The sequence below is a fragment of the Halosolutus sp. DAT137 genome, assembly GCF_059736405.1.
In genome coordinates this window covers 1-54898 of record NZ_JCAQID010000013.1, presented here as the reverse complement: position 1 = coordinate 54898, position 54898 = coordinate 1, and the positions used below count along the sequence as shown (strand labels likewise).

Genomic DNA, 54898 nt, shown 5'->3' with positions numbered 1-54898 from the left:
CGACCAGTCGTTTCTCGACCTCGTCGCCCCCGTCGCCGCGAACGGGTTCGAGTTCGATCGCCCGGACGTGGTGCTTACCGCTGCAACCGACGGGATCACCCTCGCTGCGGCGCTCGCCAGTTACTACGGGACGCGGTGTGCCTACGCGAAAAAGCGCAAGGAAACCGCCGTCGAGGAGTTCATCGAGGCCCGCGAACGCCTCCAGTCGGGGATCGAACTCACTTACTACCTGCCCGCCGCAGCGATCGATCCGGGCGAATCCGTCCTCGTCGTCGACGATCTGATCCGATCGGGAGAGACCCAGGAACTCCTGCTCGATATCGTCGACTCCGCCGATGCCGACGTCGCCGGCGTCTTCGCGCTCATTGCGGCCGGCGACGACGGAATCGAGCGCGCTCGCGAACGAACCGACGCCCCGATCGGGGCACTTACGAGAGTCTAACGGGCACAACTTCCCCGTCCTCGACAGACGTTCCTCAGCGAACGATCGTCACCGGAACCGGGGATCGTCGGGCGACGGTTTCCGCGACGCTGCCGAGTAAGATTCGGCTCGCGCCAGTGCGACCGTGGCTGCCGATCGCGATGTGGTCGACATCGTGTTCCTTGGCGTAGTCGACGATCGATCGGGAGACGCCACCGATAATCTGGTCCGTGTCGATTTCGACGCCGTGCTCGGCGGCCTGTTCGCGCGCGCTGTCGAGAATCTGCTCGCCGCGGTTCTCGTGGTGTTTCTGGATCTCGTCGTAGTTCGCCATCGACCCGCCTTCGATGCCAGTCGCGGCGTAGAAATCACCCGGATCGAGGACGTGCAACGCCGTGATTTTGGCGTCCGGATACTCGGTGCAGGCGAACTCGAGGGCTTTGGCCGATCGGTCCGATTCGTCGACAGCAACGAGAACGTGTTTTGGCATAGCTGTCACTACGCTGGTCTAGAAAATAAACGTCGGCCATAGTTCTGACCAGTTGGGATGCCGTGTCCGTCTCCCAGTAGTGCAGTCGAAAGCGTGTATAGAGTTGGAATCGAGTCCGGGTCGCGGACGGACCGCAGAACCGAAACGACCGAGTTGTACGTGTCGGCCGGAGTTACTTCGCGCGGCCCTGTCCGCCGTTGTTGGACGGACGGACCTTCTCTGCGCCCTTGCCGCGGGTGTTGAGCCCGCGGTTTGCCTTGCCGGCGTTGGTCAGCCCGCGGAAGGCGCGGTTCTGGTGGTTGTCGCCACAGATCCAGTTGAGATCGTCGTCGTTCTCGATCGCCGGGTGGTTCGGATCGACGAGGATCACTTCGAACCACTTCTGGCTGCCGTCTTCACCGACCCAGTAGCTGTTGAGCACGCGCAGGTTGGGATACTTGCGGGAGACGCGCTCTTCACCGATGCGCTGGATGTTCTTTCGCCGCCCGATGCGGTTGACACCCTGGCGCTTCGTCCGGCGACCGGCTTTGTGTCGCTGCTTGCGAGCGGTCCCCTTGCGGACCGAGACGCGAGTCACGATAACGCCCTGCTTGGCCTTGTAGCCGAGTTCACGGGCCTTGTCGAGTCGCGTCGGTCGATCGATCCGCTCGATCGCACCCTGTTTTCGCCATTCCTGTTTGCGTTGCCACTGGAGTTCCCCGAGTTTGCCCTCGTCGGGGTCCTTCCACGCGTCCTTGATGTGGGAGTAGAAGCTTTTTGCCATCGTTATCACCGCGGGCGTTTCCTGGTTCAACCCGGCGGAGCGCGCTCCGCAGGTCACATCCCGACCTGTGGCGGCGTCGGTGCCGAACAGGTGCCCGCCGGCGCCCGCGACCCAGCGAGTCGTCCGAGTCTATCCAGTTTCGGAGTATAAGGCCTTCGAAGCGCGAGCGGATCGGCGGCGATCAGGCGGGTTCGACCAACCCGTACTCCGCGTAGAGATCGTTCCAGAACCGATCGATCGAGCGCATCGACTCGATGGCGTCCAGGCGACGGTGAAGGTGATCGGCTTCGGCCTCGATGAGCAGGTCCTCGCGAACGGCCTCGTCGATGACCGATCGGAGGACGCGTTTTTGATAGGCGACGGGTGAGTCCGACACGTCGATCGTATCCACACCGTCCCGGCTGTTAGTTAAACGCTGAAAAACTCGGTTTCGCGTCGTTCAGGCCGCGAATACTCACCCGTCCCAGAGGACGACCTCGTCTCCCCCGACGGTCGCGTCCTGCCCGCCGGCAGCGGCTTTCGTCTCGAGATATTCGGGAGCATCGAACGTCACCGATCGAGGTTCGTCCGCCCAGTTGAACAGCGCGACCGTCGTCGCGCCGTCGTCGGGTCGATCGCAGACCACCCGCGACGAACCCACTGAGATAGCTGCTCGTTCGTCGATCGTCGGGAGCCGAAAGCGGTCTCGCAGCCGACCGAGAGGACGGCAATCCCGACCGACGCCGAGTCAGTCACCACGCAGAGTCGCTCGAAAAGAGGCTGCCAGAAGTATCAGATACGGATAAAGAAGACGACTCGGGATCGTACCGAACTGTACTGCCGGCAGTGGATATTTCGTTCACGAATGGTGTCCGAAACAGAGTTACATATAGGCTGTTATGAGAACCCTTAGGTAGGGCGGCTGTGAACCTCTGGTATGAGTATCGGCGTCTGTTACTTTCCGGAGCACTGGCCCCGGGAACGCTGGGAAACCGACGTAGCGCAAATGGCCGACGCGGGTCTCGAGTACGTCCGCATGTCGGAGTTCTCGTGGGGCGTCCTCGAACCCGAACGCGGCAAGTTCGACCTCGCGTGGCTGGACGAGGCCGTCGACCTGATCGGCGAGTACGGGATGCAGGCCGTGCTCTGTACGCCGACGGCGACCCCGCCGAAGTGGCTGGTCGACGAACGTCCCGAGATTCTACAGGAGGGCCCCGACGGAACGGTCCGGGAACACGGCAGCCGCCGTCACTACTGTTTCAACTCGGCGGCCTACCGCGAGGAAACCGAACGGATCGTCACGAAGGTGGCCGATCGCTACGCTGACAACCCCCACGTCGCGGGCTGGCAGACCGACAACGAGTTCGGCTGTCACTTCACGATCCGCTGTTACTGCGACGACTGCGCCGCCGCATTCCGCGAGTGGCTCGCAAAAAAGTACGGCTCGATCGAGGCCCTCAACGAGGCCTGGGGGAACACCTTCTGGAGCCAGCAGTACGACTCCTTCGCGGCGATCGATCCCCCGGGACCGACGCCCGCGGAACACCACCCGTCGCGGCTGCTCGACTACGCCCGATTCTCGAGCGATTCGGTGGTCGACTACAACCGTCTGCACGCGGATCTTCTCCGGGACGCGAACCCCGACTGGTTCATCACGCACAACTTCATGGGTCGGTTCCCGACGCTCGACACCTACGCCGTCAGCGAGGACCTCGATCTGGTCTCTTGGGACTCCTACCCGACGGGATTCGTCCAGGACCGGATGCAAGGCGAAGCCTCTCCCGACCAGTTGCGGGCCGGCGACCCCGATCAGGTCGGCATGGACCACGACCTCTATCGGAGCGCCCTCGATCGCCCCTTCTGGGTGATGGAACAACAGCCGGGAGACGTCAACTGGCCGCCCCACTGTCCCCAGCCCGGCGAGGGCGCGATGCGGCTGTGGGCCCACCACGCGACCGCCCACGGGGCCGGCGCGGTGCTCTACTTCCGCTGGCGGCGCTGTCTCGAAGGGCAAGAGCAGTACCACGCTGGCCTGCGCAAACAGGACGGCTCGCCCGATCGAGGCTACGACGACGCCACACTGGCTGCCGAAGAACTGGCCGCGATCGGCGAGGTAGATCACGTCGACGCGCCCGTGGCCCTGCTGTTCGACTACGACAACCTGTGGGCGCTCGACGAACAACCCCACGCGCCCGACTTCGACTACTGGAGCCTGCTCGACTCGTTCTACGGGGCGCTCCGCGCTCGCGGCGTTCAGGTCGACGTGATCCATCCGAGTACCGATCTCGAGGGGTACGAGGCCGTCGTCGCCCCCGCACTCCACCTCGTCACCGACGCCCTGGTCGATCAGCTCACCGACTACGTCGAAACCGGCGGTGAACTCCTCTTCGGTCCCCGAACCGGCGTCAAAGACGAGTACAACAAGTTGCGACCAGAACGCCAGCCCGGGCCGCTCTCCGACCTCGTCGGCGCGACGGTCGACCAGCACGAGTCGCTGCCGTCACAGGTCGAGACGAGAGTCCGACGCGCGGGTACCGATGACGCCACCTACGCGTTCCGCACCTGGGCCGAGTGGCTCGACGCGGACGCGGCCGACCCTCTCCTCGAGTACGACACCGACGGCGTCGAGGCGGGGCGAACGGCCGCAGTCCGAAACGCGTTCGGAGACGGCAGCGTCGTCTACTGCGGCGTCTGGCCCGAGGCCGACCTCACGGACGACCTCGTCCGCCCGCTGTTAGGGCGGGCGGGCGTCGCCTACAGCGATCGCCTTCCCGAGGGCCTGCGCGTCGGCGAACGAAACGGCCGAACCTGGGTGACGAACTTCTCGAGCGATCGATACCGGATCACCGCTGCCGAAGACACCGCGTGGGTCGTCGGCGACGAACTCGTCGACGCGTTCGACGTAGCCGTAGCCGACAGCGAAATCGTCGACGGACTCGCTGCCAATCAGGTCTGACGGCGGTCGATCCCGTTTCTGGATTCGGTGCCCGGTTCGTACGGAACGCCGTCGACCGACACCGCTCCCTCCGGCGTCACGTCGACGGTGTAACCCGCGTAGTCGAACGTGACGTGGGTCTCCGCTATCGGATCGGTCGCGTAGAGTCGATCGAGGGCGTCCGGATCGACGACCTGATACAGCGGACTGGGGAGTTCTGTTGGTGAGACGCGCTCGGCGGCCGCGATCGCCTCGATAACCCGCATACTGACGCGTTGAGAGCCCGCACTGGTCGATCGATTTCGCGATACGTTACCGGTCATTTGCCGGTGACAGGAGTGGGAAGGATAAGTAAGCATCTGCTATGTGTATTCACACCGCCACGAGAGTCCTGAACGCGTATTCACCGCACGGGCTCGCTCCGTGCTGATATCACAACTTCCGTCGTTCGATCTCGCCCTCGATTACAGGCCCTCCAGGAAGGTGCCACCGTGTTCGATCGTCTCGACCGGGTCGTCCGGATCGTCGTGTTCGTAGATTAGCCACTCGGCGTCGACAGCAGCGGCCGCGTCCGCACACGCCTGCATGTCGACGTCGCCCGCTCCGATCTCGACGAAGCCGGGGTTACCATTCAGGTCCATATCTTTCATGTGGACCTGGGAGACGCGGTCGCCGAGCGATCGAATGCGTTCGGCCGGGTCGTCGCCGCCAGTTAGCGCCCACCCAACGTCGAGTTCGATTCCGACTGTCGTCTGGTCGAGGAAGCGATCGAACGCCCACCCCTCACCGAGGTCGACGTACTCGTGAGCGTGATTGTGATAGTGAAGCTCCCACCCCGCCGCCGCGAGGTCCCCTGCGAGGGCGTTCAGTTCGGTCGCAACCTCGTCGACGGCGATAACCGACTCGAAGTGGTCCTCGTCGAGCCACGGGACGACGAGACCCTCGACATCGAGCGGTTCGAGGGCAGCCAGCGTCTCCTCGCGATCGCCCACAAGCGCGTCGAGACCGACGTGGGGCGGGGTCGCCTCCAGGTCGTGGACCGAGAGGGCGTCAGCGATCGCGTTCGGATCGCTCTCTGTGGGCGAGTACGGGCCGGCGAACTGGACGCCGTCGTAGCCCGCCGCTGCGACGCGGTCGAGCACGCGCTCGATCGGTTCCTCGAGTTCCCGCACGCTGTAGAGGTTGATCGCGGTTTTCGGCGTCGGCATAGAATGGAGTCGTCGATCGGGGTCCGTCAGTCTTCGCGTTCCGGATCGACCAGAACAGTCGGGACGGTTCGGTCAGTCTTCTCGTGCCCGGTAGTCCGGAAGCGTGTCGTCTTGCATGACCGCCCCGCGACCGCCGTCGACGAGCAGCGACGTACCGGTGACGAATGCCGCGTCCGGGCTCGCGAGAAACGAGACAGCCCCAGCCACGTCCGCCGGAACGCCGATTCGGCCGGTCGGGTGAATCGACTCCACTTCCTCGAGTCGGCCCTCGGGCAGTTCGTCCCGCGTTCGTTCGACTTCGACCCAGCCGGGAGCGATCGTGTTCACCCGAACCCGTGGCCCGAAATCGACCGCCATCGCCCTCGTCATCCCGTTGATTCCCGCCTTCACCGCATTGTAAGGGAACAACCCCGGCATCGTCGCGAAGGCGTGGTTCGAGGAGACGTTGATGATCGACCCTCGGTCCATGTGTTCGAGCGCGGCTTTCGCGGCGAGCCAATAGGCCCGGAAATCCGTCTCGAGAACGAAATCCCAGTCCTCGATGGTCGCCTCGTCGGCGGCGGTCTCGGTCTGGACGGCCGCGTTGTTCACCAGCACATCGATCGAACCGTCACGTTCGGCAGTGGCCTCGGCCAGCGCAGCGATATCTTCGGGGTCGCGCATATCCGCCTGCACGAAGGTCGCCTCCGCTCCGTCCGCCGAGATGCCGTTCTCGATATCCTCGACGATCGACTCACCCGCCTCGGCCGTCCGCCCCGAGACCACGACGGTCGCGCCCTCTGCGGCCAGACGCTTCGCGACGCCCGCGCCGATTCCTCGCGTCGAACCCGTCACGATCGCCGTCTGTCCCTCGAAGCGGCCGGGAACCGCGTGCTCGATCGGTGACGCTGGACGGCGCGTCATCGACACACCTCGCGACCCGCTTTAGGGGGGAGTCCGGTCGAGTTCCGTAACCCGCACATGCTACCACTCGGCAACGCTACCGTCGTCGTGTCGCCAGACCGGGTTGTGCCAGTCGACGCCGCCCGTCTGGTCGCGGACGTACTTCTCGTCGATCTCGATCCCGAGTCCCGGTCCGTCCGGGATGTCGACGTAGCCGTCCCGGTACTCGAACACCGACGGATCCGCGAGGTAGTCGAGCACGTCGCTCGTCTCGTTGTAGTGGATGTCCAGACTCTGCTCCTGGATGAGCGTATTCGGCGAGCAGGCGTCGACCTGGATGCACGACGCCAGCGCGATCGGGCCGAGCGGACAGTGAGGTGCCATCGCGACGTCGTAGGCTTCGGCCATCGCCGCGATCTTGTTCACCTCCGTGATCCCGCCCGCGTGGGAGAGATCCGGCTGGATCACGTCCACCGCGTTCGACTCGAAGATTTCCTTGAAATCCCAGCGCGAGTACATCCGCTCGCCGGTCGCGATCGGGATCGTCGTCGCCGCCCGAATGTCCGGCAAGGCGTCGTTGTGTTCGGGCAGCACCGGCTCTTCGATGAACATCGGGTCGTACGGCTCGAGCGCCGCCGCGAGCCGGCGCGCCATCGGCTTCGAGACCCGCCCGTGGAAGTCGACGCCGATGTCGACTTCGTCGCCGACGGCCTCGCGAACCGCGGCGATTCGATCGACTGCGTCGGCAACCGCCCGCGGGTTGTCGACCGGGCGAATCTCCGGCGTCGCGTTCATCTTCAGCGCCGAGAAGCCCTCGTCGACTTTCTCTTTGGCCGCATCACCCACATCTCGCGGGCGATCGCCGCCGATCCACTGGTAGACGCGCACGCGATTGCGTGCTTTGCCGCCGAGCAGTTCGTACACCGGCGCGCCGAACGTCTTGCCCTTGATATCCCACAGCGCCTGATCGACCCCCGCGATCGCGCTCATCAGGACCGGGCCGCCGCGGTAGAACCCGCCGCGGTACATCGCCTGCCAGTGGTCTTCGATCGCGCTCGGGTCCTCGCCGAGCAGGTAGTTGTCGAGCAGTTCCTCGACGGCCGTCCGGACGGTTTTCGCCCGGCCTTCGACGACTGGTTCGCCCCAGCCGACGGTGCCGTCACTCGTCGTCAGTTTGAGGAACAGCCACCGCGGCGGCACCTCGAACAGTTCGTAATCAGCAACTCTCATATCTCTTCTCGAACCAGATTGGTCTGACCGCCCCGAGTTCCGTCGATGATCGACCCGCCCTGAAACGTGTCGTATTCATGCCGTATGACCTTCTTCTCGATTCTCCTCTCTTTTTTTCCTCCCGACGAAATCGGACAACTCGTCGAGTCCCGAAAGCACGTACGCCGGATCGGTAGACAGCGTCACCGACTCATTGTGTGTCCGTCGAAGGTACGCCGCGTCAGTGTTCGCTCGTCGGGCCGCTCGTACGTCCGATTCACGATCACCAACGTAAAGCGCCTCGTCGGGGACCACGTCGAGTCGGTCGAGCGATCGGACGATGTAGTGCGGATCGGGTTTCATTCGCTCGAAGCCAGTGATGGTGTCCCCACGCCCGAACCAGACCGAGAAGTCGGTCCCGAGACCGAACCAGTCGACAACGAAGTCGACCGTTTCCTGACGGTTGTTACTGACGATCCCGAGAGGTACATCGAGAGTCGAGAGCGTCGCCACATCGTCGTACAGGACTCGCTGACCCTGACGAATTTGCTCGTTTTCGATAGCCGAGGCTGCGCCCTCGCGTCGGAGCCAGAACTCGTCGGGATCGAGTCCAAGAGACTCACACCTGTCGACGACGGCGTCGATGTCGTCGGGGTCACCGAGAACATCGATATCGTCCTCAGTTGCCGTGATGTCACCGATGTCATCGATGACCGCGACCGCACCGCGTCGGTAAATCGACGGCTGCGTATTCGCACCCTCGACGATGACGCCGTCGAGATCGAATACGACTGCTTCGTAGTCGATCTCTGTCATGTAACTTTCTTACGGAGGTATGCCGAGAGCACTTCGCTGAACACGACCACGAAGAGAATCGCGATCAGGATCGTCAGAACGCCACTCCAGTCGAAGGAGTTCTGTCGGGTCGTCAACTCGACACCGATACCGCCCGCGCCGACGAACCCGATGATGGTCGCGCCGCGAACGTTGATATCCCACCGAAACGTCGTAATCGTGATGAATGCCGGCTTGATTTGTGGGACGATCGCATAAATCAAGACCTGGAGGGGGTTCGCACCGGTTGCCGCGATCGCTTCGACGCTCCCGGTATCGATCTCCTCGATCGCCTCAGCGAGCAGTTTCGCGACGAAACCGATCGAACGGATCGCAACTGCGATGATCCCCGCGAGCGCACCGGAGCCGAAGATCACGACGAAGATCAGTGCCCAGATGATCACGTTCACCGATCTGGTAAACGAGATGATGAGCTTTCCGAGGTAGTACGTTCCGCGGTTGAACGTCGTGTTCTCCGCTGCGATGAACGCGACCGGCGCAGCAAGAACGACTGCAAGCCCGGTCGAAAGCACCGCGATGTGGATCGTTTCAATCAGCGGACTGACGATCTCCCCGGCGTATTCGGCGTCCGGCGGGTACATCCGCTCGAAGAGATCGACCATTTGTTCCGGCGCTGTGACGACGTATTCGGTGTTGATCCCGAGTGCGCTCCAGGACGCGACGGCGACGAGTAATCCGAACAAAACGATAACGTATCGGAACAGTTGCGTCCGTCTGTCGAACCGTTCCCATTCGAGTCGCTCCGTTTCGCCCGACGAACTGGTGTTAGTTTGCGCAGACATTACTGGATCCTCCGTCTAAGGACCGCGCTAATTCCCTCTCCGAGCAATACGAGCGCGAGAATCACGAGGATGATCGCGAACGTAAAGTCGTACTCGTAGCGCTCGAAAGAGTGCAAGAGGGTCAGTCCGATACCACCCGCGCCGACGATCCCGACGATCGTACTCGACCGGAGGTTGATGTCCCATCGGTAAATCGCGAGACCGACAATTCGAGGCGTTACCTGCGGTAGTACGCCGTAGAGCATAACCTGAGACGTGTTCGCACCCGTCGCGCGAATGGCCTCGACTTGCTTGCCATCGATCTCTTCGATCTCCTCGGAGAGGAGTTTCCCGAAGAAGCCGACGGTCTTGAACGAGAGCGTGATGATTCCCGCGAGCGGCCCGACGCCGACGGCGATGACGGCGACTATCGCGATGACGAGTTCGTGAAATGCTCGTGCAAAGGAGATGATCCCTCGGTTAAAGAGATACAGTGGCTTTGGCGAGATGTTCTCTGCCGCCATAAACCCGACCGGGATACTGACGATGATACCGAGTATCGTGGCGATAACGGCCATCGCGATACTTTCAACCATTCCGCTCCAAATGAGTTCTCGCTGTTGTGGCTGGAAATTCGGCGGAACGGCGTTCGTGAGGAAGTTCGTCGCGGCGCTCCCGCCAGCAAGTAGCCGGTCCGGGCTGACGCGCATCTCCCAGACGCTCCAAGCGACGAATCCGAACAGGAGAACGTATACAGAGTACTTGACGTACGCGTTGTAGAACACCGTCGGACGCTTCCACGTCCGTCTGTCAACCGTTTCGGTACGTTCAATCATCTCAGATTTCCCGTAGTTCCGCATCGACCTGGCCGGTCGGGTCGGTGCCGTCGCCGTTTTCTTTCTCATCCACCGAAGTTCCGCCACGATAGATTCGGTCTTCGACTGACTCGGTGAGTTCCGAGGGACCACCCTCGAATGAGAGGGTGCCGTCGGTGATGCCGACGATACGATCGGCGTACTTGAGAGCGAGGTCGACCTCGTGGATATTGATTAATACGGGAATGTCCTCGGCATCCGCAATATCGGTCAGGAGTTCCATTACCGCTCGCGACGTTTCGGGATCGAGGCTGCTCGTCGGTTCGTCGGCGAGGATGATCTTCGGTTCCTGAACGACCGCTCGTGCGATCCCGACGCGCTGTCGCTGGCCACCAGAGAGTTCGTCGGCACGTTTGTCTTCGAAGCCGGCGAGACCAACCGTCTCGAGCGTGTCGTACGCGTGTTCGACCGCATCGGGTGGGAAGCGACGGCGGAACGCTTGCCACGTACTCACCTCACCGAGCCGTCCCGAAAGGACGTTTTCCATGACCGTGAGCCGTTCGACGAGATTGTACTCCTGAAACACCATCCCCATATCAAGACGGGCCTGGCGAAGTTCGCGTTTATCCAGCTCAGTTACGTCGACCCCCTCGAGAACGATACGACCGGACGTCGGTTCCGTCAACCTATTTATACACCTGATGAGCGTACTTTTGCCAGCCCCGCTGGGACCGATAATCGCCGTGGTTTCGCGACCACCGATCTCTAACGAGACGTCGTCAAGGGCGCGATCACCAGTTGGATAGACCTTGGTTAAATGTTCTATTGATAGCATTATGTTACTGAATGTGTTGTTTCGGTATCAATCGCACTCCGGATCGCAACCGGTAGTTACACCGGTACCGAAACAGCGGTTCTGAGACCGATTATTCTTCGATATCTGTTCCGTAGTCAATTCCGAGGTGTTGGTGGCTCGTGAGAATGACATCCCAGTGGGTCGCGTAATCGACTTCCGTGAACGTCCCACCGTGAATCTCCTCTGCCATCTCCGTGCCCGTATAGTCGTAATCGAAGAAAGCTGCCTCGATCCCTTCGCGAATGTCCGGCGCGAGATTGTACCGGTAGGAGAACGGGCCGGAGGGGAACGGATTGGACGCCCAGACGACCTTGATGTCGTCGACATCGATCTGTCCGGCACCGACTGCCTCGCGGAAGTTCGTACTGGCAACCGGCCCGGCATCGTAATCGCCGTTTGCGATCGCAAGAATGCTCTGTTCGTGCCCACCCGAGTATGATACCTCATAATCTTCGCCTGGAACGATGCCGAAGTCCTGTTCGAACATTGCACGGGGTGCCTGATTTCCGGACCCGGACGTTTCGGATGTGTGTGCGATGTTCTTTCCGGCGAGATCCTCGACGCTGTTGATTTCGTCGTTGTCCGCCTGGGTGATCACCCACAATTTGTACCCGAATGTGCCGTCTTCTGCAACCGGCATTGCCATCGGGATTGCATCCGCGAGGTTGACACCGTGGGGCGTATTCCCTGGGAAGAACGAGGCGAGGTGAAGTCGTTCAGCTCGCATCGCCTCGACCTGAGCGGCGTAGGAGTTGAGAATCTCGAACTGGACATCCCGACCGGTTTCGGCTTCGATATTCTCGACGAGCGGATCCAGCGTGCCCTCGTACGCTTGCTGCCCGGTTTCTCCGGCACCGTATGAGAACACGATCGTATCTGGATCGATCCACTCGCTCTCGTCCTCCGGTGGCTCCGAGGGAGCACGTCCGTATCGAGGTTCGTCCTGGACCTCCATGTTCTCGAGGAATTCGATCGTCCCCACCTCGAAGTTGTGTGCGAGCAGCGCCGCTGCTGGTTGTGGATACTCCGGGTTCGTCGGATCGAAGTCGGGATAGTCGTCGGGATCGTCCTGCCCACCGTCTGAGTTCCCGTTGCCGCCATTAGAATCGTCTTCCGTTAGACAGCCCGCAAGGGCCCCCATCCCGGCGATTCCCGTTCCGGTTACGAACGTACGCCGGCTACACCGCCCTGTGAAGGTATCTCGTGTCATTTTTATTGACGTACAGTACACGTTTACCCCAGTACTTAAATCTTACTACAATCTCGACCATATGCCTACATATAGGGCCTTAGCCGCCGTTTTGGAGAAGAGAACACAGATAATTATATACTCATGTACGGTAAGTCCGGCGTTTATCCGGAAAATGTTTCCGCAACTTGGATTATATACGACCCATAATATGTAGAATTTAATTACTAGATGCGGGATTTGTTCACCGATAGAGAACAACAGTTTTGTAACCTCGAACCAAACGCGAGGCAAGAACGATGGGGGACGACGACGAGATTTCCGTTCAGGCGACTGCGACGACGTTCGCGATCATCGAAGCACTTCGGGAGCGCGATCGGGCCGGAGTCACGGAGTTAGCCACGGAACTCGGTCTGTCGAAGAGTGCCGTTCACAACCACCTTTCGACGCTCGTCTCGCTGGGGTACGTTCGACGCAGCGAGACGGCGTATCAGCTTACCCACCAGTTCCTGCAACTCGGACTGGGCGTCCGCGACCGAAGTGCCGTCTATCGGGCGGCAAAACCGGAGCTCCAAACCCTCGCACAGACGACCGGCGAAACAGTCAATCTCGTCGTTCCGGAAGCCGATTACGGTATCTACCTCTATCGCGTGGGCGACGGCGAGCACCCAATTCCGGAGGGCGGACAGGTCGCACTCCACGCCTCTGCCGCCGGCAAATCGATTCTGGCGTTCCGAAGCTACGACGAGGTCGACGCGTTCGTCGAGAATCACGGCCTGCCCGAACTCACCGACCGAACGGTGACGAATCCGGCGACGCTCCGAAGCCAACTCCGATCGATCCGCGACCAGCGCGTTGCGTTCGACCGTGGCGAACAGACGCCCGACTGGCAGTGTGTCGCCAGTCCCATCGTCGTCGACGACGACCCGGTCGGAGCTATCAGCGTTTCGGGTCCCGCCGATCGCATGCAGGGGAAACGCCTCGAAGAGGACACGACCGGCCTCGTCGTGAGCACGGCCAAAGCGATCGAACTCGAAATGCTGGATTCGGGTGACGCCGAACGAACCCCGTCTCAATCCGACTGAAACGGGTCACGCGGCGGTTCCACGAGGGACCGTGATCGGACGCAGAGGCCGATTTGCGGCGGCTACGGTACGGTCGCGAATTGATCGTCGTTCGCCCGACGGGGGAATTGGCGTTTTCCCGTCGAGAACGGGCCGGCCCGGCCATACTCTCGGCACCGTCGGTGCGTATCACTGGGCTCAAGTCACTGCCAACGGAGTGTCGAGTATGACTGAGACACGGCAGGTTCTGAACCGAATCGTCGAAAGCGGCGTCGTCGCCGTCGTCCGCGGTGTGGACGCCGAACGCATCGTTCCCGTCGCCCGCGCGATTCACAACGCGGGCGTCAGCGCGATCGAAGTTACGGCCAACGACCCCCACGTCGCCGAGAAGATTGCAGCCGTCGACGAGGCCCTCGCAAACACCGACGCGGTCGTCGGCGCAGGGACCGTTCTCGACGCGGCCACAGCCCAGTCGGTGATCGACGCCGGTGCCGAGTTCGTCCTCGCGCCTGACGTTACCCCCGAGGTCGTGACGACGTGCAACCGCCACGGCGTGCTCTCCGCGCCGGGCGTAATGACACCCACCGAAGCCGTCACCGCGATCGAAGCGGGCGCGGACGTGCTCAAGTTGTTCCCCGCGAGCACCGTCGGTCCCGGCCACATCGGTGCACTCCAGGGACCACTGGGTGAGATACCGGTCCTCCCGACAGGCGGAATCGGTCCCGACAACGTCGCGGACTTCTTCGACGCCGGCGCGGCAGCCGTCGGTGCGGGCAGTTCGGTCGTCGACTACGACGCGATCGCGGCCGACGACATGGATCAGGTGCAAGCGACCGCCGAAGCGATGGTCGACGCCGTCAACAGCGCCCGCGATCGGTAACGGCCGGTCGACGCCGTCGGAACTGGGCCGACAGCGCGTACCTGCAGGTTCGATCGATCGTGATTCTGTACCGACGTTCCGGCTCCGAACCGCCACTGAAATCGGATCTCGAATCGGCTTCGAAAACTGTTCAGAATTCACATAACATTCTCCACAGAATATAATTAATCTCGGAGAAGCACCTCTCGATGCCCAGAATGCGGACATTCTGTCCAGCAGATATGTGACAGTATTCGTATATCTACACCGGGCGCGTACACTACCGTATGGCCTTCAGTATTCTCGACGCCATGATCGACGGATTCGAGCGCACCCGAGAACGTAACGGACTCCTGTTCGTCGCGATCTTCGTCGCACTCGCGATCGGAAACGTACTGGCCGCCCCGACGAGCCTCGGCCCGACTGCAGAGTCGACACCGGCGGTCGGCTTCGCCGGGCTTCTGGCCGGTCTCGCCTCGATCGCGTTCACGCTGGCGACGATCGTCGCAGCGATCGCGGCGCTCAGAACGTTCGTCTCCGACGAGACCGAGACGATCCCCCGCGAGTACGTACGACGAAACCTCGGGCTGGTCGCACTCAACACGATCGTCGGAGGGGTCGTCTTCGCGATCGTCGTCGGAATCGGGACGCTCTTTCTGGTGGTTCCGGGAATCTTCCTGCTGGTCAGCCTCTACTACTGGAGCGTGTTCGTCGCGGTCGAAGACCAGAACTTCGTCCGTGCGTTCCAGAGCAGCTGGGCCCTCACTCGCGGCAACCGACTCCGCCTGCTCGGACTCGGCGTCGCCGTCCTCCTCGTCACGCTCGCGATCAACGCCGTGGTCGGAATCCCCGCAGTTCTGGTCGGTGGTCCCGTCGCTCTCGTGCTCACCCAGGTCGCCGGTGGCGCGCTCACCGTCTACGCGATCGCGACGACCGCCCGCGCGTACGAACAGCTCCGGGGACTCGAAGACGCGATCGAGCCGGACCACCAGCCCGATTTCGCGGGAACGCCCGCCTGAGTCGGACGAATTGGTCTCGCGATCGAGTTTTGCGAGTGTCCGTGCATTTTGTATATCGTTATTTGGTTTACTACATCACACAGCGTCCGCGACGGCAGCCGCGACACCGGCGATCGTACCCCCAACTGGCGAGACTGACGGAGCGACCGCTTCCCGTGGGTAACATAGCCGACCACCGTCCCGAATCGAACGATAGTCCGACGAACCAGTGGAAAAGTAACCCAGCGTCGCGACGATCTCCAGTACCGGCAGCCCACCCCTCAGGCGAACGCCGCCACCGTCTCGAACGACCCGTCGGCGATCGCATCCGCGAGGTCGTCGCTCGCGAGGTCGTCGGGGACGTGGCGCGGGTACTTTCGTCGGAAGTAGCCGACGATATTTTTCAGATCGCGCCGAAGGAATTCCGTGGCGTTCTCGTGGTCGGTCGGGACGGCCTGTGGCCAGTCGAAGATCGTCACGCCGGATTCGTCGACGAAGACGTTGTACTCGCTCATGTCCGCGTGGACGTAGCCATGTTCGTACGCGCGTGCGACCTCCGAGAGCAGCAAGTCGAGAACGCCGAGCACCTGCTCGTCTGCGAGTTTCGTCCGCGAGAGTTCGACCCCGTCCATCTTCTCCATCACGATCGCGTGACGGTTCTGATCGATCGGTTGCGGGACCGAGACGTCGGGGTACAGTTCCTCGAGAATCTCGTATTCGCGCTCGGCGGCCTTCCGGGCGGTATACATCCAGGAGACGTGTTCTCGATCGGACGTGTAATCGCGCTCCTTGTGGACCTCCCGAAAGTTCGTGTATCCCTCTCGGTGATACTTCAGCGCGAGGGGCTTGTACGACCGTACCTCGTAGACGTCGCTTTCCTTCCCGACGCCCAGCGGCGAGCCGAACTCGCCGATCGTATCCCGCTCGACGAGCGCTCGCAACGCGAGCGTGTCGTAGCCCTCGAACTGGAGGGTATACCCCTCGTACTGGATCGTTTTCTTCTCGACCAACCCGCGCTTGAGACAGCGCTCGAGGCGGTAGTCGACCTCCTCCTCGGTCAGGCTCGAAAACGAGGGCAGCTTCTCGCGTTGTACCCACTCCGAGAAGCGCATTCCCTGTTCGACGCCCGAGAGGAGATAGAAATCCTCCGGCTCGAGTTCCGGGAGTTCCCCGGCGACGTTCCGCACCATGCGAGCGGGTAGCCGCCCGGGACGTAAAAACGTCGTGACAGGGCGGCGAAGCCGTCATCGATCGTGCTATAGCGGCTGATAAATCACATAGCACGATATAAAATTCGAGGGGGTCGGAATCCCTTTGCGCCTCGCCGCCCTCGAATCGGTTATGACGACGCTTGCCGATCGGGACTGGCGACTGATCAGGGACGATCCTCGGGATGGGGCGACGCAGATGGCACTCGAGGAGGTCGCCGCGCGTACGGCGATCGAAGACGACGTTCGAACGGTTCGGGTCTACGACTGGGAGCCGAGCACGCTCTCGCTTGGCTACCGCCAGGACGCCGACACGGTCGACTGGGCATACTGCGATCGCGAGGGGATCGACGTAACGCGCAGACAGACCGGGGGCGGCGGAATCTACCACAATCGGTGGGCGGACATCTCGTATACGATCGTTGCGCCCGCCAACGAGGTGCCGGGCGATCTGATGGACTGTTACGCGCTGTTCTGTGAACCGGTGCTGGCGGCACTCCGGGAGATGGGCGTCGACGCTGACTTCGCAGCCGCCGAGCAGGACTCGATCTACTATCCGTCCTGTTACCTCCGGGACATCCACCCAGCCCACGACATCGTCGCATCCGTCGCCGCGGGTGCGGACGCACAGAAAATCAGCGGCAACGCCCAGTACCGCCAGCGCGACGTCGTCATCCAGCACGGCTCGATCAGCTACGATCTCGAACCCGAGCGCCACATCGGGGTCTTCGACACCGACCTCGATCGAGCGACGTTCACCGATCGCGTGACGAGCCTCCGCGAGCAGGCGGGCATCGATCGTGAGGTGGCGGTCGAAACGCTCGCGGACTCGCTTGCCGAGTGGTGCAACGCGACGGAGTCAGGGTGGCGAGACGAAGAGCTGGACGCCGCAGCCGACCTCGCCGACCGAAAGTTCGGGGCCGACGCCTGGGTCCGCGATCGGGAAGTACTCGAAGCCAACGGGCAGTAAGACGGTCGTCGATCGTTCACGGGTTGCCGATCGCAGATCCGGCTCCACCGGTCGCTTGCAGTGCTGGGCGCGTTGGGCCTCGCGATCGGTCCCCGATCGCCTCTTCGCGGTTCTCGCTCACTCCGAAACCCCGCTGCTCGCGGGTCGCTGCGCTCCCCGCTCGCCTCTTCGCGGTTCTCGGCCTTCGGCCTCCGAACCGCGTTCGCTCCGACATACCTATCACGAACCGGTACTGACGGGCGTCTATGAAGGTCGGTGCACACGTTTCGATCTCCGGGTCGCGCGTCTCCTCAGACGAAGACACACCGCCGTACGACGACATCCGCAACGCGGTTCACCGCCAGCTCGCCTTCGGCGGCAACTGCGGGCAGATTTTCACGACCTCGCCGCAGGTCTGGCAACAGCCAGAGATCAGCGACGAGGCCGCCGAGGGGTTCCAGGCCGAAACCGAGGCGCAACTCGAGGGGCCGTGGGTGATCCACTCGGCGTACCTGGTCAACCTCTGTACGCCGAAAGACGACCTCCGCGAGAAGTCCAAAGCGAGCATGCAGGCCGAACTCGACGCCGCCGAAAAACTCGGTGTTCCGTACGTCAACGTTCACCTCGGTGCCCACACCGGCGCGGGCGTCGAGGGCGGACTGGACAACGCGGCCAGCCTCATCGACGAACTCGACGTGCCCGACGCCGTTCAGATTCTGATCGAATCCGACGCCGGCAGCGGCACCAAACTCGGCGGCGAGTTCTCCCATCTCGCCGGCATCATCGATCGCACCGACACCGACATCGGCATCTGTATCGACACGGCCCACACGCTCGTCGCGGGCAACGACCTCACGACGCCCGAAGCCGTCGACGAGACCGTCGAGCGCTTCGACGACGAGGTCGGCCTCGAGTACCTCGAGTACATTCACCTCAACGACTCGAAACACGACGTCGGTACGCACAAAGACGAACACGCCCACATCGGGGAAGGCTACATCGGCGAAGACGGCATGCGCGCGATCGTCTCCCATCCCGAGCTGCGTGACCTGCCGTTTGCGCTCGAAACGCCAACGGAAGACGGCCGCGGCTTCGCCTGGAACATCGAGAAGGTCGCCAAACTGCGCGAGGCGTAGTCGTTGCAGGCGAACGCCGAATCGGACGCAGTCCGGATCGATAGCAGATCGACCCACTTTTAGACCGATCGCTCCTATCCCGGACCGTGCGCGAGTTCTCCGAAGACTACCTGCGCCGGACTCGAACGGGAATGTGGGGCGACTCCCGTCAGGCCCTTGAGCCGCTTTCGCTCGACGATCGCGAGCGCGTCCTCGACGTCGGCTGCGGAACCGGCGAGTTGAGTCGCGTGCTCGCCGCTGAGTGTCCAGGCGACGTAGTCGGCTGTGACGCAGACCGGGAACTGCTCGGCGTCGCACGCGAGCACGTTCCCGTCGTCGCCGGCGACGCGCTTCGGTTGCCGTTTGCCGACGACGCGTTCGATCTCGTCGTCTGTCAGGCGCTGTTGATCAACCTCCCCGATCCGGCCGCCGCGATCGAAGAGTTCGCCCGCGTCTCGAGAAATCTCGTGGCGGCGATCGAACCCGACAACGGGGCCGTCGACGTGGTCTCGAGCGTCGGTCCCGAAGAACCCCTCGAGCGCCGGGCACGGCGAGCCTATCTCGACGGCGTCGACACCGACGTGACGCTGGGTTCGGACGCGAAAACGGCGTTTACGGACGCAGGACTCGAAGTCTGTGGGACTCGCCAGTACGACCATGACCGGACGATCGAACCGCCCTACGACGAGCACGCGCTGACCGTCGCCCGTCGCAAGGCCAGCGGGGCCGGGCTGGCCGACGACAGGGAGACGATGCTTCGGGGTGCGTTGACCGAACCCGAGTACGACGATCTCCGAAGCGCCTGGCGCGAGATGGGCCGGGACGTGATCGACCAGATGACCGATCGCGACTACCGCCGCAGGGAAACGGTTCCGTTCTACGTGACCGTCGGCCGGATTCCGGACGCATAATCGCCAGTCGACAGCGAGAGCCGCGCCGGTACGTCGAATCCGGGCCGGTTACGGTACAGAGAGATCGGCCGCTTGCGGATAGATCGCTCGATCGTACTGTTTCCCTGCCAACAACATCTTGATCCCCTCGCTCGTAGCCGGCGTATGGCAGCGATCGAACTCGACGGACTGACCAAGGAGTACGGGACGGTCCGCGCAAACGACGACGTGACGTTCAGCGTTGAGCGCGGCGAAATATTCGGCTATCTCGGTCCGAACGGTGCAGGCAAGACGACGACAATTCGAACGCTGCTGGGTTTTCTTTCTCCAACTGCCGGAACCGGACGGCTGCTCGGTCACGACTGTACCGACGAGAGCGACCTCCTCGAGGCAAAGCGCCGACTGGGCTATCTCCCGGACAACCCGGCGTTCGACGAGTCCGCAACCGGCCGCGAGATACTCGACCTGCACGCCTCGGTCAAAGGCGACGAGCGCAGCGACGACCTCCTCGAACTGTTCGATCCACCCCTCGATCGTGTGGTTCGAGAATACTCCCACGGAAACGTCCGGAAACTCGGGCTCGTGACGACGTTCATGCACGACCCGGAGCTGGTGATCCTGGACGAGCCAACGAGCGGTCTCGATCCGCTGATGCAACAGCGGTTTGCTGAGTTCCTCCGCGCCGAGCGCGACGGCGGGACGACCGTCTTCTTTTCATCGCACGTGTTGAGCGAGGTCCGGCGACTCTGCGATCGGGTCGGGATCATCCGCGAGGGCCGACTCGTGACGGTCGAACCCGTCGAGGCGCTCCTCGACAGGAGCGGGAAGGTCGTTAGACTGCGTGCCGCGGAGCCGATCCCCAGAGACGTAGTTGCCATCGATGGCGTCCACGACCTCGAGACGACCCTCGATGGCGGCGAGGCGGACGATAAGGATATCCAGGGCGGCTCCGGAGCGGCGTTTACGGAGTGTGCGTTTACGTTTACCGGCGACGTCAACGTCCTGGTCGATCGACTGCGGGGGTATCGGTTACTCGACCTGTCGATCGAGGAGGCCCCGCTCGAGGACGTTTTCATGCGCTTTTACGGCGACGAGGACGAGGAAACACTGGACAGAGCGCCGAGTACTGCGGAGGTGATCGACGATGTTTGAGTTTACGCGCTACGACGGTCGTCACCGGCTCAAAGGCAGCATCTACCTCTCGATCGCGATGTCGCTGCTGGCCGTCATCGTCATCTGGATCTACCCCTCTTTCAGCGGCTCGTTCGAGAACGTCGACGAGGAGTTCCTGCAGGCCTATCCCGAGGGTGTGATCCAGCTGTTCGACATCCGGACGATGGCCTCGCTCGAAGGGTTTCTCGCCTTCGAACTCTACATCTTCGGCTGGACGATCCTGCTCGGGCTGTACCTCGCCTATCTCGCCGCCGGAACGATCGCCGAGGACGTCGAGCACGGGCGAATGGACATGTTGCTCTCCATGCCCGTCTCCCGCGCCCGCGTCGTCGGGGAGAAATTCGCCTCGCTCGCCGTCCCGATCGTGGTCGTCAACGTCGTTACGCCGATCGTCGTTTACGTCACTGCAGTGGCCGTTGACGAGCCGATCGCGATCGCAGACGTGGCCGCCCTTCACGTCCTCTCGATTCCCTACCTCTTCGCTTGCGCGGGAATCGGACTGGTCGCCTCCGTCGCCGTCGATCGATCGAGCATCGCCCAGCGGATCGCGCTCGGATGCGTCTTCGGGCTGTTCATGCTCGAGTCGCTACTCACCGGGACGGAGTACGAATCGATCGGTGCGATCGCGCCCATGCGGTACTTCGATCCGAACGCGATCTTGCTCGACGGCCAGTACGATCTCGCAGGCGTCGGCGCGTTGATCGCGATGACGGCCGGACTGGTACTGCTTAGCCAGTTCTGGTTCGGACGAAAAGACCTGAGCTAGGGACAAACCCGAGAACCCGGCTCGAACCGCTCAGACCACGTCTCCGCGCACCGTCACGCCCTCCTGTTGGTCCCGCCAGCCGTGGAGTTCGCGCGCGGCGTCGGTCGCCTCGTCATCGTCCATGCCGAGCATCTCGAGAGCCGCAGAGAGCGTCGGCAGGGCGAGTTCGCCCTCCCGGAGTTTGCGAAACGCCTCCTCGCTTCGGGTTCCCCCCGCCCAGAGACAGACGCCTCGCGGGTCGAGCAACTGGGTGTAATCCTCGCGCAGTCTGGCTCCCCGAAGGCGCTGAGTGACGTTGTCCTCGAACGAGGCGTTACAGACCTCGAGATGGATCGGTTCGTCCGCTTCGAGAAGGTGGGCGGCGAGACACTGTTCGGGGGCGGCGTGGCCGTTCCGGTTGGTTCGGACGTGTTCGGGGTATTCGGCGGCCCAGTCAGCGCGGACGGATTTCCCGACGCCGGGTACGTCGTCATCAGTGCTGGTCGTCTCGCGGTCCGACGGATCGCGCATCAACACGTCCTTTGCAAGGTAGACGTCGAGACGATCGATCGGGTCCAACCCGAGCGCGACGTCGCCGTAAACCCAGACCTCGCGAACGGGAACCGGCATACGATCGGACTCGACGGTGTCGACGAGCCGTTCGACGCGGGTGACGGCGGCCTCGCGGGCGAATTCGCTCATTGTCGACTGTTGGGACGAGCGGCCCAAAACGGTTTCCCGGCGAGGAACGCGGGGTCAGTGTCGACACCTGCAGTCGACCGGATGAGCGAAATCGGAGTTGAGGAAACGGTCGAAATTCGAGTCCGAACTCAGGCTCGCCGTCCGCGAACCCAGACGTACTCGCAGTGATCGAGCGAGAGCGTACAGTCGTCGCCGCGGGCGTCGTACTCACCGGTGCCGACGACGGCGTCTGTCGTCTCGCCCGACGGGTCGAATCGAACGTCGATCTCTCGAGGTTCGTCCGCGATGTTGTGCGCGACCAGCAGGACGGTATCGCCGTGGTCGAACCGGTGGACCCACACGTCATCTGGCTCGACGTCGACGATCGAGAACTCGCCCTCGCTGACCTCGGGGGCAGCCGTTCGAGCGTCGACGAGTCGGCTGATTCGGCTGAGCAGGGAGTCGGCGTCGGTCGCCTGGTCGTCGACGTTGATCTGCTCGTGCCCGAACGGCCCCTCGGCGCGAATCGGGTTGTAGAGGTCGTCGGCGTCGGCCGTCGAAAAGCCGCCATTGCGATCGTTCGACCACTGCATCGGCGTCCGGACCGACTCGCGTTCGGGGACCGACAGGTCGGCACCCATCCCGATCTCATCGCCGGCGTTGATCACCGACGTGCCCGGCAGGGAGAACACGAGGCTGTGTGCACACGCGATTCGATCGTGGTCGCCGTCGTAGATGTCGGCCAGCCGGAGGCGGTGGCCGCGTCCGAAGATCCACGAGTCGTCGTCCCCGAGGAAGTCCCGGGCGTGCTCGAAGGCCTCCTGGGGGAGTTTGAGCAGGTTGAACTCGTCGTGGTTGCGCAGGAAATTCGCCCACTGAGAGGGGTACGGCGTCTCCGGAAGCACCTCGTAGGCGCGCTCGAGCGGCCAGGTGTCCTTGACGGCGACGCCGTAGACGAGGTGGGAGTTGATTACGAAATTGAACAGGAGGTCGAACCCGTCGCCGTCTGCGAAGTAGTGTTCGAGCTGGTCCGGTTCGTCGTCGGCTTCAGCGAGCAAGATCGCGTCCGATTTCTCCTCGCGGACGACCTCGCGCATCTCCGTGTACAGCCAGGCCGGGTCCTCGATTTCGGCTCCGTCGTGGCCTTTCGGCTGGACCATCGGGTGGGCCGCATCGACGCGGAAGCCGTCGACGCCGAGGTCGAGCCAGAACCGGAGCACGTCGTAGATTTCGTCTCGCACGGCGGGGTTGGCGACGTTCAGGTCTGGCTGGAAGTGATAGAACTGGTGGAAGTAGTGCAGTCCCGCCTCCTCGTCCCACGACCAGACGCCGTCTTCGTACTCCGGGAAGATGTTCATCGTGTTGTAGGCGTTCTCGACGTCGCCCGACCAGAGGTAGTAGTCGTGATACTCGGAGTCCCAGTCGCGGGCACGTTTGAACCACTCGTGTTCGATCGAGGTGTGGTTGAACACCACGTCAGTGAGGACGCGAATGCCCCGCTCGTGGGCGAGGTCGACGAACTCCGAGAACTCATCGAGCGTGCCCAGTCGCGGGTCCACGTCGTAGTAGTCCGCGACGTCGTAGCCGTTATCCTGAAGCGGACTCGGGTAGAACGGACGCAGCCAGAGACAGTCGACGCCCAAACTGTCGAGGTAGTCGATTCGATCGATCAGTCCCTGAAAATCGCCCCAGCCGTCCCCGTTCGAGTCGTTGAACGTCTTGACGTCGAGAGAGTAGACGACGGCGTCGCGATACCAGAGTTGGTCATCTTCCAGTTCGTACGCAGCTTCCATGAATTTCAGTGGAGAACGAATTTCCAAAAACGGATCGTTTCTGGTCGGGGCGGTGGGCCGCTCCTCTCGGTTACGGAATCCCGATCGAGAGGACGCAGACTGCCAAAATTATAGGGGGTAGTGCCCGCTCGGAAGGCACCTCGCAGGAGATGACGAATGGTTCACGTTTTTATTCCTTGGTGACGAACCCGAAGCTATGAGACACCGAGTATTCAACGAGGACGGCGACGAGGACCTCGTTTTCGTCATGGGGTGGGGCAACCGGTGGACCCACGAGAACGTGAGCTGGCTCATCGGGACGCTCACCGACGCCGGTTATCGCGTCCACGCGTTCGAGTTACCCACCAATATCGAGGACTTCAAAGCCGACTGGCTCGAGCCGATCGCGGAGTACGTCCTCGATCTCGAAGAGTACCAGCTCCTCGGTCACAGCGCCGGCGCGCTCGTCGCCCAGGCGTTAGACGGCGCGGACAACCACGTCTACCTGAGCCCCTGGTGGGGATACAGCGAGACCTATCCCGAACTCGGCCTCGAACTGGTGTCGAAGATCCCGACGACGTTCCCGTTCATTCCGGCCGGCGAGATGGGGAAAGCCGCGATCGGAGACCTCGCGACCGACCACCAGCTAGCGACCGCACCGAAGTGGGTCTCGCCCGCGTTCGTCCGGGAAACCCGTCGCGCACAGGACGAACTGCTCACGATCGACCACGACGCCGTCGTCTTCTGTTCGCTTCGCGATCCCATTGCCAACCTGCGCCCGATCGGGGAACGGGTCCCCGCCCGACACGTGGTGCTGTACGACGGCGGTCACGAACTGTTCTCTTCCCCGAGTCGCGATCGACACGTCGACACGCTGCTCGCGGCCCTCGAGGAGGGTGCAAAGGCCGTCGAAGATCAGGACGAGGAATCCGAGAAACCGGCCTGAACGGTGAGTACGTCTACGCCGGTCGCGCCGGCGCTCGCCAGACGAAACCGTGATGGGCAGCGATCGACAACGGTTCGCCAATGGACTGTAACCGGTGTGACGAGGACGCGGTGATGCACGCCGCCTACTCCGGGGCCCATCTCTGTGCCGATCACTTTCGCGAGTCGGTCGAAAAGCGGGTGCGCCGGCGCGTCCGACGGGACGATCTCGTTCCACACGACGCGACGCCGGAAAACCCGCAAACGTGGGTTATCGGCCTCTCGGGCGGGAAAGACAGCGTCGTCCTCACCCAGATTCTTCACGACACGTTCGAAGAGGATCCGCGGATCGAACTCGTTGGGTTGACGATCCACGAGGGGATCGAGGGGTACCGGGACAAGTCGGTCGACGCCTGCGTGGAACTCGCCGACGATCTGGGGATTCGCCACGAACTCGTCTCCTACGAGGAGGAGTTCGGCATTCGAATGGACGACGTCGTCGAGGACGATCCAGAGAACATGGCAGCCTGTGCCTACTGCGGCGTGTTCCGGCGGGACGTCCTCTCCCGGTACGCAGACGAACTCGGTGCGGATCTCCTGTTGACCGGGCACAACCTCGACGACGAAGCCCAGTCTGCACTCATGAATTTCCTCGAAGGCGACGTCGAGCAGGTCGCCAAACACTTCGAGGCCAGCCTCGGACCGCTATCGAAACGCGAAGCCCAGGACGCGTTCGTCCCCCGCGCAAAACCGCTGCGAGACGTTCCCGAAAAGGAAGTCGCGCTCTATGCCCACATCAACGACCTCCCCGCCCACATCACAGAGTGTCCCCACGCCAGCGAGGCCTACCGCGGCGAAATCCAGCAGGTACTCTACGGATTAGAGGAAAACCACCCCGGAACGCGACACTCGATTCTCGCCGGCTACGAGGAACTCGCCGAAATTGCCGCCGAGACGTACAGCGGCGAAGACGGGGCCGATCTTCAGGATTGCGTCGAGTGTGGCTCGACCACCACACGCGAGGTCTGTCGGAAGTGTTCGCTGCTGGAGTCGCTCGTATAGAGCGCAAACACAGCTTCCGTCACCGGTTACAGCCCTCGCTCAGCGTCGCTCGATCCGCTGGATCAGGCGTCTGATCGAGATCGGTTCCGGTACTTACACACCGCCGAAAAAATCGCGTCGAAAGTGGATGCCGAATCGCGATCCGAGGCGTTACCGGATCACGTCGACGCCGTTTTGTTTTTCGAGTTCGCGCTTGCCGCCGTCGCTCTGTGCGCCCAGGTCACGACGACCGCTATCGACGTGTTTACTCGCGTCGAAGTCGGCGTCGGAGACGCCCTCGATGCTCTGTCGGGACTTGTCGGCTTGCTTCTGCGTCGACGGGCCGAGTACCTGTGCGCTCTGGACGCCAGTCATGATCGCCATCACGCGAACCTTGCCCTTGTAGTTCTCCTGAATGCGAGCGCCCCAGATGACGTTCGCGGAGGCTTCGAGGCGTTCGGTGATGTTGTCAGCGATGCCTTCGGCCTCTTTGAGGGTGAGATCCGGACCGCCAGTGATGTGGACGAGACCACCGGATGCACCACGGTAGTCGACGTCCAGCAGCGGGTGGTTCATCGCGTCTTTGACCACTTCGTCGGTCTTGTTCTTGTCCTGGGTCTCTCCGACCAGCATCACGGCGACTCCGCCCTGATTCATGATCGTGGACATGTCCGCGTAGTCCAGGTTGATCAGCGACGGTTGCGTGATCGTCTCCGAGATTCCCTTGACGGTCTCGGCGATGATCTGGTCCATCACCGAGAACGCCTTGCCGATCGGGAGGTTCGGGACGTAATCGAGTAGTCGATTGTTGTCGAGAACGATGATCGAATCGGCCTGATCGCGAAGCTTCTCGAGGCCTTCCTCGGCTTTCACCGTGCGAGCACGCTCGACGTTGAACGGCGTCGAGACCATCCCGACGACGATCGCGCCCTGATCTTTTGCGATCTCGGAGACGACGGGAGCGGCACCCGTGCCGGTGCCGCCGCCCATACCCGCGGTCACGAACACGAGATCTGCGTCGCCGAGGACCTCCTTGATCGTGCCCTGGGCCATCTCGGTCGCCCGTTCGCCCATCGACGGGTCGCCGCCAGCGCCGAGCCCGTTGGTGAGCGATTTGCCGACGAGAATCTTCGTGTCGGCCTCGATCATCTTCAGGTGCTGTTTGTCGGTGTTGATCGCGACGGTGTCGGCACCGTCGACGCCGATGTTGTACAGCCGGTTGATCGTGTTGTTGCCCGCACCGCCACAGCCGACCATGACGATTCGGGGGTCTCCGAACTCGTCATCGTCCATGTCGGCGTCCATTTCGCGGGCCTCTTCTTCGGCGTTTTCGAGGGCGTCTTGAACGATATCCTGCATCGTTACACCTTCGCCCAGGTCCGCTGTTTGGTGGACTGCTCGCTGTGTCCGTCGTATTGCTCGTTGATCATCTCCCTGACGGCCGACCGGATCGCCTCGCTCCGGTTCGGAAACTCGCCAGAGTCGACCAGCTGCTCTACCTCCTCGATCTGCTGTTTCGGAATTCGCAGTGTCACACGCTCCATATTTGTATTCCCCGTTTGAGTAAGACGGTTCGCGCGCCCCTGTCAGACGCGCCGTGTCTTACGTCGAAGACGCCCGGAAACGAGCGTTTTCGGCGTCATCCGCCGTCTGTAAGACAACCGTCTTACGCGAGTAATGGAGTGATTGTCTGAGATAATAAAGGTTCCGCCGAGACTCACTTTCTGTGTCTTACGAAAGTAAGTCTTCCTGACTAGTTCGAGTCGAGCACGTTCGCTGCTGGCGTCCGTCGTCCACAGCTCGGACAGAACGCCCAGTCCGATCGAATCTCGTCGCCACACTCACAGAACGACCGACGAGATGCCTTCTCGCCGCAGTTCGGGCAGTAAACGTGATCCTCTGCAACTCGCTCGCCGCACTGACCGCACTGTTGTTCGTGGTCTCCCGTTTCGGATCGTTCGTCCGATACTGGTTGTGTGACGTTTGTATTACGCCCCGCTGACTCGCCGTCGATCGAGACGTTCAAGTTGATATCTTGCTGGCCACGGGTCCGCCTATCTGGGAGGCGGTCAGCCAGCAGCGTATCTACGCGCTCGCAGATCAGGTCATCGATCGGATCAGTACCGTCCCGATCGAGCGCCTGCGTCGGCTGTTGGCTCTCAGGTTGGGTCTCCAGATCAGCGAGGTACGATCGAAGTGCCTCCCGCATCACCTCGCTTTTCGACGCCTCGAGTGCCTCGAGCTGGTCGATGAGGTCGTCGTCGGCGCGGAACGTAATTTTGCTCATGGGAGGCTCGGTACCTTCCGTGTTACCACTTCACCTATATTAATCATTCTGTCGTTCACACTTCGTGACACGAGAGGACGGTCCGTATCGGGTTCCGGCGATCGATTGCGAAACGAATGATAACCCTTATATTTGCACCGGCGGCTACGTTTGGGTGTGCCCGCCCTTAGCTCAGACTGGTAGAGCAGTCGACTGTAGATCGACTTGTCCCCCGTTCAAATCGGGGAGGGCGGACTCGAAATAAAATCGAAGCGTGGCTAAAGCGGAAAGCCGCGTTTTCGCGTTTTTTGACCCCTCTTCCATCCGAGTTACTTTTTCGGTTACCCGCGGGAAATCGTGATTGGAACTTGGGACCAGTCGCATCCCTACGGGGTTTTGTGGCTGCCATCGCAGAGAGTAGCCGAAGCCGGCTGTAATGCAGCGGTGGGTTCCGGTCCGATCGCGGGACCCGATCCGACAGCGCTGACGACACGGCCCGAAACCGCGATACGTCCGAGGGAGCTGCGGGTAGCACTGGCCGGGGAGGATTTGAACCCCCGACTGCCCGGTTCGAGACCGGGTGCTCTGTCCAGACTGAGCTACCGGCCGACAGTGCCGTGTACGGGCGGGTCGAGACATATGCTCGCTGCCCGCAGACGCGTGTGACCAGTATGACAACAGTCGTGTCCCAACGAGAGTACGAACCGGGAACCGGTGAACAGCCCAGATCGACAGACGAGAGTACCAGTCAGACGCCCGACTCCCGGCCGACCTGGGGGTCGCGTGCACGCGATCGCCGGCCAGTCATTTTTGACCGGTGTTCCGATACACTCGGCCATGAGCGACGACCCCAGCCGCGATCGCGCACAGGATCGGGCCGAGCAGCGCAAATCCCGGCGAGCAGAAACCAGCGAGTCGATCCTCGAGGACGTCGAACGTCACCTCGGTGACGCGGAGTATCCGATTGCGAGCGAGGAGATCGCCGCGGAGTACGGCAACGAACCGATCGATATGCCAAACGAGACGGAGACGCTCGGCAGCGTTTTCGATCGGTTGACCGACGAGCAATACGAGTCTCCGGAGGAAGTCCGGGAAGCCGTGTACGGAGCGGTTACTGGTGAGGCGGGAAACCGAAACGAGGCGAATCCCGAACGGGATCTGGATCGGCTGGACGACGAGAAGGCGGGTCGCTAGACGAGAACGAGACAGATCGCCTGTAGGGATTCCGAGATCGGATCGTTCCCGGATCGATCGAACCCCCGTATCGACCTGGAGGATGCGTCGGAACGCGGGGAATCGAGACGCACGCCGTGTAGTCAGGTCAGCGGGTCGAACGTCGATAGCAGAACGGATTTACGTCACGGGGCACTGATTTGGCGTATGGATTACGAAGCGAGTCTCGATCGAGCGATGGACGAGGTCCCCGACATCGGGGGCGACCAGGAACGCTTGCAGATTCCCGACCCACAGCCCCAGAAAGACGGCGCATTTACCCGGTTTACGAACCTCGGGGACGTCGCTGACACCCTCTCACGAGAGGACGAACACGTCCACCGATTCGTCCAGCGAGAACTCGGAACCAGCGGCAAACTCGAGGACGGTCGTGCGCGGTACAACGGGACGTTCTCCCAGCAGGATTTCAGCGCGGCGATCGACGCCTACGTCGACGAGTACGTTCTCTGTTCGGAGTGTGGGCTGCCGGACACTCGCCTCGTTCGCGAGGACCGCACCCCCATGCTTCGCTGTGACGCCTGTGGTGCGTTCCGGCCGGTGACCAAGCGCTCGACGAGCAGTCAGCAACAACAGCAAGCCGACGCCGTCGAAGAAGGCAAGACGTACACGGTCGAGATCACCGGCACCGGTCGCAAGGGCGACGGTGTCGCGGAGAAAGGCGAGTACACGATCTTCGTCCCTGGCGCGAACGAAGGGGATGTCGTCGAAATCTACATCAAGAATATCTCTGGGAACCTCGCGTTCGCGCGCCTCGCCTGAGACGGACGCTGTCCGTCTGAGCGTCGGTTACAGGCATCTATCAGATTTTCGCCGTTTCGAGTGGTCTGGCCCGTCCAGAGACGACGCCTGAACGGGTATCGAACCGCGAAACTAAAGTCGATTTGCACCAGTCACACGTACGTGGGAGTCTCGTTCGATCTCTTCGGAACGCTCGTGACCGCCGATCGACCGGCCGACCCGGCCGCAGCAGTCGCGGCCGAACTCGAGGCTCGCGACGTGCCCGTTCCCAAAGACTGGGAGACGGCGTACGCCGAACCGCACGTGGACGCTCCCGAGGGTGCGGAAGTGCCGCTGCCGGCGCACGTCTCGCGAGCGCTCGCGAGTCGCGGCGTCCGTGCCGACCACAACGCGGCCAGACGGGCCGTCGTCTCGGCGTTCGATCCCGTCGTCGAGACGAAATCGGGCGCGCGCGAAGCGATCGAGGCGGCCCGATCGCAGGGACCGATCGCGCTCTGTTCGAACTGCAGCGTGCCGGAACTGGTCGGGCGGACGCTCGTCAGGTCCGAGTTCTCGCGCGATGACTTCGACGCAATCGTGACGAGCGTCGGCTGTGGCTGGCGGAAACCGGCCCCCGAAATATTCGAGCAGACGGCCGCCGAACTCGGCGTCGAGCCTGCGAACCTGATCCACGTCGGCGACGATCCGCGAACAGACGGCGGCGTCGAGGCCGTCGGCGGGACGGCGCTGTTGCTCGACGAAATCCCGATCGAGGACGTTCCCGACCGACTGGCCGCGCTTTCGGACGCGGAGGACTCGTGACGCTCGTGACGATCGCGGTTCTCGGACTGGCGTTCAGTCTGGACCTGCTGGTCGGTGAACCGCCGACCGCGGCCCATCCCGTCGCGTGGTTCGGCCGGCTCGTCGACGCCCTCGATCGGGAATGGCATGCCGACAGCCGTGTGCAGCGCCTGGTCGGGATCGCGATCGCCGCACTCGCTCCCCTCGTGCCGGCGGCCGCTGCCGGCGGGGTCGTCCTCGCGGCGTTAGCGGGCCATCCTGCCGCGGGCGCGATCGCTGCCGGTGTCGCGCTCTTTCTGACCACGAGTTTGCGATCGCTGCTCGAACTCACCGAATCGGTTGTGGGGGCGACCGAGAATGACCTCGAGACTGCTCGCGAACGGGTTCGCGGTCTAGTGGGTAGAGACACGTCGACGCTCTCGCCGGCCGAAATTCGAAGCGCAGCGATCGAGAGTGCAGGGGAGAACCTGGCGGACGGGCTGGTCGCCACGCTGTTGCCCTTTGCCGTTCTCGCACCGGTTTCGCTGTCTGCGGCGGCCGCCGCGGCCGCGTGGGTTAAAGGCGTCAACACGCTGGATTCGATGCTCGGCTACCCGCAGAAGCCGATCGGGACCGGCAGCGCCAGGCTCGACGACGTTGTAATGTGGCTTCCAGCCCGGATTACGGCCGTTGCGATTGCCGTCGCCGCAGGCGACCTGCGTGCACTCTGGCGCGCCCGCGAATGGGCGCGCGATCCGCCCTCGCCGAACTCCGGCTGGCCGATGGCGACGCTCGCCTGCGCGCGCTCCGTGCGACTCACCAAGCCGGGAGTGTACGATCTCAACGTCGGAACGGACCTGCCGACGATCGAAGACGGCGAGCGGGCCGTGGCGCTCCTGGGAGTCGCGGCCGCCGTCTCGGTCGTGATCTGTGCGGTTCTCGCGATGGTCGTCGCCCAGGGTGCCGGCGCGGTCGCCGCACAGTCGGAGCAACTCGAGGCGGCACTGGCGCTGGTGGTGATCCGATGATTCGAGAGTGGGTCGGTGCGATTCGCGGCGCGATCGGCTTTCTGACGCGGATTCCTGCACCCCGCTACGACGGTGACTGGGACGCGTTTCGACGGCGACCCGCGGCGTTTCCGATCGTCGGGTTCGTCGCTGGCGCGATCGCCGCGATTCCACTCCTCGCCGGGGGCAGGGTGCCGACCCCGGCCGTCGCATTCGGGTACCTGCTGGCGGTCTACGCGGTTACGGGCATTCACCATCTCGACGGCATCGCTGACCTCGGTGACGCCCTCGTCGTCCACGGCGACGCGGAGCGACGCCGAGAGGTCCTCAAAGACACGACGGCCGGCGTCGGTGCGGTTCTCGCGGTCTCGGTCGCCGTTTCCGGCCTCGCACTCGCCGGCCTCGGACTGGCCGGACTTCCCGTGCTCGCGGCGATCGGTGTCGCGATCGCGGCGGAGGTCGGCGCGAAACTCGGGATGGCCGCGATGGCCTGTTTCGGGACGGCAGTCGACGCGGGAATGGGCCGGCAGTTCACCGCGCAATCGACGCCTCGGAGCGTCGTCTTGCCCGCGGTCGTCGCGCTGCCGGCCGCCGCGCTCACGTGGTCCCATCCGGCCGCTGCGATCGCCGTCGGCGGCGCGGTCGCCGGAGTGTGTCTCCCCTGGTACTGGGCGACCCGCCACCTCGGCGGGATCAACGGCGACATCTTCGGCGCGGCGAACGAGATTGGCCGGCTCGCCGGCCTCCATCTGGGGGTGATCGCGTGGACGCTATTGTGATGTGCGGCGGCGAGGGCAGCCGACTCGAAAGTCCTCACGAAAAGCCGCTCCATCCGATCCGTGGCACCCCCATGATCGATCGCGTAACCGCCGCGATCGCAGAGAGCCGAATCGAGACGGCGTACGCGGCCGTCTCACCGAACGCGCCGGAAACGCGGCGGTACCTCGAGGGAAGCGACGAACTACGGATTGCCGAGACGGCCGGTGAGGGCTACGTCGAAGACCTGATGACGGTACTCGAGCGACCGGAGATCGAACTACCAGTGCTCACAGTCGCGGCTGATCTTCCCGCACTCGAAGGGGCGGTGATCGATCGGGTGCTCGATCGGCACGACCGCAGAACCGATGGTGCGACCGGCCGGCCGTCCCGAACCGTCTGCGTCCCCATCGCGCTCAAGCGACGGCTCGGCGTCAGCGTCGACGCACACCTCGAACCCGACTCACATCTCGCGCCGACGGGAGTCAACGTCGTCGGCAGCACGGACCACTCCATGACCGACATTTCATACGACCCACGACTCGCGGTGAACGTGAACCGACGCGAAGACGCCGACGTAGCGATCGAGCGTCTCTCGAACCGACTCGGTCGCCCTCCGGCCGAAGGGCCGTCGGAGCGACGCGATCGGAACGATCCGGCGTCGACGGGTGACGATCCGTGCGCGTGATCCTCGCCGCCGGGACGACCGAGACCGCACTGATCGACGGGATCAGCGCCGCCGGGGCCGCTCCCGACCTGATGGAGCACACGCCCGCCGCGGACGCCGAAATTCTCGTCTACGGGGAGCCGACGGCTGCGCCGGTCACACCGGTGAGTCCGACGGGCTGTCCGACGCCCGCGGCGGTCACGCGGGCGGTCCGCGAGGTGGTCGGCTTCGACGTGGCGATCGTCGACGCCGGTCTTGCCCGGACGACTGCCGCCCCCACGGTCGATTTGGGCGTGACTCCGGGCACCGACAGCCGCGAGGAGAGGGCCGTCTCCGACGCGGACGCGATTTTCGATCGAGCCCGCGGCTACGGCGCATCGCTTCCAGACGACGAGATCATGGTCGGAGAGACGGTCCCCGGCGGGACGACGACCGCCCTTGGGGTGCTCACCGCCCTCGGAGAGCCGATCGGCGTCTCCTCCTCGCTCCCGACGAATCCGATCGAACGAAAGCGCGACGTCGTCGACGAGGGTCTGTCCGCGAGCGATCTCGAACCGGGCGACTGCGCGGGCGACCCGCTCGACGCGATCGAAGCGGTGGGCGATTCCGTCCAGCCGACCGTCGCGGGGATCGCGGCCGGTGCGATCGAGTCCGGCACTGGCGTGACGCTGGCCGGCGGTACCCAGATGGTCGCCGTCGCCGCGCTCTTGCGCCACGCTGGCATCGAGACCCCGCTGTCGATCGCGACGACCTCGTTCGTGGCCGACGATCAGGGTGATGCACTCGCGGCGGCTTGCGATCGCCTCGGGTGCGACCTCGTCGTGACCGACCCCGGCTTCGACGAGCGGGCCCACGTCGCGATGGAACGGTACTGCGCTGGCGAAGCCAAGGAAGGCGTCGCGATGGGCGGGGCGCTCTCGCTCGTTCCCGACGATCGACTGGCCGCCGTCAGAGACCGCTTCGAGACGGTGTGTGCGCGACTCGGGATCGACGGCGTCGGTGAGCCGAGGGACGCCCCGGAACGGAGGGGCTGATCGTGGAACCGAACGCGATACGCAACGGGAGGCGGGTCCCTCACGGCGGTGAGACCGATCGGGACCTGCTCGATTTCTCGGCCAATACGAACCCCGAGACGCCCGCGGGCGTCGACACCGTCTACGAGGACGCGCTCGATCGCTCCCGGCGGTATCCCGACGACGACTACCCAGAATTTCGGGCGGCCGCGGCCGCGTTCGTCGATTGCACGCCCGATCGAGTGATTCCGACCCCCGGCGGCCTCGCCGCGATCAGGCTGGCGATGGAGAGTGCGCTCGCGCCCGGCGATCGAGCGCTGGTTCCGTTCCCCAGTTTCGGAGAGTACGCCCGCGAAGTACGTCTGCAGGGTGCGACCGCGGAGTTCGTCCACCACGAGGACCTGCTCGCGGTCCAGGCTGACGCACTCGAGGGGTGTGCGCTGGCGGTGGTCTGTACGCCCAACAATCCGACCGGCGAGGCCGCCGATCCCGACGAATTGGCGGCGTTTGCCGATCGCTGCGGAGCCGCGGGAACGACGCTGCTGGTCGACGAAGCGTTTCTCGGCTTTACCGACCTGCCGTCGGCGGTCCGGCTCGATGCACAGCACGTGATCGTCGCGCGATCGCTCACCAAGCTGTTCGGCCTGCCGGGGCTTCGCGCCGGGTTCGCGGTCGCGACGGACGACCGGCGGGACGCCCTCGAGACGGCGCGGCGAGCGTGGTCGCTCGGAACGCCCGCGACACGGGTTGGGACCTATTGCCTGCGACAGGACGGGTTCGTCCGGGAGACCCGCGATCGGGTCGCGAGCGAGCGTGAGCGACTGCGCGAGGCGCTCGAAACGACGTTCGACGTCTACCCGTCGGACGCGCCGTACCTCCTGTGTGACGTGGGCGATAGAGACGTCGATGACGTGATCGAACGGGCGCGCAGCGACGGAGTCGCCATCCGCGACGCGCGGACGTTTCGCGGACTCGACTCGCACGTCCGCGTCGCGGTCAAGGATCGACGATCGAACGACGAGCTGCTCGCGGCGCTCGGTGTCGATGGCTGAGCGAACTCCGCCGTCCGCGGCAACCCGACGCGACGGCGTACTCCGCGTCCGGCGTCCAGAAACCGAGTGGCTTTCGACGGGGTGGAACGGCGGACGGATCACTGCCGACGCTGCGTACAACGTCTCCGTCCCGGAGGGATGGGAGCGGACGGATCTCGCGGCCTACGCGGCCAACCGGCTCGATCGGGCGGGGTTCGAAGGTGCGGCCGCTGGGCCGGTGTTGTTCACCGGCGTCGGCATCGACGACGCCCGCGGCGCACGCTACGGCTCTGTTACGGCCTACGCGACGGCTGGCGTCTCGAACCCCGCCACGTTGCCGATGGTACCGGCGGGCCGGTCCGAATGCGATGCAGTTACTGGAGCGAACGCGGTTGCTTTGGAAAACGAGGTTGCCGGAACGGAATCCGAAACCGACCCGACGCGCGGGACGGTCAACCTCGTCATCACCACGACGCGGGCGCTTGCCGACGGCGCGCTCGCAAACCTGGTCGCTGTCGCCGCGGAGGCGAAGGCGGCGACGCTGCTGGCCGAAACCGGGTTCCCCGGCACGACGACGGACGCGATCGTCGTCGGCCACGATCCGGACGGTGATCCGGCAGCATTCTCCGGCAGCGGAACCGACGTCGGCGCGGCGACGCGGGCGTGCGTCCGCGATGCCGTCCGGGCGTCGTTGCGTGCCCACTACGATGACGGCGAGTGGGAGTGTCCGAACTCGGTCGCTGAGGCCGCCTACGGCGTCTCGACGGATATCGCAGCCGAGGTGTTCCGACCGCCGATCGCGGGCGAAGAGTAAGCCGGCCCTGCAGACCTCGAACCCCGACGCTAATCCCTCGCGGGCCGTACTACCGTACCATGACCGAGGCCGATCCGACGGCGATCCGTTCGCTCGCCGTCTCCCCGACCGACGTCGTCGACGCGTACGTGTACAGCCAGGAGAACCCCGGCAACGCCGTGCTCCGGGTCACGCCACCGTTTCACGGGCGCATGCGCGCGAGACTCCACGTCTACCGCGTTGACGATGCGGAACTCACCGGCGCGGTCCACGTTTCGCCGGCGGATCTCATCGAGGAATCCGTAGCTGCTGTGTACCCCCAACTCGAGGAAACGGTCCTCGACGAGGACGACGCGGCGGCGCGAGTCCGCGAGCGTCACGCCGACACGATCGCGTCCTGGCAGGATCGAGCCCGCGAGGCGGTCGTCGACTCGGTAACGATCGAGACCGACGACGGACCACACCGGATCGAAATCAAACGTCTCGGTTAGGGACTCTCGAAGTTCCGGCGACCGAGAATCCGAGAACCGGGAGGGATGGCCGTTCCGTCCGTTACTTTCACTTTCACCCCGGACGGGTCGGTTTGACGTACACTCAGTCCAACTGGGAGGTATGGCACTGATCGTCGACGGGACCACGGAGCAGGGGACGAACGAACATGCGCGAGCGGATACGCACGCGCGAACGACCAAACAGACCCAGACGAGCGAGCACTCGACGATTCGCGAACACGACGGTCGACGGCGAATCGACGTCACCGACCTGCGCGCGGCCGGCATCGAATCGTTCGTCCGATCGAGCGTCGAGACCGAACGCGTCTCGCTCGAACACCGCGGCGCGCGGACGTATCTCGTCATAGAAGAGTGAACTGGGAGGCGCGAACGCGGTCTGGGCCCTGTCGTCCGATCGATCGCTCCGTACCTGTCGAAAATCGCCCGACGGGGCCGCTTACGTCTTCGAAATGCCTGCTGCATCCTCCGCGGCGGTTCGCACGGAGTCGACGGTGGCGTCCGGAGAACTCGCCGCGACGGCGGCGTTGAGCGCGCCTTCGAGCACCGGGGCGTCCGCGATCACGACCTCGGGAACGTCGGTCGTCTCGATCGCGAGTTCGGCGTTCATCACGGCGCTGCCGAGATCGACGAGCACGACGACACCGTCGTACTCGCCCGCGTCTCCCGTCCCGTTTGCGTCACCTGTCCCGTTTTCCCCTCCGTCTTCGATTTCGGTGTTGCGACCGCCAGCGGCCGCCTCGATTGCCTCACCGATCGGATCCGGTGTCGTCCCGATTCGACCGTCTTCGGTGCCACCGACGGCTTCGATTCGCGCACCGCCGGCCATCTCCGCTGCGATCTCACGGATGCCCTCTGCGGCCCGCTCGCTGTGAGAGACGACGACGATCCCGACCATCACTCGCCCCCGTCTGCGGGAACGTCCTCCGGTTCGCCCTCAGCGTCGCCCACCTCGTCCGGTTCGATGTCAGCCTCGGCATCGACGATCGCCGCCGGGTCGGCCGCGATCTCGCTGTCCACGTACTCCGTCGCGACGGCGAACAGTTCCTCGAGCAAGTAGAGAGTGCTCGTCGCACCGGGGTCCTGGTGGCCGACCGATCGCCAGCCGAGATACGATGCCCGACCTTTTTTCGCGCGGATCGGCGTCGTGAACTCGACGCCGCGCCGGGCAGCGTCGACGGCCCTCCCGAGCGCTTCGATCGGTTCGCGGTCGTCGACCTCGATCGATTTTTTGTAGGTGTGGACGGCCGGGGTTAGCGCGTCGACCATCGTCTTGTCACCAACGGAGGCCTTCCCACGTTCTTCGACCGTCTCGAGATAGCGTTCTGCGAAGGCGATCGTGGATTCCGGTGTGAGACCGTCCTCGAGTTCTTGACTGGCTTTCATCAGCGAGCCACCGTACAGCGGGCCCGCAGCGCCGCCGACCTCCGAGACGAGGGCGACGCCGACCGTCTTGACGAGCGTGGCCGGATCGTCGTCGGCCCCTTCGAGACGCTCGAGTGCGGTCTGGAACCCGCGATCCATGTTCGCCCCGTGGTCTGCGTCACCGATCGCGGAGTCGAGATCGGTCAGGTGGGCCTTTTCGTCTGCGAGTCGGCCGGCGATCGTCTCGACGGCGTCGCGGACCGCCTCGGAGTGGGTATCCGGATCGGCTCCGGGAGTATCCGAATCAGTGTCGTCCGTTGCCATCGATTACTCCGACCCCGGTACCGTCAGTGCGGGCGTCTCGACGGGTGCAGCGAGCAGGTCTTTGAGTTCGTCGTCGAGTTCACAGACCGTGATCGAACAGCCCATCATGTCCAGCGAGGTCATGTAGTCGCCCACCCAGGCGTCCCAGGTCTCGAGGTCGTGCTCGTCGAGTATTGCCTGGAGTCGACGGTTGACGACGTACAGTTCCATCAGCGGCGTCCCGCCCATCCCGTTGACGATCGTCGCGACCTCCGTTCCCGGTTCGAGATCGAGGTCCTCGAGAACGGCTTCGGTGAGGTGGTCGGTGATCTCGTCCGCGGACATGAGATCGGTCCGCTCGGTTCCCGGTTCGCCGTGAATGCCGATTCCGAGTTCGATCTCGTCCTCACCGAGGTCGAAGGTCGGTTCGCCCTTCTCCGGCGTCACACAGGAGGTAAGCGCCATCCCCATCGTCCCGACGTTCTCGTTCGTTTTTTCCGCGACCCGTTTGATTTCGGCCAGATCGCCGCCCCGGACGGCCATCGCCCCGGCGACCTTGTGGACGAGGATCGTCCCGCAGACGCCGCGACGGCCCGAGGTGTACAGCGAGTCCTCGACGGCGACGTCGTCGTTGACCACGACGTGCTCGACGTCCGTGTCGGCTTCCATCTCGGCCATCTCGATCGCCGTCTCGAAGTTCATCACGTCACCCTCGTAGTTTTTGACGACACAGAAGACTCCGTCACCGCCGTCACAGGCCTGGATAACCTCGCTCAACTGGTCGGCCGTCGGAGAGGTGAACACTTCTCCCGCCGCCGCCCCGTCGAGCATCCCGTCGCCGATGTAGCCCGCGTGGGTCGGTTCGTGACCGCTGCCGCCGCCGGAGACGAGTCCGACTTTCCCCTCGACCGGCGCGTCGTCGCGGACAACTGTTTCCGTCCCGTCGACGCGTCGGAGGTCGTGGGCCGCGACCATTCCCTCGAGCATCTCGTCGACGACGTCGCCCGGTTCGTTGATGAGTTTCTTCATGCGTCGTACCCAGGGTTAGTGTGGGCACATAGCAAGATAACGCTTGCTCGTAACCCTTCTTCGAGTGAATGAGTCGATCCGAAAACGGCGATATTCGGCGGCCGGCTCGGAGCGGAACCGACGTCCCACTCAGACCGGAAGCTGGATCATGACTGGTTGGCTCGTCCCGGCTCGTCGGGAGACGAGACCGGCCGCTATCTATCACGAACAACCAGTAATAAGCTCATCACGGATCAGATACACTCTCGTGTTCGCAAACGGTCACTCACAACGACCGTCGCCGTGACTGTACAGTCAGCCGATCGCAACGAATCGAGAGCAGATGCCGGGCTGCCTGCCCGTTCCCAGCCAACCTATTTCCGTCACCTCGGTGGCAATCTACCCATGGCTGACACCATCAGCACCGACGACGAGGTTACGCGCGACGAAGCAGCGACACACCTCCAGGAACTCGCCCACGAACTCCAGGGCGAAGGCGTCGCGAACGTCCGCGTCGGAAACAAAACGCTCACGCTCACCCCCGCGTCCGTCCTCGAGTACGGCATGGAAGTCGAAGAGCGATCGCCGATGCTCGGCGGCGATCGCGAGGAGATTACGCTCACGCTTGGCTGGGCAGTCGAGGACGGAGACGAGTAAGCGACTCGTCGAGAACGTAAACGAGTAGGTGGCCGAGACCCATCGGGAAACCGGTAGGACTAATTCGCCGGCAACACGAGCGCCTGCCATGCGCCTCGCGCGAATCGCGACCAGCGACGGACCGATCGCCGGCCGGTACGAGGACGGCACCGTCCAGACCGACGACGCTGTCTACGAGGTCGACGACGATACGACGTTCCTGCCGCCGTGTAAGCCGTCGGCGCTGTACTGCGTCGGGCGAAATTACGCGGCGACGCTCGACCAGATGGAATACGAACGACCCGAGGAGCCAGACTTCTTCATCAAGCCACCCGCCTCGTTACTCGGCCACCGGGAGCCGATCGCGTACCCGCCGTTTACCGACGAACTGACCTACGCCGGGGAACTCGCGGCCGTCATCGACGAGTCCTGTCGGAACCTCACGACAGACGAGGTTCCCGGTGTAGTCCGGGGCTATACGATCATGAACGATATGGACGCACTCGACCAACAGGGTCGGACCGCCCGCAAGGCCTTCGACGGCTCCGGTCCGCTCGGCCCGTGGATCGAGACCGACCTCGACCCCACGGCGATCGGCATGTGGACCGACGTCGCGGGCGAACGCCGACAGGAGGCCAACACCGAACTGATGCTGTTCGGCCCGCACGAAATCGTTGCCTACCTCTCGAAGCGGTTTACGTTCCGGCCCGGCGACGTCGTTGCGTTCGGTAGCCCCGCGAACCCCGGCCTCGTCGAACCAGGCGACACCGTCGAGATCACCTACGAGGGCGTCGGGACGTTGCAGAATACGATCGTCGAGTCGAGCGAGTGAGGGACCGACCCCGAGGCGACGGTCCGAGAGCCATCAAAACACGCGATCGAGACGGAACATGCGATCGCGACGGGAAGAAAGGCACTTTTGCGTCCACACCCTCGCTCTCGATGTGAGCGCGGACACGCCCCGGCGCGTTGAAGTCTACCCCGGTCGCGAGGTCGTCGTCGAGTTCGAACCCGACCTGACCTTCGAGTGCGTCGAAGAGTGCACCTGGTGTTGTCACCACGGGGTCTTGCTCTACGATCGGGACCTCCTCGAACTCGCCCAGCGGGCGAACTTAGCGGAGACGACGACCGACTTCCGCGGCGAGAAGTTCGTCACCCGCGAGCCCAAGAATCGCGAGGACCACGTCGCTGAAGACGGCCACGCCTGTGCGTTCCTCCGCGAGGACGGCCTCTGTACGCTGCACCTCGAAGAGGACTGGAAGCCGACCCGCTGTTCGGTCTTCCCGCTCGGGGTCTGGCGCGAAGACGGCGACCTCCACGTCGACATTCGGGACTCCGCCCACGACCACTGCGAGGGACTGAACGTCAGCGATCGGTCGGTGATCGACAACCTCGATGCCTTCCTGCCGGAACTCCTGTGGGACCTCGAGAACCCGGATTCGGATCGGGAACTATAACCCTCCACTCACGTCACCTCTCGAGAAAACACGCCACCAGAACCGGTGACTCGGCCGAATCGAGACACGTGCTATCACGCTTCCCAAACCATTTAACCGTCTACCGCACGTAGTCATCCTGTGACAGAAAACTCCGGGCGACGGAACCTCCGTATGCCCAACAACGACGAAGTATTCGCCGTCGTCACCGAACACCTCGGTGGTAACCACGTCCAGCTGCGCTGTGCAGACGGCGAGGAACGCCTCGGCCGCATCCCCGGCCGAATGAAATACCGCACCTGGATCGAGCAAGACGACATCGTCGTCGCCGAACCCTGGGACTGGCAAGACGAGAAGGCCACGATCGAGTGGCGATACACCAGTCAGGACGCAGACCAGCTGCGCCGCGAAGGCCACATCGACTGATACCGTATCCTTGTCCGGCGGATCGTAACGCACCCGATTCTATCGAGCGAGAGCGCTGAGCAACGCTGCAACTGTCGCCGTCGAATCCCGAGAGCGGAGCTACTCGTCTCCTGCGAACTCGTCGATGACCGCGTCACAGAAGGCGTCGAGATCGTCGGGGTCCCGGCTGGTGACCAGCCCGTTGTCGATGACGACTTCCTCGTCGACCCACTCGCCGCCCGCGTTCCGAACGTCGGTCTGCAGACTTGGATAGGAGGTGAGCGTTCGGCCGTCGACCGCGTCGGCCTCGATTAGCGTCCACGGGCCGTGGCAGATGACGCCCGCGGGCTTTCCCGCCGATCGGTGCTCGGAGAGCAGCGCGATCGCGTCCTCGTCCAGCCGAAGCGTGTCCGCGCCGACGGTCCCACCGGGAACGATCAGCGCGTCGTACTCCTCGGCCGAGACTGACTCGAACGTCCGGTCGACCTCGTAGGAATCGCTCCACTCGAGGTCGTTGGTGACGGTCTGTGCCTCGCCGGTCTCGCTTCCGAGGACGTGTACCTCGCCACCGGCGTCGGAGACGGCCGCCTTCGGTTCGGTGAACTCTACTTCTTCGCTCCCTTCCGACGCGAGGAAGATCCCGACTGTCGTTCCCTCGAGGGGCTGTCGATCGGTTTCGTTCATCACTCGTGAGTGGACTCGCGATCGGAGTAACGGTTCTACTTACGTATGCAACGGGTGTCGTCGGGAGCGCTCGTCGAGGTATCCAAGACGCGAGCACTCGTCTGATCAGCCGGACGGTCACCGCGTCGCCCGTTTCCACTCCTTCAAGCCGAGAACGTCGCCGTCGATCGCGTCCGGGTCGGCCTCGGTCGCCGCCCAGACGAACATCGGCGCGATCGAGTCGGGGTCCCGACCCGCGCCGCCCGAGAGGTCGGTCGCGATCTGTCCGGGATCGAGACAGCCGACTGCGTACTCGGTGTCGGCCGCGAAGCCGCGGACGACCGCCTCTGCCGTGGCCTTCGAGATCGCGTAGGAGCCGTACCCGGGCTTGGGGTTTCGAGCGATCGCACCAGTCGGGACGAGGACGCGCGCACCGTCGTTCAGGTGCGGCAGTGCCTCACGGATCGTCGCGTAGACGCCACGCCCGTTCGTCCGCCAGTGGTCGTCGATCGTCGAGTACGACTCCCGATCGGTGGGCGTCTCGCCCGGCGAGCCGTGGTAGACGCCCGCCGCGGCGACGACGACGTCGATACCGCCAGTTCCGGTTCGCGAGGCCGTCTCCACGAGCCGTTCGACGTCGAACTCGTCGCGGACGTCGGTCCGGACGCCGGCGACGGTCCCGCGTTCCGTCATACCTTCGAGCGCAGCGACGGTCTCCTCGATCGCGTCGCGATCGCGAGCACCGACGACGACGACGGATGCATCCTCGGTCGCGAACGCCCCGGCGACCGCACGGCCGATTCCGCGGGTTCCACCGGTTACGACGGTAGTGAGTTCGTCCATACGCGATCGACGACGGCCCGCCACAGGAAACCCCAGACTCCCGGCAACCCAGGACGGGTTACCGACGGCCGAAGACGCGCTGGAACAGGCTCCGCGGCGTCGGTCGTTCGGCAAGCAACACCGAACAGTCGACGTGGTTGACGACGTCCAGATGCAGCGAGCCGGTGACCAGCCGCGAGAGCAGTCCGCGCTCGGTCGCCCCGAGCAACATCAGCGTGTGATTAGCAGACTCCCGACAGATCGCCTCCTCGACGTTGCCGGAGTCGTCGACGACGAGATTCGCGTCACTCAGGTCGTGATCGACAGCCCATTCTCCGAGGAACTGCTCTCCGCGCTGGCGTTCTTCGGGTCCGTCGACGACGTACAGGAGGGTAATCTCGGCGCCGGCGATCGATTCGAGCGTCTGTGCGACTTCCGCACTGAGATCCGAGTCGGGTCCACCAGCCGTCGGCAACAGGACCCGAGAGCTGTCGAACCCGCGATCCTCGAAGACGAGGAAGTCACAGGGCAGTTGGCTAGTGAGTTCGCTGAGCGGGCGCTCGGCACGTGCGGCGTCCCACAGCCGGTTTGCACCCCAGCCCATCACGACCAGATCCGTCTCGTACTGTTCGGCCGCGGTGAAGATTTCCTCGAACGATCGGTGCGAGACCACCGTCGACGTCTCGCAGTCGACGTTGTAATCGCCCACCGAGTCGTCGAGATCCGAGAGCAGGCTCTCGGATTCCGCCACGATCCGCTCGCGCTGGCGGCCGGTCGCGGCAGGGCGGTCCGGCACCTGTACGATGTGGGCAACGTGAACGACTGCGTTCTCGTGAGCGCTTGCGAGCGTGGCTGCGAGGTCGACGATTCGTGACTCCGTCCGCGGATTTGCGATCGGAACCAGCACCCGGTAGGCGTCGTCGCCGGTGTCGCTCGTTTCGGCAGTATCGATCAGGGGGACGTAGGAGCGACCGACGAATCCGCCGAACAGCCATTCGCGGATCGATAACCGCCGCTCGACACCTCCAAACCGTGCGGACTCGAGGCGCTTCTCGCTCGTCTGGTAGTAGTTGACGACGGTCACAAGGAGGATACCCCCGAGCGTGTTCCCGAGCAACACCGGGAGGACGAAATCGGTCATCCCGAGGAGCAGCGCAAGTTCGCCGGCAAACACGAGATACAGCATCTCGGTAAAGGAGACGACGACGTGAAACAGATTCCCGATCGGGATCGCGAGAAACGCAAGATAGACGACGACGAGCCGCGAGATCGTGTCGCGAGACGCGAAGGTGACCCAGACGACTCCGGCAACGATCAGTCCGGCGAAGGCTGCTTTTGAGAACAGGGACCACCACGCCGTCTCGACGCCGTGCTGGGAGACGGACATCGCTGCCGCTTCCGCCTCCGGCGAGAAGACCCCACCCCAGGTCAGCGCGGCCGCACCGAGGGCACCGCCGGCGAAGTTCCCCGCGAGCACGATCGTCCAGTGCCGGAGCAATGCGGGAACGCTGACCAGTCGTTCGAGGGTCAACGCGACCGGCGGCAGCGTGTTCTCGGTGTACAGCTGGTAGCCACCGACGATGATGTAGATGAAACCAAGAGGGTACAACAGGGTGCTAAGTATCGGATGGCCGTCGGTCGCGCCGTACATCGAGGCGTACAGCAGGAACGTGATCGTAATCGCAAAGCCGGCGGCCAGCCCGCTAAAAAATAGCTCGCGGTTCCCCGACGTTATTTCTTCGTCCGCGTCCGCGATGATCCGCTGGAAGACTTCGTCCGACGAGAATCGGTCGCGAACGACCGACCCGACCGCGGGAGCACCGTGTCTCGATCGTTCGACCGCGTCACGAACCGTTTCTTGCTCCGATTGTGCCGGTTCGGGCGGTCTCCGCCGAGATGGCGTTTCCGTCTCATCGCGTTCGGTACGCGTAGAATCACTCATTGGTTGATCGAACCGTTAGACGAACTAATCGTTTGGCTTTGGCGTGGACGAATCGAGAGACGGGCGTCGGCCGCAACTCGGTCCCACTTCGTGTTCTCGTCACGTTCAGCGGCTGGCGGTCGGTGGCGGAACCCTGTGTAGGGAAACGTACGTTTAACAGGGGACCGCCACTGAATAATACACATGGAAACGCTGGCCGGGGAGTCAGTCGTCGTCATTGGAGCCGGCTTTGGCGGGCTCTCGACGGCCTGTTATCTCGCCGACGCGGGCGCTGACGTCCGAGTGATCGAAAAGAACGAACAGCTTGGGGGCCGGGCGAGTCGACTCGAACGAGACGGGTTTCGGTTTGACATGGGCCCCTCGTGGTATCTGATGCCCGACGTCTTCGAGCGGTTTTTCGCGACGTTCGATCGAACGCCGACCGATTACTACGATCTGACGCACCTCGATCCGCACTACCGGATCTTCTTCAAGGATAGCGCGGAACGGAGTTCCGCGAACGATGCGAGCGCACGAAGTGCGCGAGCACACGGAGAGAAGGTGGATATCACGGCCGATCTCGATCGGACCAAACGGATTTTCGAGGAGTACGAGGAGGGCGCGGGAGAGGCCCTCGAACGCTACCTCGAGAAGTCCAAAGAGAACTACGAAGTCGGAATGGAACACTTCGTGTACGAGGACCGGACCCGACTGCGAGATTATATCGACCTCGATGTCGCCAGACAGGCGCGGGGGCTCTCGCTGCTGGGGTCGATGCAGGGCCACGTCGAGAACTACTTCGAGCACCCAAAACTCCAGCAAATCATGCAGTACACGCTGGTCTTCCTCGGCGGCTCACCGAAGAATACCCCGGCACTATATAATCTGATGAGCCACGTCGATTTCAACCTCGGCGTCTGGTACCCCGAGAACGGCCTCGGCGGCGTCGTCGACGGCATCGCCCAACTCGGCCGCGAACTCGGAGTCGAGTACGACACCGATCGGCCGGCGACCGCGATCAAAGGGCGCGAAGGGGCGTTCCTGGTCGAGACGCCCGAGGGTCCGCTGCGACCGGATCTGGTCGTCAGCAACGCAGATTACGCCCACACAGAACAGGAGCTACTGCCGCCGAAGCGACGGGGGTACGACGCCGACTACTGGGAGTCGCGAACGTACGCTCCCTCGGCATACCTGCTCTATCTCGGCGTCGAGGGCGACGTTCCGGACCTCGAACACCACACGCTGGTGCTCCCGACCGACTGGGAGGAACACTTCGACCAGATTTTCGACGATCCCCAGTGGCCGGACGATCCCGCCTACTACCTCTGTGTGCCCTCGAAGACCGACGACGACGTGGCCCCCGAGGGCCACAGCAACCTGTTCGTCCTCGTTCCGATCGCGCCGGGACTCGAGGACACGCCCGAACGCCGGGAGCAGTACCGCGACCTGATCCTTTCGGATATCGCCGAGCACACCGGCACCGACCTGCGCGATCGGATCGTCGTCGAGGAGTCGTTCTCCGTCGACGACTTCGCCCAGCGGTACAACAGCTACAAGGGAACGGCGCTGGGAATGGCCCACACGCTCCGCCAGACCGCGCTCTTTCGGCCGCCACACCGATCGAAGAAGGTCGACGGTCTCTACTTTACGGGGTCGTACACGACTCCGGGCATCGGCGTCCCGATGTGTCTCATCAGCGGCGAGTTGACCGCCGACGCGGTGCTCGAGGACTACGGCCGACCGGAATCTGCGGACGAACGCCAGTGACAGGCATGACAGAGGACTCGCTGTCGAGGACGAACGCGGGGTCCGAGTCTGGGTCTGGGTCAAAAGCGTCGTCGATGTCGACGCCAGAGACGGAGACCGCGACGACCGCAAACGCGGAGACGGCAGCGGACGGCGGCGACCGCAGCGGCACGCTTCGCGATCGGATTTCGTACCTGCTGGTGCTCTCTCGCCCGCGGTTCTGGCTCTACCTCGCCGGTCCAGTTCTGGTTGGCGTCGCCTACGCCGCCGAGAGCGTTAGCGACCTCTTCGCACCGGCGGCGATCGTCCTGTTCGCGTACTTCCTCCTGCCCGCGAACGTCTTTCTGTACGGAATCAACGACATCTTCGATCGGGAGATCGACGCCGCGAATCCGAAGAAAGACGAGAAGGAGGCGCGATATCGGGGCCAGCGATCGGTTCCCGCACTCGTTGCGGTCGCTGCGCTGCTTCCGCTCTCATTCCTGCCGATCGTTTCGAGCGCGGCGTGGCCCTGGCTCGCGGTCTTTCTCGTCCTCGGGACCGCCTACAGCGCGCCGCCGGTCAGGTTCAAAACGACGCCGCTGCTGGATTCGGTCTCGAACGGGCTCTACATCGCGCCGGGGGCAGCAGCCTACGCCGCCGTCGCCGGTTCTCAGCCGCCGCTGCTCGCGATCGTCGGCGGCTGGCTGTGGGCGATGGGGATGCACACCTTTTCGGCCGTTCCGGACATCGAACCGGACAGCGAGACCGGCATCCGAACGACTGCGACGGTCCTCGGGAAGCGTCGGACCTACGCCTACTGTGGGGCCTGCTGGCTCGCGAGCACGATTGTGTTCGCCGCGATCGACCCGCGTTTCGGGGCGCTGATGGCCGTCTACCCGCTGCTGGTCGCAGCGATCGCCACCGCCCGCGTCGCCGTCGACCGGGCCTACTGGTGGTTCCCGGCGATCAACACGATCGTCGGCGCAACACTGACGATGGGCGGCCTCTGGAGGTTCTATGGATAACACGACACCTCGGTCTCACGAGTGGACGCGAGCGACGGTTCAACAGCGCATGGAGACGATCGTCCGCGAGAATCGGTTTACGATCGCCGTTGTCTTCCCGTTCGTCGGGGCGGTGACGCTCGTTGCGAGCGCCGAGGGACTGCTTCCGGACCCGCTAGCGTACAATCCGTTTTTGATCCTGTTCGGGACGATGGTGATGCGATCGCCCCTGGTCGTCGGGCTTCTCCCGCGGATCAACCGGCGGGCGCTCGGCGCGCTCGGCGTCCTCGTCGCGTATACGTACGTGATCGAAATCGTCGGCGTGCGGACGAACTGGCCGTACGGTGCCTTCGAGTACACCATTCAACTCGGGCCGATGCTGTTCGGTGAGGTTCCCCTGGCACTGCCGCTGTTTTTCATCCCACTCGTGGTGAACGCCTACCTGCTCACGTTGCTCGTGCTTCGGGACTGGGCGGCAAATCCGATCGTTCGAGTCGGGACCGCGATCGCGGCCGTCGTCGGGATCGACCTCGTACTCGATCCGGCGGCCGTCGCAATCGGCTTCTGGGCGTTCGAGTCTGGCGTCTACTACGGCGTCCCGGTCTCGAACTACGTCGGCTGGGTCATCTCCGGGACCGTCGCCGTCGTCCTCGTGGATCTCGCCTTCGATCGGGCGGCCCTCCGCGAACGGGTCCGTGACTGCGAGTTCATCCTCGACGATCTGGTGAGTTTCATCCTGCTGTGGGGGACGATCAACGTCCTCTACGGCAACTGGCTCGCGGCCGGCGTGGCCGGGGTCTTCTGTCTCGGCCTGTTCAGTACGGACCGGTACGATCGCGAACTGGTCTGGGACACGCTGCCGATCGCCGGGGCCGGAAAATGAGCTGAGGCAGATTCGCGAGGCGTGCAATTCGAGACGGATTGGCTGACCGGTGCGTGTTGAGGCGGCTTACCGAGTCGGAACGTGTTCGCCCGGACCGGGACTGTGGCGATCCTGTTCGGCCGTCGGAATCGCGGAGACGCGCTGGAAGACAGCCTCGGGGTCGCGGTTCCAGTGCCAGTGCCAGCGCGTTTTGGCGAGACACCACAGTTTCCGCGTCGTCGACAGTGACGGCGCAGTCGAGAGCACGTCGTACCCCTGGTTGCGGATAACGGCGTGGTGTTCGGCGTAGAGGACGGCCGCGAGCAGGACCGGGAGCTGGCAGTCTTCGGGGAGATATCGGATGCCGGCGACGCCCTCGCGATACAGATCCTCCGTCCGGCCGAGTTCGTCGGCCATCGCCGCGCCGAACGAGTCCGAGTACTCGAGGCGTTCGATCTGCCCTTCGGAAACGTCGTGTGCGCGAAGCGTCTCCTGTGGAATGTAGATTCGATCGCGGTCGACGATGTCCTCGCGGACGTCTCGCAGAAAGTTCGTCATCTGGAACGCCTCACCGAGTTTGATCGCGTGAGGAAGGGCCGTTTCCTCGTCGTCCGATTCCATGATCGCGGTCATCATCACGCCGACAGCCGCCGCAGACCCACGCATGTAGGATTCGAGGTCGGCGTAGGTCTCGTACCGGCGGCGATCGATGTCCGTCGCCATCGCGTCGATGAACTCCTCGACTTCGTGGTCGGCGATGCCGTAGCGGTCCCGGAGTTCCTGAAACGCCTCCAGAACGGGGTCGCTCGGCTCGATCTCACCGAGCGCTTCCGCCCGGAGCCGGTCGAGTTCGGCCTGTTGGTCCGCCGGTGGAACCCCTGCAGCGTCGTCGACGACCTCGTCTGCGATTCGAAAGAACGCGTAGAGCACGTGCGTTGCGTTGCGGACCCGCTCCGGAAGAAACCGCGTTGCGAGATAGAACGTCTTTCCGGTCCGTTTCTGGATCGCCTTCCCTGCGTCGATATGTTCCTGTTGCATTCGTAGTCTCGTATCCACCTGACAGCAGTCGGGTGTTTTCTATACAACAGGTGTATATAAAAGAACTACCCCTCACTAGTAGGGCGAGATCGATCGCCAGCGAATAGTTCGTCGAGGAGCTTCCGCTGGGCGGTTCGCAGGTGCTGGTGGAACGTCGACCGAGAGATGCCCATCGTCTCTGCGAGGTCTTCGCCGGAGACGTTCCGCGGCCAGGCGAAGTAATCGGCGTAGTAGGCCTTTCGGAGCGCCGTGAGCTGGCGATCGGTCAGTTCCGACTCGAGTCGAGCGGCCATGTCCTGTGGCGTCTGCATCGGGTCCTCGGTTTCGTGATAGCGAATTAGTTCGACGCGATCGTACCGGGTCTCGAGCAGGTCGTAGGCCGATCGCGCTGCTTGGCCGTTCGGCAGATCGATGATCAACTCGGTAACACCGTCGCTGGCGTCGAATCGCCGGATCACACCGCCGTGTTCGCTCATCGCGGTAACGATTTCCTCGTCGACGGCCACTTCGAGCAGGCTTCCGTCGTCGTGGTCTGTGAGAACCGTCACAGCCGAAACCGCGTCGAGCGCCGCGACGGTCTCGGCGACTCCGCCGCGGTCGGCGTGGAAAAAGACCAGCGGGGTCCCGTCTGGTTCGTAGGTGAGGCCTCGGTAGGTGACGGTCGCATCGAGTTCGCGGGCGAGCGTTGTGACGAACAGCGACGGATCCTCGATCGAAAGTTCGAGTTCGACGACTGTATCGATCGTCAGCATCCGGCGGGCTTCGATCGCGTTTATCGCGGTCGCGATCGTATCCGCGAGCGACTCGAGGACGAGTCGTTCCCGCCGTTCGAAGACGCCCGCTTCGTCGCCAAACAGCATCAGGACGCCGTAGCTAACGTCGCCATACTCGAGGGGGAATGCGGCAACCGAATTGAACGCCGATCCGGCACCCGAGGGCCACCAGCGATCGGCGTCGTCGAACGAGGAGAGGTCCTGAATCACCTGCGGCACTCCCTCTTCGAGCGCCTTCACGGCTGGATGTGAGTGATCCGAGCCGAGGACGAGTTCGCCGTCTTCGAGCGGAACGTCGCCCGAACTGTGCCACTCGCTGGGTGTGAGCCGTCGGTTCGTCACGTCGACCTGGCCGGTCCAGGCGAGAGCGTAGGAATCGGGTTCGGTCAGTCGTTCACACACGCGCCGCTCGATTTCGGGTCGCGTCTGGGCGCTCACCGCGGCGGTGGTTACGTCCCGGACCAGCCCGTTGAGTCGATCGAGCACGTGCTCCAGGGCGCGACGTTCGTCCCGAAGCCGATCGGCGGTCGCTTCGATTTCGAGTTCGGCAAGTTTGCGATCGGTGATATTCAGGTGAACTACCGAAACGCGCGTCTCGTCGTCGACGGTGAAGCGGCTGGCCCGCATCAGAAACCACTGTTTTTCCTCGGGGGAGTGACAGGGGTACTCCATCGCGAACGATTCGCGGTTACCGGCGAGGACGGACTCGAGTCCGGTGACGGCTTGCTCGGCGTGGTCGTCGTCCGCCTCGGCAGCCGTGGCGATGTAATTAATGCCGATATCGTCGGCGTCGCCGGGTCGCGTTTCGGTCCCGAATGCGCGCCACGATCGGTTCGTCAGGAGGATATTTCCATCGGCGTCGAGCACAGCGACCGTGATCGGGAGCGTATCGAGGGTCGCAGTGGCGAGGGAATGCCGTTGGACCATCGCGGAGAACTTCGTTGCGAATCGTCTTAACACGCATGCCCACCCGTCGGGAAACGCAACCAACGGCCTGGTTCCGGACGAACTGGTCCCGGACGGGCAGGATCACTCGAGGAGTTCCTCGCGCAAGAGCGGAATGAACGTCCCGATGTCAGTGACCATCCCGATCGCCTGGGCACTGCCGCGATCGAGCAACTGGGTGACGGTTGCGGGATTGATGTCGACACAGACAGTCTTCGTCGTCGAAGGGAGACAGTTCCCAACGGCGACCGAGTGGAGCAGCGTAGAGAGCATGAGCACGAGATCGGCCTCGTGGGCCTGTTTGCGGATCGCATCCTGAGCTTCGATCGCGTCCGTAATCGTGTCCGGGAGCGGACCGTCATCGCGGATCGACCCGGCGAGGACGTAGGGCACATCGTTCTGGACGCATTCGTACATCACACCCTCGTCGACGATGCCTTCCGTGACGGCTTCCTCGATACCGCCCACCCGGACGATCTCGCTGATCGTGTAAATGTGGTGTTTGTGGCCCTTCCGCGGGTGTTCGAGCGACTCGGTGTCGACGCCGAGGGAGGTCCCATAGAGGTCTCGTTCCAAGTCGTGGACGGCAAAGCCGTTGCCGGCGGACAGGGCATCCACATAGCCCGCCCGGACGAGGTCCGCGAGGGCGTCTCGGCCGCCCGAATGGACGATCGCCGGCCCGCAGACGACGAGAACCGTCCCATCGTTCGCGTCGACCTCGCGGATTTCGTCGCCGATCGCCTCGATCAGCGACGCGGAGGGTCGCTCGCTCGAGACGCCGCCCTGCATGAACCCGAACGAGCCGCCGCCGTTGCGCGGGCGTTCGGGCGGTTCGACGCGGATTCCGGTCTCACCCGTAACGACGAGATCGCCTTCCTTGACGGCGTTGAGGACTGTGGTTCTGACGCGAGGAACCTCTCCGTCTGAACCCGGCTCGACGACCAGCGCACAGTCCATCTCGACGTTCTCGACGGCGATCCACTCCCCTTCGACCCGGACGAAGGTCGGATGGTTCGTCGTCGAGTAGAAGTCGGCGGGAACGACCTGATCGTCGGGTGCCGCCTCGAGCGTGGCGTCTCGCGGGTCGGCCACGGTTGCCCCCTGCTGATTGAGTTCGTGCACGATCGCCCGGAGGTCACCCTCGGTATCGGCTGTGACTCGCATTCGGCAGTACGACTCGGCGTGTTTGTGGCGGCCGACCTCGAACTCCTCGACCTCGAACTCGCCACCCATGTCCATGACGACCCCGAAACAGGTACCCATCGTCCCCGAGTCGATGATGTGTCCCTCGAGTTCGACGGTTCGTGAAACTGCCATTGAAGAGGGTTGGCGAGCGAGCACTGTGAATGTGTACGTCCTGGGTTGGGAAGCGCGACGCGATCGGACCCCGCTGCTAATCGACTGGAACGGTCAGCGACGACCGAGCCACTGTCATCGTTGAGAGACAATCACACGATATGATACCGGACCGAACGCTTTTACGCTCGTCCGTGGACAGCCACGACGGAGATCATCCGTGTCGGAACACCACACAACGTCGAAGACGGTCGAGCTGTGGGTCCGATCGTTCGCCCCCGTGACCACGGGACCGACTCAGGAACGGGCACTCGAGCGAGTCGACTCGCTCGAATCCGCGCCGTCGATCGAGTCGGTCGAGATCCGCGTCTGGGGGAAAGAGATCGAGCAAACGGCTCGATCTCGGCGGATTCCCCAGCTTTCCCAGATCCACGGCCGGCTGGATTCGTTCGAGCAGTGGGCGCGCCGAACCGGCCACAGCCTGCAGCCGTTTTTCCGCACGCGTCAGGTCCGCTCTTCGATTACGGGCGACGAGTACGCGGTCCGCCGACTCCCGACGATCGCACTCGCGGAGTTCGAGGACGGCGACCTCGTCCACGTCGCCCCGTGTCGCGATGGCGATCGAACGATCGACGTCTTCGATCGCCTTGACGCCCTTACAGCCGAGGCGACGGACCCGGTGATAACGTACGAGGAGGGTCGCCAGCGCGACGAGGAGATCTCCGACCAGCAACGGGCGAGCAGACCGGCTCGACGTTTCATAGAGCCGTCACCGTCTGGCCCGAACTGACGATTTCGCACCGTCACACGCACACGCAGCCACCTGTCATCTCGATCGCGGCCGTCGCTGACTGCCATTCCCGGCAGTTCGCGACGCCCGATCGATGGACGCCGGAAGGGTACTGAAACGAGTTACACACTGATCGTACTGTTCGCGGTTCCCGCTCGCGTCGCTCACTCACGGGTCACTGCGTTCCCCGTTCGCCGTCCGTGGTTCTCACTCACTTCGTTCTACCACTCGGAAAGCGCAGAAACGCCGTGGGACCAGACCAGAATGGTAAGGAAGGACCCGACGCCAGTCCGTGCGAACGCTCCCCCAACGTAGAACACCGACGCCGTACTCGCTTCGTACATAAGCCACCCGCCGAGCAACGGTGCGACCACGCTTCTCGGACGCCAGATAAGTTCCCGAATTCCGAAACTCGAGGCGACACCTCCCTCGTCCGTCCCTTCGCCTGCAAACAGCGCCATACTCGCCGGTTCGCGGAAACTATCCGCGATCCCGAGTGCCCCGCAAGCACGATGAGGGGGAGAAACGCATGCGACACCCCATCGAATATCGTCAGCCAGGCCGGCACTGCCTCCAGTGGCAGCCACCCCGGTAGGGGAAGCCCCGCCACCAGCATCGACACAGTCACCGCGACACTCGCGGGCAACTCCAGCCACGCCCCGATCGCAGGCGAAAACGGGACGAGAAACGCCACAAGCCCGTAGGCGGCCCCGCCGGCAAAGACGAACAAGGCTCTCCCGTACCCGTCCGAGAGCCGTCCCGTAAACGGCTGACAGCACATATTCGTAAATTTCTCGGCAACCACGGTGAGTGCAACCGCGAATCCGCCGTAGGCCAGCCCACCCTGAACTGCGGCGACACCGGCGAAGATCGGTACCCACGTCCGAACCAGCGTCACCGAAAACGCGTACTGGAAGCGAAAGCTCGAAAGGGGTTGTTCCGCGTTTAAGACCCAACGGATGGACACCAAACTGATTTGATCGTAGACAGCAGCTGCTCCGCGGAACGTGAATATGAATAGGAAGCGGCGAATCGGATTTCCCAGAGGGTCTCCCACTCCAGTACTCCCCAATACGCAGACGGGCTTATCTTCCGTGTTCGGGATGGGTACGGGAGGAACCCCGCCGCTCTGGCCGCTGTAATGCCGATCGGCGGAATCGAACCGCCGCAAGGCCACGATCGGTCACTGCTGATTGATAATGCGATCCCAGGGGATCGCGATATGAGTGGAGGCGGCGAATCGGATTTCCCAGAGGGTCTCCCACTCCAGTACTCCCCAATACGCAGACGGGCTTATCTTCCGTGTTCGGGATGGGTACGGGAGGAACCCCGCCGCTCTGGCCGCCCTA

General features: G+C 63.6%; 59 protein-coding genes, 2 tRNA genes, 2 rRNA genes and 1 pseudogene (1 of these 64 cut by a window edge). 32 read left to right on the top strand and 32 right to left on the bottom strand.

All coding sequences use genetic code 11. From position 1 onward, the window contains the following. Nucleotides 1–442: the 3' portion of a phosphoribosyltransferase family protein gene (locus tag AC6I6L_RS19670; RefSeq protein ID WP_497919472.1), read on the top strand. Its footprint begins 269 nt before the window's first position; 442 of the gene's 711 nt are visible here — the last part of the coding sequence; its start codon lies off the left edge, out of view; it ends in the stop codon at nucleotides 440–442. Nucleotides 443–476: 34 nt separating this feature from the next. Here the strand turns inward: AC6I6L_RS19670 and AC6I6L_RS19665 are convergent, their stop codons facing one another. From AC6I6L_RS19665 to AC6I6L_RS19650, 4 genes are all read right to left on the bottom strand, one after another. Next, nucleotides 477–911, bottom strand: a complete 435-nt coding sequence (locus AC6I6L_RS19665) for a universal stress protein (protein WP_497919471.1) — start codon at nucleotides 909–911, stop codon at nucleotides 477–479. 172 nt (nucleotides 912–1083) lie between these two features. Further along, entirely contained in the window at nucleotides 1084–1674 is a 591-nt protein-coding gene (locus AC6I6L_RS19660) for a 50S ribosomal protein L15e (RefSeq protein WP_497919470.1), read from the bottom strand. Between the two features lie 181 nt (nucleotides 1675–1855). Beyond that, nucleotides 1856–2065: a hypothetical protein gene (locus AC6I6L_RS19655; RefSeq protein ID WP_497919469.1), complete on the bottom strand. Its 210-nt coding sequence runs from the start codon at nucleotides 2063–2065 to the stop codon at nucleotides 1856–1858. Between the two features lie 63 nt (nucleotides 2066–2128). Next, a complete protein-coding gene (locus AC6I6L_RS19650; RefSeq protein ID WP_497919468.1) occupies nucleotides 2129–2314 on the bottom strand; it encodes a hypothetical protein in 186 nt (61 codons plus the stop codon). Nucleotides 2315–2590: 276 nt separating this feature from the next. On the opposite strand from AC6I6L_RS19650, the gene AC6I6L_RS19645 reads away from it, so the two are divergent. Further along, nucleotides 2591–4609, top strand: coding sequence for a beta-galactosidase (locus AC6I6L_RS19645; RefSeq protein ID WP_497919467.1), 2019 nt, complete (start codon nucleotides 2591–2593; stop codon nucleotides 4607–4609). Here AC6I6L_RS19645 and ddfA read toward each other — a convergent pair. From ddfA to phnD, 9 genes are all read right to left on the bottom strand, one after another. Then, entirely contained in the window at nucleotides 4600–4911 is a 312-nt protein-coding gene (gene ddfA / locus AC6I6L_RS19640; protein ID WP_497919466.1) for a DdfA family disk-determining factor, read from the bottom strand. The two genes, AC6I6L_RS19645 and ddfA, sit on opposite strands and share 10 nt — an antisense overlap. A 141-nt stretch (nucleotides 4912–5052) precedes the next feature. Further along, on the bottom strand, nucleotides 5053–5796 hold the full coding sequence (locus AC6I6L_RS19635) for a sugar phosphate isomerase/epimerase family protein (protein WP_497919465.1): 744 nt from the start codon (nucleotides 5794–5796) through the stop codon (nucleotides 5053–5055). A gap of 72 nt (nucleotides 5797–5868) precedes the next feature. Beyond that, complete coding sequence (locus AC6I6L_RS19630; protein ID WP_497919464.1) at nucleotides 5869–6699, bottom strand: SDR family NAD(P)-dependent oxidoreductase; 831 nt, start codon at nucleotides 6697–6699, stop codon at nucleotides 5869–5871. A gap of 60 nt (nucleotides 6700–6759) precedes the next feature. Further along, nucleotides 6760–7908, bottom strand: a complete 1149-nt coding sequence (dgoD, locus tag AC6I6L_RS19625; RefSeq protein ID WP_497919463.1) for a galactonate dehydratase — start codon at nucleotides 7906–7908, stop codon at nucleotides 6760–6762. A 75-nt stretch (nucleotides 7909–7983) separates the two neighbouring features. Beyond that, nucleotides 7984–8703, bottom strand: a complete 720-nt coding sequence (locus AC6I6L_RS19620) for an HAD family hydrolase (RefSeq protein WP_497919462.1) — start codon at nucleotides 8701–8703, stop codon at nucleotides 7984–7986. Further along, entirely contained in the window at nucleotides 8700–9524 is an 825-nt protein-coding gene (gene phnE, locus AC6I6L_RS19615) for a phosphonate ABC transporter, permease protein PhnE (protein WP_497919461.1), read from the bottom strand. Before phnE (AC6I6L_RS19615) ends, AC6I6L_RS19620 begins: the two co-directional genes overlap by 4 nt. Then, on the bottom strand, nucleotides 9524–10339 hold the full coding sequence (gene phnE, locus AC6I6L_RS19610) for a phosphonate ABC transporter, permease protein PhnE (RefSeq protein WP_497919460.1): 816 nt from the start codon (nucleotides 10337–10339) through the stop codon (nucleotides 9524–9526). The genes phnE (AC6I6L_RS19615) and phnE (AC6I6L_RS19610) overlap by 1 nt, the downstream gene beginning before the upstream one ends. 1 nt (nucleotide 10340) lies before the next feature. Then, a complete protein-coding gene (gene phnC / locus AC6I6L_RS19605; RefSeq protein ID WP_497919459.1) occupies nucleotides 10341–11153 on the bottom strand; it encodes a phosphonate ABC transporter ATP-binding protein in 813 nt (270 codons plus the stop codon). A 91-nt stretch (nucleotides 11154–11244) separates the two neighbouring features. Continuing rightward, entirely contained in the window at nucleotides 11245–12384 is a 1140-nt protein-coding gene (gene phnD / locus AC6I6L_RS19600; protein ID WP_497919458.1) for a phosphate/phosphite/phosphonate ABC transporter substrate-binding protein, read from the bottom strand. A gap of 278 nt (nucleotides 12385–12662) precedes the next feature. On the opposite strand from phnD, the gene AC6I6L_RS19595 reads away from it, so the two are divergent. The 3 genes from AC6I6L_RS19595 (at nucleotide 12663) to AC6I6L_RS19585 (ending at nucleotide 15305) form a co-directional block, all read left to right on the top strand. After that, nucleotides 12663–13448 (top strand): IclR family transcriptional regulator, encoded by a 786-nt coding sequence (locus tag AC6I6L_RS19595; RefSeq protein ID WP_497919457.1) that lies wholly within the window; start codon nucleotides 12663–12665, stop codon nucleotides 13446–13448. A 205-nt stretch (nucleotides 13449–13653) separates the two neighbouring features. After that, nucleotides 13654–14307, top strand: a complete 654-nt coding sequence (locus AC6I6L_RS19590) for a bifunctional 4-hydroxy-2-oxoglutarate aldolase/2-dehydro-3-deoxy-phosphogluconate aldolase (protein WP_497919456.1) — start codon at nucleotides 13654–13656, stop codon at nucleotides 14305–14307. A 266-nt stretch (nucleotides 14308–14573) separates the two neighbouring features. Beyond that, nucleotides 14574–15305 (top strand): DUF7847 domain-containing protein, encoded by a 732-nt coding sequence (locus AC6I6L_RS19585; RefSeq protein WP_497919455.1) that lies wholly within the window; start codon nucleotides 14574–14576, stop codon nucleotides 15303–15305. A 260-nt stretch (nucleotides 15306–15565) separates the two neighbouring features. On the opposite strand, the gene AC6I6L_RS19580 is transcribed toward AC6I6L_RS19585, so the two are convergent. After that, nucleotides 15566–16474: a serine/threonine-protein kinase RIO2 gene (locus tag AC6I6L_RS19580; RefSeq protein WP_497919454.1), complete on the bottom strand. Its 909-nt coding sequence runs from the start codon at nucleotides 16472–16474 to the stop codon at nucleotides 15566–15568. 151 nt (nucleotides 16475–16625) lie between these two features. Here AC6I6L_RS19580 and AC6I6L_RS19575 point away from each other — a divergent pair, with 151 nt between their 5' ends. The 5 genes from AC6I6L_RS19575 to AC6I6L_RS19555 all read left to right on the top strand — a co-directional run bounded on the left by AC6I6L_RS19575 (nucleotide 16626) and on the right by AC6I6L_RS19555 (nucleotide 21385). Continuing rightward, nucleotides 16626–17462, top strand: a complete 837-nt coding sequence (locus tag AC6I6L_RS19575) for a lipoate--protein ligase family protein (RefSeq protein ID WP_497919453.1) — start codon at nucleotides 16626–16628, stop codon at nucleotides 17460–17462. A 245-nt stretch (nucleotides 17463–17707) separates the two neighbouring features. After that, entirely contained in the window at nucleotides 17708–18577 is an 870-nt protein-coding gene (locus tag AC6I6L_RS19570) for a deoxyribonuclease IV (RefSeq protein ID WP_497919452.1), read from the top strand. 86 nt (nucleotides 18578–18663) lie between these two features. Next, the gene (locus tag AC6I6L_RS19565) at nucleotides 18664–19467 is read left to right on the top strand and encodes a class I SAM-dependent methyltransferase (RefSeq protein WP_497919451.1); all 804 of its coding nucleotides are present in this window, start codon (nucleotides 18664–18666) and stop codon (nucleotides 19465–19467) included. A 144-nt stretch (nucleotides 19468–19611) separates the two neighbouring features. Next, nucleotides 19612–20598, top strand: a complete 987-nt coding sequence (locus tag AC6I6L_RS19560; protein ID WP_497919450.1) for an ABC transporter ATP-binding protein — start codon at nucleotides 19612–19614, stop codon at nucleotides 20596–20598. After that, complete coding sequence (locus AC6I6L_RS19555) at nucleotides 20591–21385, top strand: ABC transporter permease subunit (RefSeq protein WP_497919449.1); 795 nt, start codon at nucleotides 20591–20593, stop codon at nucleotides 21383–21385. Before AC6I6L_RS19560 ends, AC6I6L_RS19555 begins: the two co-directional genes overlap by 8 nt. Nucleotides 21386–21415: 30 nt before the next feature. Here the strand turns inward: AC6I6L_RS19555 and AC6I6L_RS19550 are convergent, their stop codons facing one another. Further along, entirely contained in the window at nucleotides 21416–22066 is a 651-nt protein-coding gene (locus AC6I6L_RS19550; RefSeq protein WP_497919448.1) for a DUF7095 family protein, read from the bottom strand. 128 nt (nucleotides 22067–22194) lie between these two features. Further along, entirely contained in the window at nucleotides 22195–23838 is a 1644-nt protein-coding gene (locus AC6I6L_RS19545) for an alpha-amylase family protein (protein WP_497919447.1), read from the bottom strand. 196 nt (nucleotides 23839–24034) lie between these two features. Between AC6I6L_RS19545 and AC6I6L_RS19540 the strand changes: the two genes are divergently transcribed. Continuing rightward, the gene (locus tag AC6I6L_RS19540; protein WP_497919446.1) at nucleotides 24035–24763 is read left to right on the top strand and encodes an alpha/beta fold hydrolase; all 729 of its coding nucleotides are present in this window, start codon (nucleotides 24035–24037) and stop codon (nucleotides 24761–24763) included. Nucleotides 24764–24843: 80 nt separating this feature from the next. Continuing rightward, nucleotides 24844–25803, top strand: a complete 960-nt coding sequence (gene ncsA, locus AC6I6L_RS19535) for a tRNA 2-thiolation protein NcsA (protein ID WP_497919445.1) — start codon at nucleotides 24844–24846, stop codon at nucleotides 25801–25803. Nucleotides 25804–25953: 150 nt separating this feature from the next. Here ncsA and ftsZ read toward each other — a convergent pair whose 3' ends face one another. The 3 genes from ftsZ to AC6I6L_RS19520 form a co-directional block, all read right to left on the bottom strand. Beyond that, a complete protein-coding gene (gene ftsZ / locus AC6I6L_RS19530; protein ID WP_497919444.1) occupies nucleotides 25954–27141 on the bottom strand; it encodes a cell division protein FtsZ in 1188 nt (395 codons plus the stop codon). Nucleotides 27142–27143: 2 nt separating this feature from the next. Then, nucleotides 27144–27326, bottom strand: coding sequence for a transcriptional regulator CdrS (gene cdrS, locus AC6I6L_RS19525; RefSeq protein ID WP_497919443.1), 183 nt, complete (start codon nucleotides 27324–27326; stop codon nucleotides 27144–27146). A 209-nt stretch (nucleotides 27327–27535) separates the two neighbouring features. Next, on the bottom strand, nucleotides 27536–28069 hold the full coding sequence (locus AC6I6L_RS19520) for a double zinc ribbon domain-containing protein (RefSeq protein WP_497919442.1): 534 nt from the start codon (nucleotides 28067–28069) through the stop codon (nucleotides 27536–27538). 160 nt (nucleotides 28070–28229) lie between these two features. On the opposite strand from AC6I6L_RS19520, the gene AC6I6L_RS19515 reads away from it, so the two are divergent. After that, nucleotides 28230–28303 (top strand) — tRNA-Tyr (locus AC6I6L_RS19515). Between the two features lie 279 nt (nucleotides 28304–28582). Here the strand turns inward: AC6I6L_RS19515 and AC6I6L_RS19510 are convergent. After that, nucleotides 28583–28657: transfer RNA gene (locus AC6I6L_RS19510), tRNA-Arg, on the bottom strand. A gap of 228 nt (nucleotides 28658–28885) precedes the next feature. On the opposite strand from AC6I6L_RS19510, the gene AC6I6L_RS19505 reads away from it, so the two are divergent. The 11 genes from AC6I6L_RS19505 (at nucleotide 28886) to AC6I6L_RS19455 (ending at nucleotide 36912) form a co-directional block, all read left to right on the top strand. Further along, complete coding sequence (locus tag AC6I6L_RS19505; RefSeq protein ID WP_497919441.1) at nucleotides 28886–29242, top strand: DUF5789 family protein; 357 nt, start codon at nucleotides 28886–28888, stop codon at nucleotides 29240–29242. Between the two features lie 186 nt (nucleotides 29243–29428). Then, on the top strand, nucleotides 29429–30040 hold the full coding sequence (locus AC6I6L_RS19500) for a translation initiation factor IF-2 subunit beta (protein WP_497919440.1): 612 nt from the start codon (nucleotides 29429–29431) through the stop codon (nucleotides 30038–30040). Between the two features lie 141 nt (nucleotides 30041–30181). Beyond that, nucleotides 30182–30820, top strand: a complete 639-nt coding sequence (locus AC6I6L_RS19495) for an HAD family hydrolase (protein ID WP_497919439.1) — start codon at nucleotides 30182–30184, stop codon at nucleotides 30818–30820. Continuing rightward, a complete protein-coding gene (gene cbiB, locus AC6I6L_RS19490) occupies nucleotides 30817–31806 on the top strand; it encodes an adenosylcobinamide-phosphate synthase CbiB (RefSeq protein WP_497919438.1) in 990 nt (329 codons plus the stop codon). Before AC6I6L_RS19495 ends, cbiB begins: the two co-directional genes overlap by 4 nt. After that, a complete protein-coding gene (gene cobS / locus AC6I6L_RS19485; protein WP_497919437.1) occupies nucleotides 31803–32564 on the top strand; it encodes an adenosylcobinamide-GDP ribazoletransferase in 762 nt (253 codons plus the stop codon). The genes cbiB and cobS overlap by 4 nt, the downstream gene beginning before the upstream one ends. After that, on the top strand, nucleotides 32564–33229 hold the full coding sequence (locus tag AC6I6L_RS19480) for an NTP transferase domain-containing protein (protein ID WP_497919498.1): 666 nt from the start codon (nucleotides 32564–32566) through the stop codon (nucleotides 33227–33229). The genes cobS and AC6I6L_RS19480 overlap by 1 nt, the downstream gene beginning before the upstream one ends. After that, the gene (gene cobT, locus AC6I6L_RS19475; RefSeq protein WP_497919436.1) at nucleotides 33220–34242 is read left to right on the top strand and encodes a nicotinate mononucleotide-dependent phosphoribosyltransferase CobT; all 1023 of its coding nucleotides are present in this window, start codon (nucleotides 33220–33222) and stop codon (nucleotides 34240–34242) included. Before AC6I6L_RS19480 ends, cobT begins: the two co-directional genes overlap by 10 nt. Nucleotides 34243–34244: 2 nt before the next feature. Next, nucleotides 34245–35273 carry a threonine-phosphate decarboxylase CobD gene (cobD, locus tag AC6I6L_RS19470; RefSeq protein WP_497919435.1) on the top strand — a complete coding sequence of 343 codons (1029 nt, stop codon included), beginning with the start codon at nucleotides 34245–34247 and terminating at the stop codon, nucleotides 35271–35273. Next, on the top strand, nucleotides 35266–36066 hold the full coding sequence (locus AC6I6L_RS19465; RefSeq protein ID WP_497919434.1) for an adenosylcobinamide amidohydrolase: 801 nt from the start codon (nucleotides 35266–35268) through the stop codon (nucleotides 36064–36066). The genes cobD and AC6I6L_RS19465 overlap by 8 nt, the downstream gene beginning before the upstream one ends. Before the next feature lie 59 nt (nucleotides 36067–36125). After that, nucleotides 36126–36536: a DUF8009 family protein gene (locus tag AC6I6L_RS19460; RefSeq protein WP_497919433.1), complete on the top strand. Its 411-nt coding sequence runs from the start codon at nucleotides 36126–36128 to the stop codon at nucleotides 36534–36536. Nucleotides 36537–36657: 121 nt separating this feature from the next. Beyond that, nucleotides 36658–36912: a hypothetical protein gene (locus tag AC6I6L_RS19455; RefSeq protein WP_497919432.1), complete on the top strand. Its 255-nt coding sequence runs from the start codon at nucleotides 36658–36660 to the stop codon at nucleotides 36910–36912. Between the two features lie 81 nt (nucleotides 36913–36993). Here the strand turns inward: AC6I6L_RS19455 and AC6I6L_RS19450 are convergent, their stop codons facing one another. The 3 genes from AC6I6L_RS19450 to dhaK are packed head-to-tail and all read right to left on the bottom strand — an operon-like array spanning nucleotide 36994 to nucleotide 39251. Further along, a complete protein-coding gene (locus AC6I6L_RS19450; protein WP_497919431.1) occupies nucleotides 36994–37452 on the bottom strand; it encodes a PTS-dependent dihydroxyacetone kinase phosphotransferase subunit DhaM in 459 nt (152 codons plus the stop codon). Beyond that, entirely contained in the window at nucleotides 37452–38243 is a 792-nt protein-coding gene (gene dhaL / locus AC6I6L_RS19445; protein WP_497919430.1) for a dihydroxyacetone kinase subunit DhaL, read from the bottom strand. The genes AC6I6L_RS19450 and dhaL overlap by 1 nt, the downstream gene beginning before the upstream one ends. A gap of 3 nt (nucleotides 38244–38246) precedes the next feature. After that, complete coding sequence (gene dhaK, locus AC6I6L_RS19440; protein ID WP_497919429.1) at nucleotides 38247–39251, bottom strand: dihydroxyacetone kinase subunit DhaK; 1005 nt, start codon at nucleotides 39249–39251, stop codon at nucleotides 38247–38249. Between the two features lie 384 nt (nucleotides 39252–39635). Between dhaK and AC6I6L_RS19435 the strand changes: the two genes are divergently transcribed. The 4 genes from AC6I6L_RS19435 to AC6I6L_RS19420 all read left to right on the top strand — a co-directional run bounded on the left by AC6I6L_RS19435 (nucleotide 39636) and on the right by AC6I6L_RS19420 (nucleotide 41728). Further along, nucleotides 39636–39887 carry an amphi-Trp domain-containing protein gene (locus tag AC6I6L_RS19435; protein WP_497919428.1) on the top strand — a complete coding sequence of 84 codons (252 nt, stop codon included), beginning with the start codon at nucleotides 39636–39638 and terminating at the stop codon, nucleotides 39885–39887. 88 nt (nucleotides 39888–39975) lie between these two features. After that, nucleotides 39976–40698, top strand: a complete 723-nt coding sequence (locus AC6I6L_RS19430; RefSeq protein WP_497919427.1) for a fumarylacetoacetate hydrolase family protein — start codon at nucleotides 39976–39978, stop codon at nucleotides 40696–40698. 112 nt (nucleotides 40699–40810) lie between these two features. Beyond that, nucleotides 40811–41323: a YkgJ family cysteine cluster protein gene (locus AC6I6L_RS19425; RefSeq protein ID WP_497919426.1), complete on the top strand. Its 513-nt coding sequence runs from the start codon at nucleotides 40811–40813 to the stop codon at nucleotides 41321–41323. Nucleotides 41324–41443: 120 nt separating this feature from the next. Beyond that, nucleotides 41444–41728 (top strand): translation initiation factor eIF-1A, encoded by a 285-nt coding sequence (locus AC6I6L_RS19420; protein WP_497919425.1) that lies wholly within the window; start codon nucleotides 41444–41446, stop codon nucleotides 41726–41728. Between the two features lie 99 nt (nucleotides 41729–41827). On the opposite strand, the gene AC6I6L_RS19415 is transcribed toward AC6I6L_RS19420, so the two are convergent. From AC6I6L_RS19415 to AC6I6L_RS19405, 3 genes are all read right to left on the bottom strand, one after another. Further along, entirely contained in the window at nucleotides 41828–42391 is a 564-nt protein-coding gene (locus AC6I6L_RS19415) for a type 1 glutamine amidotransferase domain-containing protein (protein ID WP_497919424.1), read from the bottom strand. A 117-nt stretch (nucleotides 42392–42508) separates the two neighbouring features. After that, nucleotides 42509–43213 (bottom strand): SDR family NAD(P)-dependent oxidoreductase, encoded by a 705-nt coding sequence (locus AC6I6L_RS19410; protein WP_497919423.1) that lies wholly within the window; start codon nucleotides 43211–43213, stop codon nucleotides 42509–42511. 58 nt (nucleotides 43214–43271) lie between these two features. Further along, the gene (locus AC6I6L_RS19405; protein ID WP_497919422.1) at nucleotides 43272–45134 is read right to left on the bottom strand and encodes a formate/nitrite transporter family protein; all 1863 of its coding nucleotides are present in this window, start codon (nucleotides 45132–45134) and stop codon (nucleotides 43272–43274) included. Between the two features lie 183 nt (nucleotides 45135–45317). Between AC6I6L_RS19405 and crtID the strand changes: the two genes are divergently transcribed. From crtID to cruF, 3 genes are all read left to right on the top strand, one after another. Further along, nucleotides 45318–46880, top strand: a complete 1563-nt coding sequence (crtID, locus tag AC6I6L_RS19400) for a bifunctional phytoene desaturase/3,4-desaturase (protein ID WP_497919421.1) — start codon at nucleotides 45318–45320, stop codon at nucleotides 46878–46880. Nucleotides 46881–46954: 74 nt separating this feature from the next. Beyond that, on the top strand, nucleotides 46955–47866 hold the full coding sequence (locus tag AC6I6L_RS19395) for a prenyltransferase (RefSeq protein ID WP_497919420.1): 912 nt from the start codon (nucleotides 46955–46957) through the stop codon (nucleotides 47864–47866). Beyond that, a complete protein-coding gene (gene cruF / locus AC6I6L_RS19390) occupies nucleotides 47859–48728 on the top strand; it encodes a bisanhydrobacterioruberin hydratase (RefSeq protein WP_497919419.1) in 870 nt (289 codons plus the stop codon). The genes AC6I6L_RS19395 and cruF overlap by 8 nt, the downstream gene beginning before the upstream one ends. Before the next feature lie 66 nt (nucleotides 48729–48794). Here cruF and AC6I6L_RS19385 read toward each other — a convergent pair whose 3' ends face one another. From AC6I6L_RS19385 to AC6I6L_RS19375, 3 genes are all read right to left on the bottom strand, one after another. Next, nucleotides 48795–49745 carry a phytoene/squalene synthase family protein gene (locus AC6I6L_RS19385; protein WP_497919418.1) on the bottom strand — a complete coding sequence of 317 codons (951 nt, stop codon included), beginning with the start codon at nucleotides 49743–49745 and terminating at the stop codon, nucleotides 48795–48797. A 65-nt stretch (nucleotides 49746–49810) separates the two neighbouring features. Then, on the bottom strand, nucleotides 49811–51445 hold the full coding sequence (locus AC6I6L_RS19380; protein ID WP_497919417.1) for a bacterio-opsin activator domain-containing protein: 1635 nt from the start codon (nucleotides 51443–51445) through the stop codon (nucleotides 49811–49813). 102 nt (nucleotides 51446–51547) lie between these two features. Then, entirely contained in the window at nucleotides 51548–52780 is a 1233-nt protein-coding gene (locus AC6I6L_RS19375; RefSeq protein WP_497919416.1) for an ornithine cyclodeaminase, nickel-pincer nucleotide-dependent, read from the bottom strand. 199 nt (nucleotides 52781–52979) lie between these two features. Here AC6I6L_RS19375 and AC6I6L_RS19370 point away from each other — a divergent pair, with 199 nt between their 5' ends. Next, a complete protein-coding gene (locus AC6I6L_RS19370) occupies nucleotides 52980–53549 on the top strand; it encodes an HTH domain-containing protein (RefSeq protein WP_497919415.1) in 570 nt (189 codons plus the stop codon). Between the two features lie 221 nt (nucleotides 53550–53770). Here AC6I6L_RS19370 and AC6I6L_RS19365 read toward each other — a convergent pair. From AC6I6L_RS19365 to rrf (AC6I6L_RS19355), 3 genes and pseudogenes are all read right to left on the bottom strand, one after another. Beyond that, nucleotides 53771–54480 (bottom strand): annotated as a pseudogene (locus AC6I6L_RS19365) (MFS transporter); the annotation flags it as partial. Between the two features lie 88 nt (nucleotides 54481–54568). Further along, nucleotides 54569–54690, bottom strand: a 5S ribosomal RNA gene (rrf, locus tag AC6I6L_RS19360). A gap of 86 nt (nucleotides 54691–54776) precedes the next feature. Then, a 5S ribosomal RNA gene (gene rrf, locus AC6I6L_RS19355) occupies nucleotides 54777–54898 on the bottom strand.

Coding starts and splice junctions, on each gene's coding strand:
- AC6I6L_RS19665 (WP_497919471.1), bottom strand. CDS start 911: ATGCCAAAACACGTTCTCGTTGCTGTCGACGAATCGGACCGATCGGCC.
- AC6I6L_RS19660 (WP_497919470.1), bottom strand. CDS start 1,674: ATGGCAAAAAGCTTCTACTCCCACATCAAGGACGCGTGGAAGGACCCC.
- AC6I6L_RS19645 (WP_497919467.1), top strand. CDS start 2,591: ATGAGTATCGGCGTCTGTTACTTTCCGGAGCACTGGCCCCGGGAACGC.
- ddfA (WP_497919466.1), bottom strand. CDS start 4,911: ATGACCGGTAACGTATCGCGAAATCGATCGACCAGTGCGGGCTCTCAA.
- AC6I6L_RS19635 (WP_497919465.1), bottom strand. CDS start 5,796: ATGCCGACGCCGAAAACCGCGATCAACCTCTACAGCGTGCGGGAACTC.
- AC6I6L_RS19630 (WP_497919464.1), bottom strand. CDS start 6,699: ATGACGCGCCGTCCAGCGTCACCGATCGAGCACGCGGTTCCCGGCCGC.
- dgoD (WP_497919463.1), bottom strand. CDS start 7,908: ATGAGAGTTGCTGATTACGAACTGTTCGAGGTGCCGCCGCGGTGGCTG.
- AC6I6L_RS19620 (WP_497919462.1), bottom strand. CDS start 8,703: ATGACAGAGATCGACTACGAAGCAGTCGTATTCGATCTCGACGGCGTC.
- phnE (WP_497919461.1), bottom strand. CDS start 9,524: ATGTCTGCGCAAACTAACACCAGTTCGTCGGGCGAAACGGAGCGACTC.
- phnE (WP_497919460.1), bottom strand. CDS start 10,339: ATGATTGAACGTACCGAAACGGTTGACAGACGGACGTGGAAGCGTCCG.
- phnC (WP_497919459.1), bottom strand. CDS start 11,153: ATGCTATCAATAGAACATTTAACCAAGGTCTATCCAACTGGTGATCGC.
- phnD (WP_497919458.1), bottom strand. CDS start 12,384: ATGACACGAGATACCTTCACAGGGCGGTGTAGCCGGCGTACGTTCGTA.
- AC6I6L_RS19595 (WP_497919457.1), top strand. CDS start 12,663: ATGGGGGACGACGACGAGATTTCCGTTCAGGCGACTGCGACGACGTTC.
- AC6I6L_RS19590 (WP_497919456.1), top strand. CDS start 13,654: ATGACTGAGACACGGCAGGTTCTGAACCGAATCGTCGAAAGCGGCGTC.
- AC6I6L_RS19585 (WP_497919455.1), top strand. CDS start 14,574: ATGGCCTTCAGTATTCTCGACGCCATGATCGACGGATTCGAGCGCACC.
- AC6I6L_RS19580 (WP_497919454.1), bottom strand. CDS start 16,474: ATGGTGCGGAACGTCGCCGGGGAACTCCCGGAACTCGAGCCGGAGGAT.
- AC6I6L_RS19575 (WP_497919453.1), top strand. CDS start 16,626: ATGACGACGCTTGCCGATCGGGACTGGCGACTGATCAGGGACGATCCT.
- AC6I6L_RS19570 (WP_497919452.1), top strand. CDS start 17,708: ATGAAGGTCGGTGCACACGTTTCGATCTCCGGGTCGCGCGTCTCCTCA.
- AC6I6L_RS19560 (WP_497919450.1), top strand. CDS start 19,612: ATGGCAGCGATCGAACTCGACGGACTGACCAAGGAGTACGGGACGGTC.
- AC6I6L_RS19555 (WP_497919449.1), top strand. CDS start 20,591: ATGTTTGAGTTTACGCGCTACGACGGTCGTCACCGGCTCAAAGGCAGC.
- AC6I6L_RS19550 (WP_497919448.1), bottom strand. CDS start 22,066: ATGAGCGAATTCGCCCGCGAGGCCGCCGTCACCCGCGTCGAACGGCTC.
- AC6I6L_RS19545 (WP_497919447.1), bottom strand. CDS start 23,838: ATGGAAGCTGCGTACGAACTGGAAGATGACCAACTCTGGTATCGCGAC.
- AC6I6L_RS19540 (WP_497919446.1), top strand. CDS start 24,035: ATGAGACACCGAGTATTCAACGAGGACGGCGACGAGGACCTCGTTTTC.
- ncsA (WP_497919445.1), top strand. CDS start 24,844: ATGGACTGTAACCGGTGTGACGAGGACGCGGTGATGCACGCCGCCTAC.
- ftsZ (WP_497919444.1), bottom strand. CDS start 27,141: ATGCAGGATATCGTTCAAGACGCCCTCGAAAACGCCGAAGAAGAGGCC.
- cdrS (WP_497919443.1), bottom strand. CDS start 27,326: ATGGAGCGTGTGACACTGCGAATTCCGAAACAGCAGATCGAGGAGGTA.
- AC6I6L_RS19520 (WP_497919442.1), bottom strand. CDS start 28,069: ATGAGCAAAATTACGTTCCGCGCCGACGACGACCTCATCGACCAGCTC.
- AC6I6L_RS19505 (WP_497919441.1), top strand. CDS start 28,886: ATGAGCGACGACCCCAGCCGCGATCGCGCACAGGATCGGGCCGAGCAG.
- AC6I6L_RS19500 (WP_497919440.1), top strand. CDS start 29,429: ATGGATTACGAAGCGAGTCTCGATCGAGCGATGGACGAGGTCCCCGAC.
- cobS (WP_497919437.1), top strand. CDS start 31,803: ATGATTCGAGAGTGGGTCGGTGCGATTCGCGGCGCGATCGGCTTTCTG.
- AC6I6L_RS19480 (WP_497919498.1), top strand. CDS start 32,564: ATGTGCGGCGGCGAGGGCAGCCGACTCGAAAGTCCTCACGAAAAGCCG.
- AC6I6L_RS19465 (WP_497919434.1), top strand. CDS start 35,266: ATGGCTGAGCGAACTCCGCCGTCCGCGGCAACCCGACGCGACGGCGTA.
- AC6I6L_RS19460 (WP_497919433.1), top strand. CDS start 36,126: ATGACCGAGGCCGATCCGACGGCGATCCGTTCGCTCGCCGTCTCCCCG.
- AC6I6L_RS19455 (WP_497919432.1), top strand. CDS start 36,658: ATGGCACTGATCGTCGACGGGACCACGGAGCAGGGGACGAACGAACAT.
- AC6I6L_RS19450 (WP_497919431.1), bottom strand. CDS start 37,452: ATGGTCGGGATCGTCGTCGTCTCTCACAGCGAGCGGGCCGCAGAGGGC.
- dhaL (WP_497919430.1), bottom strand. CDS start 38,243: ATGGCAACGGACGACACTGATTCGGATACTCCCGGAGCCGATCCGGAT.
- dhaK (WP_497919429.1), bottom strand. CDS start 39,251: ATGAAGAAACTCATCAACGAACCGGGCGACGTCGTCGACGAGATGCTC.
- AC6I6L_RS19435 (WP_497919428.1), top strand. CDS start 39,636: ATGGCTGACACCATCAGCACCGACGACGAGGTTACGCGCGACGAAGCA.
- AC6I6L_RS19430 (WP_497919427.1), top strand. CDS start 39,976: ATGCGCCTCGCGCGAATCGCGACCAGCGACGGACCGATCGCCGGCCGG.
- AC6I6L_RS19415 (WP_497919424.1), bottom strand. CDS start 42,391: ATGAACGAAACCGATCGACAGCCCCTCGAGGGAACGACAGTCGGGATC.
- AC6I6L_RS19410 (WP_497919423.1), bottom strand. CDS start 43,213: ATGGACGAACTCACTACCGTCGTAACCGGTGGAACCCGCGGAATCGGC.
- AC6I6L_RS19405 (WP_497919422.1), bottom strand. CDS start 45,134: ATGAGTGATTCTACGCGTACCGAACGCGATGAGACGGAAACGCCATCT.
- crtID (WP_497919421.1), top strand. CDS start 45,318: ATGGAAACGCTGGCCGGGGAGTCAGTCGTCGTCATTGGAGCCGGCTTT.
- AC6I6L_RS19395 (WP_497919420.1), top strand. CDS start 46,955: ATGTCGACGCCAGAGACGGAGACCGCGACGACCGCAAACGCGGAGACG.
- cruF (WP_497919419.1), top strand. CDS start 47,859: ATGGATAACACGACACCTCGGTCTCACGAGTGGACGCGAGCGACGGTT.
- AC6I6L_RS19385 (WP_497919418.1), bottom strand. CDS start 49,745: ATGCAACAGGAACATATCGACGCAGGGAAGGCGATCCAGAAACGGACC.
- AC6I6L_RS19380 (WP_497919417.1), bottom strand. CDS start 51,445: ATGGTCCAACGGCATTCCCTCGCCACTGCGACCCTCGATACGCTCCCG.
- AC6I6L_RS19375 (WP_497919416.1), bottom strand. CDS start 52,780: ATGGCAGTTTCACGAACCGTCGAACTCGAGGGACACATCATCGACTCG.